The sequence below is a fragment of the Paenibacillus sp. LX16 genome, from assembly GCF_036252815.1.
Classification (GTDB): Bacteria; Bacillota; Bacilli; order Paenibacillales; family Paenibacillaceae; genus Paenibacillus; species Paenibacillus polymyxa_B.
In genome coordinates, this window is sequence record NZ_CP141152.1 from 2,600,343 (window position 1) to 2,658,013 (window position 57,671).

Annotated in this window: 50 protein-coding genes and 1 pseudogene (2 of these 51 cut by a window edge); 33 read left to right on the forward strand and 18 right to left on the reverse strand. The window is 42.5% G+C overall.

Features of this window, described 5'->3' with window-relative positions:
• A protein-coding gene (locus T3H97_RS11720; RefSeq protein WP_328802611.1) for an NAD(P)/FAD-dependent oxidoreductase crosses the window boundary here: on the forward strand, window positions 1–40 show its end. The gene continues 1,982 nt to the left of window position 1, outside the view; 40 of the gene's 2,022 nt are visible here — the last part of the coding sequence; its start codon lies beyond the left edge, outside the window; it ends in the stop codon at window positions 38–40.
• Between the two features lie 183 nt (window positions 41–223).
• Entirely contained in the window at window positions 224–1,144 is a 921-nt protein-coding gene (locus T3H97_RS11725; protein ID WP_328802612.1) for an aminoglycoside phosphotransferase family protein, read from the forward strand.
• A 48-nt stretch (window positions 1,145–1,192) separates the two neighbouring features.
• On the opposite strand, the gene T3H97_RS11730 is transcribed toward T3H97_RS11725, so the two are convergent.
• Window positions 1,193–1,624, reverse strand: coding sequence for a hypothetical protein (locus T3H97_RS11730; protein WP_328802613.1), 432 nt, complete (start codon window positions 1,622–1,624; stop codon window positions 1,193–1,195).
• A 179-nt stretch (window positions 1,625–1,803) separates the two neighbouring features.
• On the opposite strand from T3H97_RS11730, the gene T3H97_RS11735 reads away from it, so the two are divergent.
• From T3H97_RS11735 to T3H97_RS11750, 4 genes are all read left to right on the forward strand, one after another.
• Window positions 1,804–2,253 (forward strand): Imm63 family immunity protein, encoded by a 450-nt coding sequence (locus T3H97_RS11735; RefSeq protein WP_328802614.1) that lies wholly within the window; start codon window positions 1,804–1,806, stop codon window positions 2,251–2,253.
• 131 nt (window positions 2,254–2,384) lie between these two features.
• A complete protein-coding gene (locus T3H97_RS11740; protein ID WP_328802615.1) occupies window positions 2,385–3,368 on the forward strand; it encodes an ABC transporter substrate-binding protein in 984 nt (327 codons plus the stop codon).
• 33 nt (window positions 3,369–3,401) lie between these two features.
• Complete coding sequence (locus T3H97_RS11745; RefSeq protein ID WP_190299240.1) at window positions 3,402–4,427, forward strand: FecCD family ABC transporter permease; 1,026 nt, start codon at window positions 3,402–3,404, stop codon at window positions 4,425–4,427.
• Window positions 4,424–5,431: a FecCD family ABC transporter permease gene (locus T3H97_RS11750; RefSeq protein WP_328802616.1), complete on the forward strand. Its 1,008-nt coding sequence runs from the start codon at window positions 4,424–4,426 to the stop codon at window positions 5,429–5,431. Before T3H97_RS11745 ends, T3H97_RS11750 begins: the two co-directional genes overlap by 4 nt.
• A gap of 64 nt (window positions 5,432–5,495) precedes the next feature.
• Here T3H97_RS11750 and T3H97_RS11755 read toward each other — a convergent pair whose 3' ends face one another.
• Window positions 5,496–5,930: a VOC family protein gene (locus tag T3H97_RS11755; protein ID WP_328802617.1), complete on the reverse strand. Its 435-nt coding sequence runs from the start codon at window positions 5,928–5,930 to the stop codon at window positions 5,496–5,498.
• 210 nt (window positions 5,931–6,140) lie between these two features.
• On the opposite strand from T3H97_RS11755, the gene T3H97_RS11760 reads away from it, so the two are divergent.
• From T3H97_RS11760 to T3H97_RS11770, 3 genes are all read left to right on the forward strand, one after another.
• Window positions 6,141–6,353 carry a DUF3934 family protein gene (locus tag T3H97_RS11760; RefSeq protein ID WP_328802618.1) on the forward strand — a complete coding sequence of 71 codons (213 nt, stop codon included), beginning with the start codon at window positions 6,141–6,143 and terminating at the stop codon, window positions 6,351–6,353.
• Between the two features lie 99 nt (window positions 6,354–6,452).
• Complete coding sequence (locus tag T3H97_RS11765; protein WP_328802619.1) at window positions 6,453–7,145, forward strand: pseudouridine synthase; 693 nt, start codon at window positions 6,453–6,455, stop codon at window positions 7,143–7,145.
• 599 nt (window positions 7,146–7,744) lie between these two features.
• Window positions 7,745–8,587, forward strand: coding sequence for an alpha/beta fold macrolide esterase (locus tag T3H97_RS11770; RefSeq protein ID WP_328802620.1), 843 nt, complete (start codon window positions 7,745–7,747; stop codon window positions 8,585–8,587).
• A gap of 316 nt (window positions 8,588–8,903) precedes the next feature.
• Here the strand turns inward: T3H97_RS11770 and T3H97_RS11775 are convergent, their stop codons facing one another.
• Entirely contained in the window at window positions 8,904–9,254 is a 351-nt protein-coding gene (locus T3H97_RS11775) for a Rossmann-fold NAD(P)-binding domain-containing protein (RefSeq protein ID WP_328802890.1), read from the reverse strand.
• A complete protein-coding gene (locus tag T3H97_RS11780; RefSeq protein WP_328802621.1) occupies window positions 9,178–9,624 on the reverse strand; it encodes an SDR family oxidoreductase in 447 nt (148 codons plus the stop codon). Before T3H97_RS11780 ends, T3H97_RS11775 begins: the two co-directional genes overlap by 77 nt.
• A 170-nt stretch (window positions 9,625–9,794) precedes the next feature.
• On the opposite strand from T3H97_RS11780, the gene T3H97_RS11785 reads away from it, so the two are divergent.
• The 3 genes from T3H97_RS11785 (at window position 9,795) to T3H97_RS11795 (ending at window position 12,406) form a co-directional block, all read left to right on the forward strand.
• Complete coding sequence (locus T3H97_RS11785; RefSeq protein ID WP_328802622.1) at window positions 9,795–10,631, forward strand: MerR family transcriptional regulator; 837 nt, start codon at window positions 9,795–9,797, stop codon at window positions 10,629–10,631.
• A 137-nt stretch (window positions 10,632–10,768) separates the two neighbouring features.
• Window positions 10,769–11,221, forward strand: a complete 453-nt coding sequence (locus T3H97_RS11790) for a MarR family winged helix-turn-helix transcriptional regulator (protein WP_328802623.1) — start codon at window positions 10,769–10,771, stop codon at window positions 11,219–11,221.
• 63 nt (window positions 11,222–11,284) lie between these two features.
• Window positions 11,285–12,406, forward strand: a complete 1,122-nt coding sequence (locus tag T3H97_RS11795) for an alpha/beta hydrolase (protein WP_328802624.1) — start codon at window positions 11,285–11,287, stop codon at window positions 12,404–12,406.
• Between the two features lie 183 nt (window positions 12,407–12,589).
• Here the strand turns inward: T3H97_RS11795 and T3H97_RS11800 are convergent, their stop codons facing one another.
• Window positions 12,590–12,808: a helix-turn-helix domain-containing protein gene (locus T3H97_RS11800; protein WP_025718959.1), complete on the reverse strand. Its 219-nt coding sequence runs from the start codon at window positions 12,806–12,808 to the stop codon at window positions 12,590–12,592.
• Window positions 12,809–12,922: 114 nt separating this feature from the next.
• Between T3H97_RS11800 and T3H97_RS11805 the strand changes: the two genes are divergently transcribed.
• Window positions 12,923–13,201 carry a DUF6809 family protein gene (locus T3H97_RS11805; protein WP_025718958.1) on the forward strand — a complete coding sequence of 93 codons (279 nt, stop codon included), beginning with the start codon at window positions 12,923–12,925 and terminating at the stop codon, window positions 13,199–13,201.
• Between the two features lie 88 nt (window positions 13,202–13,289).
• Here the strand turns inward: T3H97_RS11805 and T3H97_RS11810 are convergent, their stop codons facing one another.
• Window positions 13,290–13,508, reverse strand: coding sequence for a helix-turn-helix domain-containing protein (locus T3H97_RS11810; protein ID WP_328802625.1), 219 nt, complete (start codon window positions 13,506–13,508; stop codon window positions 13,290–13,292).
• A 710-nt stretch (window positions 13,509–14,218) separates the two neighbouring features.
• On the opposite strand from T3H97_RS11810, the gene T3H97_RS11815 reads away from it, so the two are divergent.
• Complete coding sequence (locus T3H97_RS11815; protein WP_328802626.1) at window positions 14,219–17,386, forward strand: tetratricopeptide repeat protein; 3,168 nt, start codon at window positions 14,219–14,221, stop codon at window positions 17,384–17,386.
• A 488-nt stretch (window positions 17,387–17,874) separates the two neighbouring features.
• Here T3H97_RS11815 and T3H97_RS11820 read toward each other — a convergent pair whose 3' ends face one another.
• Window positions 17,875–18,987 (reverse strand): alpha/beta fold hydrolase, encoded by a 1,113-nt coding sequence (locus T3H97_RS11820; protein WP_103047554.1) that lies wholly within the window; start codon window positions 18,985–18,987, stop codon window positions 17,875–17,877.
• Window positions 18,988–19,133: 146 nt separating this feature from the next.
• Here T3H97_RS11820 and T3H97_RS11825 point away from each other — a divergent pair, with 146 nt between their 5' ends.
• Window positions 19,134–19,709 carry a TetR/AcrR family transcriptional regulator gene (locus T3H97_RS11825; protein ID WP_328802627.1) on the forward strand — a complete coding sequence of 192 codons (576 nt, stop codon included), beginning with the start codon at window positions 19,134–19,136 and terminating at the stop codon, window positions 19,707–19,709.
• 142 nt (window positions 19,710–19,851) lie between these two features.
• Here T3H97_RS11825 and T3H97_RS11830 read toward each other — a convergent pair whose 3' ends face one another.
• Genes T3H97_RS11830 through clpP form a run of 3 tightly spaced genes read right to left on the reverse strand, consistent with a single transcriptional unit; the run spans window position 19,852 to window position 21,416 of the window.
• Window positions 19,852–20,517, reverse strand: a complete 666-nt coding sequence (locus tag T3H97_RS11830; protein ID WP_328802628.1) for an MBL fold metallo-hydrolase — start codon at window positions 20,515–20,517, stop codon at window positions 19,852–19,854.
• 48 nt (window positions 20,518–20,565) lie between these two features.
• Window positions 20,566–20,772, reverse strand: a complete 207-nt coding sequence (locus T3H97_RS11835) for a hypothetical protein (protein ID WP_328802629.1) — start codon at window positions 20,770–20,772, stop codon at window positions 20,566–20,568.
• Window positions 20,773–20,831: 59 nt separating this feature from the next.
• The gene (gene clpP / locus T3H97_RS11840) at window positions 20,832–21,416 is read right to left on the reverse strand and encodes an ATP-dependent Clp endopeptidase proteolytic subunit ClpP (RefSeq protein WP_328802630.1); all 585 of its coding nucleotides are present in this window, start codon (window positions 21,414–21,416) and stop codon (window positions 20,832–20,834) included.
• Between the two features lie 200 nt (window positions 21,417–21,616).
• Between clpP and T3H97_RS11845 the strand changes: the two genes are divergently transcribed.
• Together T3H97_RS11845 and T3H97_RS11850 are read left to right on the forward strand one after the other, a co-directional pair.
• The gene (locus T3H97_RS11845; protein ID WP_328802631.1) at window positions 21,617–22,342 is read left to right on the forward strand and encodes an RNA polymerase sigma factor; all 726 of its coding nucleotides are present in this window, start codon (window positions 21,617–21,619) and stop codon (window positions 22,340–22,342) included.
• A 153-nt stretch (window positions 22,343–22,495) separates the two neighbouring features.
• Window positions 22,496–22,771, forward strand: coding sequence for a hypothetical protein (locus T3H97_RS11850; protein ID WP_328802632.1), 276 nt, complete (start codon window positions 22,496–22,498; stop codon window positions 22,769–22,771).
• A 127-nt stretch (window positions 22,772–22,898) separates the two neighbouring features.
• Here T3H97_RS11850 and T3H97_RS11855 read toward each other — a convergent pair whose 3' ends face one another.
• The 3 genes from T3H97_RS11855 to T3H97_RS11865 form a co-directional block, all read right to left on the reverse strand.
• Window positions 22,899–23,429 carry a DUF4303 domain-containing protein gene (locus tag T3H97_RS11855; RefSeq protein WP_328802633.1) on the reverse strand — a complete coding sequence of 177 codons (531 nt, stop codon included), beginning with the start codon at window positions 23,427–23,429 and terminating at the stop codon, window positions 22,899–22,901.
• A gap of 687 nt (window positions 23,430–24,116) precedes the next feature.
• Window positions 24,117–24,863, reverse strand: coding sequence for a type I methionyl aminopeptidase (map, locus tag T3H97_RS11860; RefSeq protein ID WP_328802634.1), 747 nt, complete (start codon window positions 24,861–24,863; stop codon window positions 24,117–24,119).
• 26 nt (window positions 24,864–24,889) lie between these two features.
• Window positions 24,890–25,612, reverse strand: coding sequence for a TetR/AcrR family transcriptional regulator (locus T3H97_RS11865; RefSeq protein ID WP_328802635.1), 723 nt, complete (start codon window positions 25,610–25,612; stop codon window positions 24,890–24,892).
• 400 nt (window positions 25,613–26,012) lie between these two features.
• On the opposite strand from T3H97_RS11865, the gene T3H97_RS11870 reads away from it, so the two are divergent.
• The 5 genes from T3H97_RS11870 to T3H97_RS11890 all read left to right on the forward strand — a co-directional run bounded on the left by T3H97_RS11870 (window position 26,013) and on the right by T3H97_RS11890 (window position 35,125).
• Window positions 26,013–26,285, forward strand: a complete 273-nt coding sequence (locus T3H97_RS11870) for a CD3324 family protein (RefSeq protein ID WP_160790939.1) — start codon at window positions 26,013–26,015, stop codon at window positions 26,283–26,285.
• A gap of 461 nt (window positions 26,286–26,746) precedes the next feature.
• The gene (locus T3H97_RS11875) at window positions 26,747–27,751 is read left to right on the forward strand and encodes an alpha/beta hydrolase (protein ID WP_328802636.1); all 1,005 of its coding nucleotides are present in this window, start codon (window positions 26,747–26,749) and stop codon (window positions 27,749–27,751) included.
• 202 nt (window positions 27,752–27,953) lie between these two features.
• The gene (locus tag T3H97_RS11880) at window positions 27,954–30,020 is read left to right on the forward strand and encodes a thioredoxin domain-containing protein (RefSeq protein WP_328802637.1); all 2,067 of its coding nucleotides are present in this window, start codon (window positions 27,954–27,956) and stop codon (window positions 30,018–30,020) included.
• A gap of 398 nt (window positions 30,021–30,418) precedes the next feature.
• Window positions 30,419–32,419, forward strand: coding sequence for a methyl-accepting chemotaxis protein (locus T3H97_RS11885; protein WP_328802638.1), 2,001 nt, complete (start codon window positions 30,419–30,421; stop codon window positions 32,417–32,419).
• A 144-nt stretch (window positions 32,420–32,563) separates the two neighbouring features.
• A complete protein-coding gene (locus T3H97_RS11890; RefSeq protein WP_328802639.1) occupies window positions 32,564–35,125 on the forward strand; it encodes a response regulator in 2,562 nt (853 codons plus the stop codon).
• A gap of 5 nt (window positions 35,126–35,130) precedes the next feature.
• Here the strand turns inward: T3H97_RS11890 and T3H97_RS11895 are convergent, their stop codons facing one another.
• Window positions 35,131–35,817 (reverse strand): response regulator transcription factor, encoded by a 687-nt coding sequence (locus T3H97_RS11895; protein ID WP_165179665.1) that lies wholly within the window; start codon window positions 35,815–35,817, stop codon window positions 35,131–35,133.
• A 592-nt stretch (window positions 35,818–36,409) separates the two neighbouring features.
• On the opposite strand from T3H97_RS11895, the gene ectB reads away from it, so the two are divergent.
• Entirely contained in the window at window positions 36,410–37,672 is a 1,263-nt protein-coding gene (gene ectB / locus T3H97_RS11900) for a diaminobutyrate--2-oxoglutarate transaminase (RefSeq protein ID WP_328802640.1), read from the forward strand.
• 88 nt (window positions 37,673–37,760) lie between these two features.
• On the opposite strand, the gene T3H97_RS11905 is transcribed toward ectB, so the two are convergent.
• The 3 genes from T3H97_RS11905 to T3H97_RS11915 all read right to left on the reverse strand — a co-directional run bounded on the left by T3H97_RS11905 (window position 37,761) and on the right by T3H97_RS11915 (window position 42,104).
• Window positions 37,761–38,279: an NAD(P)H-dependent oxidoreductase gene (locus T3H97_RS11905; RefSeq protein ID WP_013310283.1), complete on the reverse strand. Its 519-nt coding sequence runs from the start codon at window positions 38,277–38,279 to the stop codon at window positions 37,761–37,763.
• A gap of 169 nt (window positions 38,280–38,448) precedes the next feature.
• The gene (locus tag T3H97_RS11910; RefSeq protein ID WP_103047567.1) at window positions 38,449–39,573 is read right to left on the reverse strand and encodes a GGDEF domain-containing protein; all 1,125 of its coding nucleotides are present in this window, start codon (window positions 39,571–39,573) and stop codon (window positions 38,449–38,451) included.
• Window positions 39,574–39,668: 95 nt separating this feature from the next.
• Window positions 39,669–42,104, reverse strand: a complete 2,436-nt coding sequence (locus T3H97_RS11915; protein WP_328802641.1) for a glycoside hydrolase family 94 protein — start codon at window positions 42,102–42,104, stop codon at window positions 39,669–39,671.
• A gap of 224 nt (window positions 42,105–42,328) precedes the next feature.
• On the opposite strand from T3H97_RS11915, the gene T3H97_RS11920 reads away from it, so the two are divergent.
• Together T3H97_RS11920 and T3H97_RS11925 are read left to right on the forward strand one after the other, a co-directional pair.
• Complete coding sequence (locus tag T3H97_RS11920) at window positions 42,329–43,063, forward strand: thioesterase II family protein (RefSeq protein WP_250245027.1); 735 nt, start codon at window positions 42,329–42,331, stop codon at window positions 43,061–43,063.
• Between the two features lie 19 nt (window positions 43,064–43,082).
• Window positions 43,083–43,937: a sugar phosphate isomerase/epimerase family protein gene (locus T3H97_RS11925; protein WP_328802642.1), complete on the forward strand. Its 855-nt coding sequence runs from the start codon at window positions 43,083–43,085 to the stop codon at window positions 43,935–43,937.
• Between the two features lie 91 nt (window positions 43,938–44,028).
• On the opposite strand, the gene T3H97_RS11930 is transcribed toward T3H97_RS11925, so the two are convergent.
• Entirely contained in the window at window positions 44,029–44,397 is a 369-nt protein-coding gene (locus T3H97_RS11930) for a DUF423 domain-containing protein (RefSeq protein ID WP_025721785.1), read from the reverse strand.
• A 316-nt stretch (window positions 44,398–44,713) separates the two neighbouring features.
• On the opposite strand from T3H97_RS11930, the gene T3H97_RS11935 reads away from it, so the two are divergent.
• The 8 genes and pseudogenes from T3H97_RS11935 to T3H97_RS11965 all read left to right on the forward strand — a co-directional run.
• Window positions 44,714–47,662 carry a glycoside hydrolase family 48 protein gene (locus T3H97_RS11935; protein ID WP_328802815.1) on the forward strand — a complete coding sequence of 983 codons (2,949 nt, stop codon included), beginning with the start codon at window positions 44,714–44,716 and terminating at the stop codon, window positions 47,660–47,662.
• Between the two features lie 134 nt (window positions 47,663–47,796).
• Window positions 47,797–48,300, forward strand: coding sequence for a ferritin (locus tag T3H97_RS11940; RefSeq protein WP_328802643.1), 504 nt, complete (start codon window positions 47,797–47,799; stop codon window positions 48,298–48,300).
• A gap of 287 nt (window positions 48,301–48,587) precedes the next feature.
• The gene (locus T3H97_RS11945; RefSeq protein WP_328802644.1) at window positions 48,588–49,136 is read left to right on the forward strand and encodes a GNAT family N-acetyltransferase; all 549 of its coding nucleotides are present in this window, start codon (window positions 48,588–48,590) and stop codon (window positions 49,134–49,136) included.
• A gap of 19 nt (window positions 49,137–49,155) precedes the next feature.
• A pseudogene (locus T3H97_RS11950) lies at window positions 49,156–49,748 on the forward strand (LLM class flavin-dependent oxidoreductase); the annotation flags it as partial.
• Window positions 49,720–49,941 carry a hypothetical protein gene (locus tag T3H97_RS26405; protein ID WP_442955656.1) on the forward strand — a complete coding sequence of 74 codons (222 nt, stop codon included), beginning with the start codon at window positions 49,720–49,722 and terminating at the stop codon, window positions 49,939–49,941. The pseudogene T3H97_RS11950 and the gene T3H97_RS26405, both read left to right, overlap by 29 nt.
• Before the next feature lie 210 nt (window positions 49,942–50,151).
• On the forward strand, window positions 50,152–52,179 hold the full coding sequence (locus T3H97_RS11955) for a S9 family peptidase (protein ID WP_328802645.1): 2,028 nt from the start codon (window positions 50,152–50,154) through the stop codon (window positions 52,177–52,179).
• A 618-nt stretch (window positions 52,180–52,797) separates the two neighbouring features.
• A complete protein-coding gene (gene fabD / locus T3H97_RS11960) occupies window positions 52,798–54,021 on the forward strand; it encodes an ACP S-malonyltransferase (RefSeq protein ID WP_328802646.1) in 1,224 nt (407 codons plus the stop codon).
• Window positions 53,996–57,671, forward strand: partial view of a non-ribosomal peptide synthetase gene (locus T3H97_RS11965; RefSeq protein WP_328802647.1) — the 5' portion only. It continues 9,005 nt past the right edge of the window; only the first 3,676 of its 12,681 coding nucleotides appear in the window; it begins with the start codon at window positions 53,996–53,998; its stop codon lies off the right edge, out of view. Before fabD ends, T3H97_RS11965 begins: the two co-directional genes overlap by 26 nt.

Genomic DNA, 57,671 nt, shown 5'->3' on the forward strand with positions numbered 1-57,671 from the left:
GGTAGACGAATTTAAACATGAATTTTCTTATTCTTACTGATTACAAGTGATGGGTGTTCACGATGGCAACTCAGTGAATATTGAGGTTGATGAGACAGATTGTCTTTTCAGCCTTTTTTATTTGAGTTTTTCCTGGAAGAAGATTGATTCCTCTGTCATTACAAAGGTAAACTATGGAAAGCATATATAGTAAGTAAGGTTATTTTAACGTGGGGGGATGAGCGTGAATCAACTCTTTAGTGAAATACCGGGTGCCAGCAGGTGGAGCAACGTGGAAGAGATTCATAAAGGCTGGTCCAGTGACAAAAAATATTATATTCAAACCACTGGCGGTAAGGACTTGCTGTTAAGAATGGCGGATATGACTCATTATGATAAAAGGAAACGCGAGTTTGAAGCTGTGAAAAAGCTGAATCACGTGGAGAGTCTGTTCATGTCCCGGCCGCTTGGATTTGGGCTTTGTAATAATGGTCAATCTGTGTATTCCCTGTTCACCTGGATCGACGGGAAAGATGCTGAAGAGATTATTCCCACGTTAACCGCAGCACAACAGTATCGACTCGGAGTTCAAGCAGGAGATGCATTGAAAAAAATGCATGAGATTCATGCGGAGCAAGATCGAGTCCCATGGGCTGAACATTATAATGCCAAAATCAACAGATATATTACAAACTATAAGTCATGCGGTATTCCCCTAAAGGGAGCAGATCAAGCCATAAGCTTTATTGAGCAAAACCGTCAGCTATTAGAAAAACGTCCCCAGACTTTTCAACATGGGGATTATCATGTGGGCAATATGGTGGTTACCCCATCCGGTGAACTGGGTATCATCGATTTTAATAGAATGGATTATGGTGATCCTTGGGAGGAATTCAATAGAATTACCTGGTGTGCAGCATTAAGTCCTTTATTCGCTTCGGGCCGTATCCACGGTTATTTTAATAACAAAGTACCTGATTTATTTTTTAGATTAATGGCTCTGTATATTGCAAGCAATCAGCTCTCATCGATTCACTGGGCCATTCCATTTGGCAAAAAAGAGGTAGACGATATGGTGCAACGAGCTGAAGAGGTTTTGGAAGCGTATGATTACTTTCAAACCTATATACCGAAATGGTATGTGCCCAGTTACTGCGACTTGTAAAAGCGAAGACCGCCGCTCCTGGGGAGTGACGGTTTTTTTAGCATTCTATTATTGTTTCTTAATCTTATACGCAAATTCCCAAACGGCTTGATGACCTGAGTAACGTCCACGGTTTTCAGTAACCGTCACTTTTAGCTTAACGGTAGAACCTTTGGCAGAAACAGAGGAGACCTTTACATTTTTGGTGGCTTCGCCTTCATCAGGAATTTTGTCTTGTTCCTCAGCGTACGCATACAGCTTTATGCTGCCATTCGATTTGACCTTCACCTTTACGCTGTTACCTTCACTAATGGATTGACCTGCCACCTGGGCAGCAATGGCCCATTCGTTGCCTACGTGATCGTTGGATACCAAGGTTGCTTGTTGAAACGTAACAATATACGTTGATGTTGCTGAAGCTGCGAGCGCGTACGTTCCATTGAACATCAGGGATATCACTACCAATAGAATAGCCGATGCTTTCGTCCATACTCTATTCATTCGCCTGTCTCCTTCAGTTGGATATATTGAGGGAAATCCCTCTATTCTAATTATCGTTTGCAACAAACAAAATTGTTAACGGTTGGTAAAAAAAGAGTTTTCCTTCTTATTGCATCACTTGTGATCTAATATAACTATGACTTGAATTTATTTAGTAGAGAAAGGGAAGGGAAAATCTGATGAAAAAAATATACAGCGAACAGGAAATCATAGATATGACTATTAAACTGCTTGAACAAACTTCGATATATGAAGAACAGTATGAGCAATATGTACAACGACCTTTCCGTACGGATTTTTATGATGATCTGAGCCCGTATGTGCAAGTGGGCAAGCGGGGTTATACGCTCCAGATGTATGAAAGAGGCATACAGATGCTGAACAAGCTTACGAAAGATGTAGAGGATGTGATTTATTGGATCATCGAAGATACAATTCACATCATTGCTCATCTGAATCTGCTTCGCAAATATAAAGTGGACAACATAAATACTCATTTAAAATATACTAAGGAGATCATGAAGGAGCTGACAACTGCAATGAACAAAGCATTTTATGAAATTGGAGGAATCTATCAGGAATGGCATGAAGCGAATAGAAGAGGAGCACTGGAGAACCCATTAAAGTAAAACAAAAAATTAAAGAAACAGTTGACAATCAGTGAGGTAAAATTTACAATTTTATATTAGTGATAATGATTATCAGTATCATTAATTTTAAGTATATTTTGCACTTACTATATTTAAAGGAGATTTACAACATGCATCGTATGATGAACAAGAAATTCCACATGATTTTATGTGCGCTATTCGTAATGATTTTCGTTATTTCAGGTTGTGGGAATGCTGGCAGTTCCTCTGATTCATCTGCTAAACCCGCGTCCTCCACGAAGGAAGAGGTAAGTAGTGATTCTGATACGCGTACAGTCTCTACGGTAAAAGGAGACGTGAAGGTGCCCACTAATCCTCGACGGGTAGTCGTGAACTGGTATGTTGGCGATATATTTACACTAGGGATTAAACCAGCGGCAGTAATGGGCTGGAAGCAAGAAACGATGCCTTTTTACGATAAGTTTAACGACATCCCCAATATTGAAAAGTGGGAAACTGAGGAAATTATGAAGTATGATCCTGATCTCATCATTACATATGATACAAAGGATTATGATAAGCTCTCTAAAATTGCGCCTGTTCTTGTGATACCTGAGGATAAAATGACCTCCCTAGAACGTTTGAAATTTCTTGGTCAGGCCACAGGACATGAAGCAGAAGCAGACAAAGTGATTTCACTGTTTGAAAGCAAGTTGAGTCAGGCCAAAGAAAAACTAAATTCCGAGATATTCAAGGACAAAACGTTTAGCATTTTCGAGGACTGGGGCAGTGGCTCCTACGGAATTTATTATGAAACAGGCTCACGTGGAGGAACGTTGCTTTACAATTATCTTGGGCTTCACAAACCGGAAAAGCTCAACACATTGGTTAAAAACTCCGGAGAGAGTCGAGGTTCTTTATCCTACGAGGTAGCTGCTGAATACTTTGGAGATTATGTCCTTTGGTTTAAGCAGGAAGGCAAGGAATCCGAATATGCGAAGACAAAAATCTGGAGCAGTATTCCAGCCGTTAAAAACGGACATATCATCGAAATTCCAGCGAAATATGCAGGACTGTTCTATTATTCGGACGTTGCTAGTATGACGGGACAGCTAGATTATATTACTAGCAAATTGCTAGAACAGACGAAGTAACGATGCATAATTGACCAACTAAGGGTGTAATCGATGTCAACTCACAAAGAACCAAATAAAAAAGGAATATTTCATTTTGTAAGCTACATGATCGTGGGCGTGTTCCTGCTCTTGGTGGTTACCGCAGCATCTATTACCTTTGGTGCTGCGGAAATGAGCTTGAAGCTGGCATGGGGGGCTATATTTCAGTTTGATCCCAATATTACGGAACATCAAATTATTCACACCTTGCGTTTTCCGCGCACTGTGGCAGATATCATTGTGGGGTGCAGCTTGGCTGTGTGTGGGGCGATTATGCAGGGAACCACTCGTAATCCACTAGCGGATTCGGGACTCATTGGTATAAGTTCAGGCTCGACATTTGCTATTGCGTTATGTATGGCCTTTTTGCCTGGTCGCACCTACGGGGAAACCATGCTGTATTCTTGCCTAGGTGCAGCAATTACTACAGGCATTACGTATTACATCGCATCTATAGGCAAGCGAGGCATGACGCCTCAGCGACTGGTGCTGGCAGGAATGTCCATCTCCATGCTTTTTGGTGCGTTTAGTACGTTTATCGCTATTAAGTATGAGATTGGCCAAGCCCTTGATTACTGGTCTGCTGGTGGTACAGCCAGTGCCAAGTGGGGTGAATTAGCTTTCATTGCGCCACTGTTTGTAGTGGGTTTGGTCTGTGCCATTGCGCTTTCTCCCTCGATTACAATTCTGAGCTTCGGGGAGGATGTAGCATCAGGCTTGGGCATTCGTGCCAATAGGATTAAGCTGTTTTCAACCTTAATTGTATTAATTTTAACGGGGTTATCGGTTATTGTGGTCGGTCCTGTTGGCTTCGTGGGTTTGATCGTGCCACACATTATGCGCCATCTGGTCGGAACGGATTATCGATATATTATCCCGGCCTCAGCTTTGTATGGAGCAGTCTTTCTGTTGGCGGCGGATTTACTCGGACGACTGATCAATCGCCCTCACGAAACGCCCCTTGGCATTATTTTTGCCTTGGTGGGTGTACCCTATTTTCTCTACCTTGTGCGCAAGCAGAGGAGGGAGTTTAGTTGAAACTGTCCCGTAATACCAGGGGGATTAGCATTATTTTACTGTTAGTAGTGCTGACGCTGCTAGTGGCTGTACTCAGTATGAATGTTGGGAAAATGAACCTTTCTCCACTCGAAGTTTTCAAGGTCATCATGGGCGAAGGAACGAGCAAACAGAACCTGATCGTGTTTGACTTTCGACTGCCACGTATTGTGCTTTCTATATTGGTAGGTATTGGCATGGGGATATCAGGCTGTATTATGCAGAGCTTGCTCAAAAACGACATGGCCAGTCCGGGAACACTCGGCATCAGCTCAGGCTCAGGGTTATTTGTACTTATGTATATTACGTTGTTCGCTAGTGAAGGATTGCTATCGCCTATTCTTCTTCCTGGGCTGGCTTTTGCAGGCGGCCTTACGGCAGCATTTTTGATTTTTATGTTTGCTTTCAGGCGGGGAAGAGACATCTCGCCTACAGGCTTAATTTTAACCGGTGTCGCTATGGGCAGTGGCTACAGCGCATTATCTCTGATGTTGACACTCCGGCTAGATAAGCAACAGTATGACTTTGCTTTGAGATGGCAGGCTGGAGACCTGTGGGGGGACGACTGGAGCTATATTATGGTGCTGCTCCCGTGGGTACTTATCATCTGTTTTTACGTTTTTTACAGGTCGAACACACTCAATACGTTGAATTTGGGAAATCAGACAGCATCGGGGCTCGGCGTAGCAATTAAAAGGGAGTTTATCGGCTTGACGATTGCTGCCGTTGCGCTTGCTTCAGGTAGCGTGGCACTTGGCGGAAATTTCTTTTTTGTAGGCATGGTCAGCCCCCATCTAGCGCGCAAGCTAGTAGGGCCCAATCATAAGCTATTGCTACCTACGACGGCATTAGTTGGTGCACTCGTCATTTTGATTGCTGACACAATTACTCGGACGATCAGTTTTGGGGCAGATATTCCAACCGGAATTATTATCACCATACTGGTCACCCCTTATTTCCTTTACTTGCTGTCAAAAGCCAGTTAAATGCACGATAAATGAAGAGACGCTAACCCATATCCATGCAAAATATGGCTGGGTTAACGTTTTTTTATTGTTCTTTGGGCGATTCTTCAATGTCATAGCTCAATTGCCACTCAATTCCGAATTTATCTTTAAGGCTACCGTAACATTTACTCCAGAATGTTTCTTGAAGTTCCATGCTTACGGTTCCTCCTTCTTTTAACTTATGAAAGTACGATCGAATTTTCTCTTCGTCCTTATTGACGATGGCGAGGCTGATGTTGTTTCCGGCTACGAAAGGCATACCAGGAAAAACGTCTGAAAACATGACATTACTACCATCAATTTGAAGCCGAGTATGCATGACCAAATTTTTGGCTTCTTCTGGTAGAGGATAATCGGGATTGGGCGGTGCTTCACCAAACGTCATGATTTGTGGTTTCTCAGTCCCAAAAGTATCTGCGTAAAACTCCGCTGCTTCACGACAGTTTCCATTAAAGTTAAGATAAACATCAACAGACATGTGTTTCACTCCTTCAAGAATCATTATTTTTCCATACTATACGACCTTATTTCATTATTTACCTGCATACAAACAAAAATACAATAAGATCCGTTTTGCGAAAGTATTTGCGGCTTAACATGTTCAATTTTTAAAACAAATGGGCATTATGATCAAAGTAATGGTATGATAGCTTAGTTAAATCTGAACGACTAGTAATGGAGTGATCATATGGGTGGAAAAAGCAAGGGCGGCGGGACCGGCAGAGGTACAGGTAGTAAGGGCTGGACACGCTGGAACAAAACTGCGAAGCCAGTAAGGACAAAAAGCGCTTCTACAAGCGCTCCGGGAAGCAAAGCGGCAGGTGGCACAAAAGGCGGCGCTGCCAAACCAACAAGGAATAAAAGCGGCGGCAACAGTAGCAAATCAGCCGGGAAAGTATAAGTTGTCGTAAACGTCGAACATCTGATTAAGCAAGAACAATCAGGTGTTTTTTAATTATTTTCCTTAAACTCGCATATTATAATCAGAAGCAGGTGGATCGTGAGAATTAACAAGTACATAAGTGAGACAGGATTTTGCTCACGTCGGGAAACCAACAGGCTGATTGCAGCAGGACGAATTACGATTAATGGAAATGTTTGTGAAGCGGGCGCGGAAGTAGAGCCACAGGATATCGTGCTGATTGATGGAGAAGCTATTCCGCTTAATTCCAGTGAACCTGTATATTTGGCTCTGAATAAGCCTATAGGCATTGTTTGTACCGCAGCGGAACAGGTGGCAGGTAATATTATTAGTTATGTTAACTATCCTTCGCGGATTTTTGCCATCGGCAGGCTGGACAAAGCGTCAGAGGGACTCATTCTATTAACCAACGATGGAAGCATTGTCAATCAAATGATGCGTTCCGAGCATGGTCATGAGAAGGAATATGTGGTGACGGTAGACAAGCCTGTTACAGATGAATTTACACAGACCATGTCTCGCGGCGTTGAAATATTGAACGTCATTACCAAACCATGCAAGGTTGATCGTACAAGCGAGTACGAGTTCCGCATTATTTTGACACAGGGTCTAAACCTGCAAATTCGCAGAATGTGCAAGGCTTTGGGTTACAGGGTGCTAAAGCTGGAGCGTGTTCGAATTATGAATATTACCTTGGATCATCTGGACCGTGGGCAATGGAGACATCTTGAGAAGGAGGAACTGGAGTTGCTTCTTTCTAAGTTGAAATGATGGATACAACGAAAGTTTATTTGAGGACAGTATGTTCATTACGGCCAACGCAATTTTAGTGATACTTTTTACGTAATTTCAACGAGCCGCCTACCTTACCCACCAGCCATAGCACAATAGGAAACACGATACCGAAAATCATGGCGTAAAAAGGCCATACTGAAAAAACTTGATTAAAAATTGCATATTTGGCCAAATAGAATGAACCATTGCCCATGCGATTAGGATCAGAGGAACGAAGAGAGAGTTAGCGCTTCGAAGACGAAAAGCATCTGCAAGCCCTTGCGCTGAAACATATAAAAGCAGTCTTGGATAAGGGGAATTTTGATATAGCAAACAGCGTGAAAGAAGCCAATTGTGTGTCTATTCTCTTTCTTGAAGGCTTTGTATGATGAGGACAAATACGTTATCAGGGAAAGTACCAGCGAAGCTGATACCACCCGCAAAGTAGAAGTAATTACATAGGGGGACTTTTATTTTGTTAAAACATCCGTTTGACTACGGAAAACACTAAAATCTATAGCTGGGCCTAGTCAGGACTAGCCGAAGGGTGACTACGAAGGGTACAATACCTATATCATTGAGGGGAGGAATTCTACATGAACGAACAACTCATAAAAAGCGATGGAATAGAAATTTGTACTGACAGTTTCGGAAAGCGAGTTAACCCGGCAATATTACTGATTATGGGGGCTCAATCCTCACTGATCTGGTGGGAGGAAGAATTCTGCCAGCGTTTAGCAGATACAGGTCGCTTTGTCATTCGCTATGATAACCGAGATGTTGGACGTTCTACAACCTATGAACCTGGGCAACCAGACTATACTTTCGAAGACATGGCTGATGATGCTATTCGAGTATTGGATGCTTATAAGATTGAGCAAGCGCATATCGTAGGGATGTCCATGGGCGGCATGCTGACTCAAATGATAGCTCTGCGACATCCAGGCAGAGTTCTAACCATTACCCTTTTAGCAACGTCCAATTTTGCTCCCGATCTTCCACCGATGAAGGAAAAGGTTATGGACTATTTCTCGAATATGGGAGCAATAGATTGGACGAACGAACAATCGGTGGTCGATTTTGTGATAGGTAGATCAAGAATTCTAGTAGGTTCAAAACACGCTTTCGATGAGAATAAAGTTTATAAATTAGCAAAAGAAGAATGGAAAAGAAGCAACAATATAGCCAGTATGAGCAATCACGCAATGCTGTCAGGTGGAGAATCCTATCTTGCTAGGACAGGGGAAATAACCATCCCTGCTCTGGTGATTCACGGTACTGAAGATCCGATTATCCCTTATGAACACGGAATAAATCTTGCTAACGAAATTCCATGTGCAGTTTTACTGACATTGGAAGGTGCCGGGCATGAGCTTCACTATGACGACTGGGATTTAATAATCGATTCTATCTCAAATCACACTTCGATACCCAATTAAGTCAACTGATGTGTAGGATAGTTGAATAAAACAGTGGCAGTCTAAGACTTTATTTTTCGCCCATGGCTGCTGCTGTTTCTATTACTTGGCTCAGTATAATGTAGTGTTGTGCTTAGGGAAATGGGCTATCTTGCAGGAAACATGACCTATCGTTTTTTTCTTCGCTTTTCCCCGTTCAACTAACGTTTTCCGTTAGGTAATTAGCAAAACACATAAGGGGTTATACAAAATAATGCTTGTTTTCAATAACCCATTGAGTAAATGTTCTGGTTGGCTTGCCTGTAACTTGTTCTACTGTCGGTAGAACTGTATAGGCTCATTTAGGAGGGTTTTTCCCCATCTCTATAATAAAGTATTCAATAAATTCATTGTCATAGCCTTTGCTTTTCCAATCTTGTTTTACTTGTTCTTCTGTAATTTCAACAAGATCAATGTATTTATCTATAACTACAGAAATTTGTTTAACCATACTTCTTGGAGACAATGCTTCTGGTCCTGTCAAATCATATGTCCGCTTATCATGGCCTTCTTCTGTTAGTGCCTTTACTGCGACATCAGCGATATCAGCTTCATGAATTCTAGCGCTTAAACTATCGGGGAAAGCTGTACGAATAAGTCCTTCTTTTTGGATTGATTCTGTCCAACCACTGTAAAGTGAATTTTTCATAAATTCCACTGGCTTTAATAAAGTCCATTCCGCTATTTTTAATAAAGTCCTCAATTGGGTTCCCTTCAAAATCTATCAGGGCTACAATTCTTGCAACATTAGCTTGTTTTGCCATCTGAATAATTCTTTTGTTTTTTATAAATTTTTCGTCCGTTTGTTCACTCTGAGTGATCAGAAACAAGCTATTTATAGTTTGGAGATGTGCTTTTATAGTTTCGGGAATATCAAGATCACCTAGAACTACTTGTGCTCCTTTAGGCAAGTTGCTTTCCTTCCTCGATAATGCCTTTACTTCTATATCTTTTGCAAGTAGTTGTTCAACCATATGACTTCCCACACTGCCTGTTGCTCCTGTAACTAGAACTTTCATTTCCTTATATCCTCCCAAGATTAATTATTTAGGTATTACTAAATTGCCAAGTAGCCTTCTTCGTAATATCCGCTGCAATTCGATTAGATACTCCTCATGGTCTACTGCTATTTGAAGGTTACTTGGTTATAATAAAGTGTGGTGTAACACCATAGTCAAGGAGGGATTTCATGGAGAATAATGTTCAAACTCATTTAACGTCAGGACAATTTGCAAAAGTGATGGGTATTAGCAAGGATACTTTATTTCACTATGATCGACTTGGAATTCTTTCTCCTGAATTTAAAGCTGAAAATGGGTATAGATATTATTCGATTAATCAAATTGATGTTTTTAAAGTGATTTCAATACTTAAAGAATTAGAAATGCCATTAAAAGAGATGAAAGAGTATTTAAATAAAAGGTCACCTCAGGAGCTCATTGTCCTACTTGGGAAAGAAGAGGCAATGCTGAATTCAAAAATTAAACAACTGCAAAAAATGAAAAGTATAATATCAGAGAAGAAACGAATTACCCAAGCAGCAACTGAGATCATTTCAACTGATATTATTATTGAGGAAAAAAAGGAGGAGTTTTTAGTAGTAACAGAGGCTGATCCTTACACAAATGATAAAAGCATTTACGATTCTATGATAAAACACGAAAAGTACTTGAACATTTATAGTATTGATGCTTCCCATACAGTAGGCTGGATGAGAGATACTAAAAGAGTCTTAGCAAATGAAACATTCAATTATGATTATCTTTTTACTAGAGTTAGTAAAAAATCAAATTATTCAAATTTTAAGCGAGAAAAAGGAACATATTTAATCGCGTACCATACAGAAGGATACTCGAGCGTATGTGACACTTATGATCGAATAATAAATTATGCTAAAGATAAGAGCATAGAATTACAGGGATTTTTTTATGAGGATGTTTTGTTAGATGATCTTTCAGTTAGAGGTTATGAAGAGTATTTAATTAAGATCTCTGTTCAAATTTTAACCATCCATGCATCCCAATAAAACAGCTTCCTCGCTGTAGTGAATGCCTAATGTTTGTTGAGCCGTACTTACTACTATTAATTGGGGTGATCTACAGGTCGCAAGAGATAATAAATGCAAGCATTCAAAAAAACATGTTGAAAAAATGGAGGTGCAAAATGAGAATTTTAAAAGGAAGATCTGTTTTTTTATCAGCATCAATAGATGCATTGCTGGCTAGAATAGTTTCAAGAAAACACAGGGAATCTGAGGTTGATACTTTAACAGCAACACAAGCAAGGATTTTGTTTTATCTTTGGACAAAAGACGAAATACCTATACATGAAATCTCAAGGATTACCAATCTTCAAAAGTCAACTTTAACGAGTATATTAACTAAGTTGGAAAAAGCAGGACATATCAGTTTTATGCCTTGCCAAACAGACAAACGGAAAACAATAGTTAAAGTAGTGAATAGAAATGAAAATCTAGTGGAATTGAACAAAAAAATTATTGATGAAGTCGGAGAGATTTTTTACAAGGGATTTAGCGAGGATGAAATAGCATTGTATCAAAGTTTCTTAATAAGAACTTTAGATAACCTGATAGAATGCGAGAATGAAAAAAAGTGAGAATCCTAATTCAGATCAAATGATTCCAGACCAGTATCAATAATATATTCAAGGAGAGAGAGTATGAATAAAAAACTAAGAATTGTATCCTTCGCACTTTTAGCAACATTGGTTTTTGCCACACAAAAGGAAAGTTTCGCAGCAGCTGAAAGTCCTCCTACAGATGTTATTAGTATGGCTCCTACTTATAAAGATGTGGTGTATGCAACCGTAACTAATGACGATGGAAAGAAAAAAGAGTTAAAAATGAACATCTTCAAGCCGGAGGGTGTAACCGAAGCAACTCCTGTCTTGGTGTATATTCATGGAGGAGGATGGCTTATAGGGGACTATCAGGGCGATGATGCTCCTAAAGATGCAAAAAAGGAAACAGCCGCACCACCAAATCGACCAGCACAAATGACAGGTAGAGCCACAGATCAAGTGGCTACAGATTCAGCATACCAAGTTTTTAAAAAAGTATTAGAGGATAAAATCACTTTCGTTTCCATAGATTATCGGCTAAGTGGCGAAGCTATTTTCCCGGCTCCAATGTATGATGTTAAGGGCAGTATCAGATATCTGCGTGCACATGCCAAGGAATACGGTATTGATCCAGAAAAAATTGCAGTTGCAGGAAATTCTGCAGGTGGACATCTGGCTACCGAACTCGCTGTTACCAGTGATATAAAAGAGCTTGAAGGTGATGTTGGGGGCAATCTTGAGTATTCAAGCAAAGTAATGGCTGCAGTTGATTTTTACGGTCCAACAGATATGTTTACCATGGGACCTGAGATGGACCCAACCCTGCAATCTCCTGAGGAGGCAGCCGAAACACATGACTCTCCACGAGCAGCTGAAGCCAAACTTCTTGGATTTGATAAAGAAGGACAAGGTGTGGCAGTCCTGAGAGATATTCGGGATAAAAAACAAACCAATTCTCCTTATTGGGAAAAAGTAAAGTTGGCAGAATTGGCAAGTCCTATAAATTATGTATCTTCAGATGATCCACCAATGTTTATTGCACATGGAGGACGTGACAGTTTAGTATCTATTCAACAAAGTTGGAGACTTAGAGATGCTCTTAACCATACTGGAGTAGAAAATATTTTTATGTCTAACTCTAAAGCACCTCACGGAGGCCAGGGTGAAGATGTCAATAATGCAGCTATAACTTGGGTAACAAAAAAATTGCTTAATAAATGAGCTATTCTAAATATTCATGTTATTTTATTAAAAAAAGGGAGCCCCATTTATGGCGGTTCCCTTACCCATTGGATATCAAGATGAAATTGTTGCTTGAACGGAAGATGCCGACCGAACAATAGGATCAGATAATTTTGTAGCGGAAAATGCTCATATGTGAGATGTCATGATGATTTTAGAACTCTATCCTGAGGGGTAGGGCTTTTTTTGGTTTGTTCTATTTAATAAATAGTCTGTGCTTGTTTGGTGGAAATTGGCCAGTCTAATTAAAATCTCCGTTGGAATGTCTATATCACCGCGTTCATAGTTGCTGTATATCCGCTGGCTACAATTCAGATACTCGGCCATTTGAGTTTGAGTTAAATCTTTATCTTCGCGCAAATCTCGAATCCGTTGATACATCTTGTTCACCTCTAAACAAGAATATCTTAGCGAAATAATCGCTATTGATTTTTAGCGAATATTTCGCTAAAATTAGTCAGAGGGTTAATAATACATATCAAGAAGGAGTAGATCATGAGTATCTTGGAGAACTTTTATTACGGAAAATGTAACCCAAGTGAACGAATTAAATCGAAAGACACTGAGTTCGAACTGGTCTCTCAGAGAATAGCCGATGCTGAGGAAGTCCTCAAAACAAAATTGCCAGAACAGGATTACAAATTAATTGAAGAACTTTCGGATTTACATGATGTTTTAATTTCCTTATTGTCCGCTTCAGCTTATATTGAGGGTTATAAAATGGGAGCATTAATGATGATCGAAGTATTTGACGGGAAAGAAGGTTTAATATAGGCGGTTCAGAAGAATGAGTAGTCGATTATAAAAAATTTTGAAAGGTAGCTCCTTCATGCGGAGTTACCTTTTTTATTTCTAAAAGGAGCTAACTTGCTGGGTAAGGCTCTTTTTGTTTCGTTCTGTTTAACAAGTAATCTGTGCTTGTGTTATGGAAATCAGCTAGTTTGATTAAAATCCTCGTAGGAATATCAACATCACCGCGTTCGTAATTGCTATATATTCGCTGACTACAATTCAAATATTCAGCTATTTGAGTTTGAGTCAAATCTCTATCTTCACGCAAATCTCGGATTCTTTGGTACATTTTCTCACCTCCAAACCAAGAATATCCCAGCGAAATAATCGTTATTTATTATTAGCGAATATTTCGCTATTTAGTCGAAGGATTTCATTAAGGTTTAGAGTATGAAAGACGTGAACGAGATGATTACGTGCTTCGTTTGGTGAGCAATTTATGAATGAAACTATGTGGTGATGGGGTAAAGCACTTTTAACGAGTATGATCTTGAAAATAATACGAAGTATATGCCAGAATATTATGAGTTTCGAATGTGCTGACATATATCAGTTCGGATATATGTTTGTGTTACTTAATTATTTGCATATTAAACATTTTGGGGAGTAATTCTTAGAAAAGTTCTAAAACTTGGAGGATTTTTATGTACTATAATTAAGATATTCAGAACGTTTTTTCAATTTTATAAACTCATACTATCTTTGTATATATTAAATAAATCTTAAAACGGAAAGTAGCATTGCCCCATTACAACGAAGAATGTGTTCAATAGAAAAGCCAAGAAAAACTCAGCGTGTTTGCTTCAACATGTACATAATCTAATGAACTACTCTACTAGGAGTGAGGAAGCGGTTAATACAGTAAGAAAAGAACAAGTCTATTCTCTAAACCATGGGGAATAGCCTAACATTAAAGGTTCACATCTAAGTGTTATTGTTGATGCAATAGGTAGTGTACAATATGAAGATAATTATATTGAATTTGAAGGTGGGTTAAAAATGAAAAGTAGTACGGATAAAATGATAATCAGAAAATTATTTCAAAATAAAGTTTACTTATCGGATGGACAAAGTTATGAAGATTTGTTTTCAAAAATTATGATTTATTCAAATAAAAATTTTAGACCTGTAAGACCGCAAGGTTCGAAAAGAGATAAAAAAAACGATGGTTATGATGACGTGAAGGGATTTTATTATCAAGTATATGCCCCTGAGAATCTTGAATCTAAAATAAAATTTAGTATAAAAAAACTCTACCAAGATTTCGAAGGACTATATAAAAATTGGGAAAATTTAAAAAGATTTTATTATGTATTGAATGATAAATATAAAGCAACATATCCAGATATTGAACTTGCGTTAAAAGATATTGAGGCTACATACCAAGTAGAATGCAAACCATTCCTTGCTAAGGACCTAGAGGAAATTTTTATTAATTTAGAAGAAGATCAAATTAAAATGATAATTGGGGACTATTCTAACGATTACTCGGTTGTATACGAATCTGAATTTAAATATATTAGGCTACATAAAAATAAAAACTTTATTGGTAGAGTTGATTATATAAATGCCATTAGTGATTTTTTATTAAATAAAAATGGAGTAAATACAATCGTAATTAAAGGTTTAGCTGGAAAAGGAAAGACACAAATTGCCTTAGAGTATACATTTCAATATCAACATAATTATTCTATTATTTTGTGGATTAATGCAGAAAGTAAGGAAACAATTGATGCCGATTTCTCAGAAATCTACTATAGGCTAGGATTCCCATCAGATGAGGTACAAATAGAAGATAAAGTCAATAAAATTAAACTTTTTTTAGAGAAAAGTAATTCATATAAATATAGATGGTTGCTAGTTTTTGATAATGCTACAGATGAGGATATTACTTGTGAATATATTCCGATAAATGGTAACGGAGATGTTATTATCACCTCTCAAAGTGATCATTGGTTCAATATCGACTTATCCATAGTATTAGATGAGTTATCTGAAGATGAATCATTCGATTTATTGAGATGTTATACCTTAGTTAATGATGAAGATGAGGCCCTACAAGAACTCTCTCATGAGCTAGGTCACTTACCACTTGCTTTAGTTCAAGCGGGTTCTTATATAAGAATGGCTAAGTCAACAGTTAAGAGATATTTGGAAAACTTTAAAATTGAAAAAAATAGAAAGTATCTACTATCTACTTCTAGCCCTATCGGAAAGAAAAGTATGTCAATAGACTATGATTTTGTAATATCTACGGTTTGGAAAAAGACTTTTAATACTATACAAGAATGTGCTCCACTTGCAGGAAAAGTTATACAATGGCTCGCTTTTATATCAACATCCATGTTTCCTATTGAACAACTAAGATTGTTAATTGACTTTATAGGAAAAGATTCACAATATGAGGATAGTGCAGGTACAGTTATAGGTTGGCTAACAAATTTTTCATTAATAACTTTACATGGTGAGGGGATAACTATTCATACGCTTGTTCAGTTGGTAACTCGCGATGAATTGGAAATTAATGATAAACATTACATATTAGGAGAGCTTTCAAGGGGATTGCTTTTCTGCTGTCGATATACACACAATGATAATAAAAAATATCTAGAAGAAACTAATTTATTAATACCACATTATTATAAAGTTGCTGGTTTCCTAGAAAACGAGGAGGCTTTTATCAACACTTATATAGAATTATTATTTATATGCGGGAAATTCCTTTCTCGAGAGAATGTAATGTTTAAGGAAGCTATAGATACATTAAATAAATCAGTATATTTAATGGAGCAGATGATAAATGAAATGAAAGTTATTCAAAAGTATGATGTTAGATTTTCTATTTTTTTATCAATTATTTATAACGAGCTTGCTTATGCATATGAACAACAAGGTCATTTAAATAAGTCTATTGAGCTCTATCAAAAATCCTTATATTTAGGTCAAGATATTTATGGACATAACGCGCTTGACTTAGTAAACAGCTATAATAATTTAGCGGTTAACTATAACCATTTGGGAAAAAACTATGAGGCTTATAAATACTTTCGAAAATGCATAGAAATATATAATGCAAATAATGTTGATGAGAAAATTATATTAACTATATATAATAATATCGGATCTACTTTAACGGCATTAGGTAAATATGACGAAGCAAGTAAAGTAATTACTTGGACTATTGAAAGAACAAAGGAAATTTATGGAGATAATTATTATGGGCTTTCAAATTTGTATAATAATTATGCAGACATTTTACAGAAATTTGATCATTATGATAACGCCATTAAATATTACAAGGAATCTTTAAGAATTTCTGAACATAGATATTTAGATAGAAATCCTCACAAAGAAACTGTTCTGAATAACATAGGATTAATTTTAATTAAAATGTTTAAAATAGACGAAGCAATGACATTTTTTAATGAAGCTTTAGAAACTATACTTAGTATCTATGGCGAAAACCATCTTAGTATCGCTAAGACATACAGTAATATTGGATTAGCCTACATGGAGATTAATGATTTTGAGATTGCAAAAGATTTCTTTATAAAATCCGTCATTATTGGAGAAATAGTTTATCTGGAACCTCACCCAGAAATGGCAAAATTTCTAAATAATTTAGGATGGGCCCATTTAGAGCTAAATGAGTTAGAAGAAGCAGAGGATTCGCTACGAAAATCAATCGAAATCAAACTTCATATATATGATTCTGAAGAGTATCCGGACTTTGCTACTACCTATATTAACTTGGGTAAAGTGTTTTTTGAAAAAGGTTTGGTAAATCCAATTTATTATAAAGAAGCTAGGTTGTATTATGAGAAAGGGCTTAGGATAGATACAATAATATACGGAGAGTTGAGTGTAGAAGTAGCAATTGATTGTATTAACTATGCTGGATTACTAACGCGTGTTAATGAAAAGAATACAGCAATAAAATATTATTCGAAAGCATTGAGAATATGTCAGAAAAAGTTCGGTGAAACTCATCCCCGTGTTGGTGAAATATTTTTTTATATAGGCAGTACTTATTTTACTCTTAAAGAATATAAACAAACAAAAGTAAATCTCGAAAGTGCAGTTGTTGTTTTGGAGAATTATTTAGACAATGAAAATTTATTTAAAATTCACCAAAATGCAGTATTGATTTTGAATAAATTGATGTAAGATTATAAAAACGTGATTTAATTTATATAAATATTTATTTTTCAATGCATTAAATAATAAATATTTCCATCAGTTGAATACAAAAAATAAAAGTTGTCATATCTCAAAATGAAAGAGGTGAGCTCATGACAACGAATCAATTAGTTAAGGGAAAGTGATCACACCAGCTCTAACTCGCGTAGACCGACTCCATTATCGGATGAAGTTTTTTGAGATCGACAAGCGCGATAAAGTAAAATGTCCATAAAAGTACTAAATTATCTAAAGCAATGCGGGCCACATGATTTTAGAGACTTTTCAAAAGAAATATGGATCAACTGTTTTAACAAAATTATGGACCTTTTCCTTGAGTAACGGGAAAAATTAATTGAACTTAACCGACCCCATAATTGGAGTCGGTTTTTACTTGCTTGGAAAAATAACGCTTAAACTATGAAACTACTACTATTGATGAACATGTTGCGGATGAACACTATATTTTGTAGCTGTTATAGGAATTTCTTCATTTCATTAAAGGCTAATTCCCTGTGACCTGCTTGGCAGTGTTGTTCACCACCTGTTTCTTTAGTAAATACTTTGGTTGTAATGGACGCAGTATTGATTAATTCTTGTTGGATTTGTGCGAGTCGGCTAATAGGTACGTATTGATCATCTTCTCCAGCTAATAAAAGAACATCTTGATTAATGAATGCCCCTATGCCTTGCATCGTGTGCTTTTCGAAATTTTTAATGAGATCAAAAGGCGTTGCTTCACCGGTGTTTTCCATCCCTTTGGTAATCTTCCAATGCAAATCAATATTGTGAGTCATCATCTGTTCGAATAATGAATTCACTTGATCTACTTCATTACGATCGACTAGCTGCATTATGCTCTGATACGTTTCTTCTGGCATGCCCATTTTTAAGGCGTCTAAACCACAATAGAAAATGTTAAAAGCAACTACTTTATCGATTCTCTTTTCGAAGGCTGCCGCACGCATAGCTAAATACCCTCCCCAAGAAGCACCTACGAGACTTACACGATCTAATTTGAAATAATCAATCACCGTTGATATGGGCTTTTCCCAGTTATGAATGAATTTTAGACCGTTTTTTAATGCAGTTCCTTGGCCTGGACCATCAAATACAATAATATTGTAATGAATTCCCTTCATGAATTTCATCATTTTAAGCATCTCTTCCATGTAAGAATCATAGCCACCAAAGACAAGTAATGTTTTCGTAGCTCCAGGCGCCAACAATTTTACAGCAGGAAGATAGGAATCTTCATAGGGAATCTTGTAGGATTCATAATCAAAATCATGAAAGCCTTTATAGAATGTTTCTCTATATTTTTGATACATTTTTTCTTTATTGGGGTCTGTAGTTGCAAGATAAAATTCTGCAGCTTGATAGTAGACTGAGGCTAAGTCAAAGTCCTTGCTGTCTTCGCGTTTCTTTGCAAAATTGAGCCAAGCTTCATACCAGCTATGGGTGTCTTTTAATTTCGGAATCATTTTTTCCAAGTCAGCTTGTGCTCGATCATCTTCTTGATAATAATCATTGATAAAACGATTAATTTGAAGATTGAATTGTTCATTATTGACATATGATTTAAACATATATTTTCCTCCTTCAATTTGGGTATGTGCTTACTATAGAGTATAGTTACTACATAAAAAATAATTAGTATCGCATAATCTGTAAGATATCTTATATGTTATATATGAAGTGTTCGAAAACTTACACATAAGGAGCAAGTGGTTAAATGAATGAAGATATCAGAATTTATAAAACAAAAATAGCTATTGAGCGAGCTTTAATAGAATTACTCCAACAACATGATTTTAAAGATATTACGATCAAAAAAATTTGTGATCAATCTCTTATCGGACGTTCTACTTTTTATAGTCATTATTTGGATAAGTACGACTTGCTAGAAAAAATAGTTAAACAGTATGCTTCTGATTTTAAAGTTGAAATTGAGCAGCGTTTTGATCCCATCGAAGATGGCAAGGTGGCAAATGCCATAGAACTTGTAACCGATAAAATGATTAAAAATAAGCTCGAAATTTCAACATTGTTAGCCGTTCATGAAGTAACAGCAGATCTACGTAAGGAATTTGAACAAATTTTGTTTAGGACTTGCTTAGATTATTTAAAGCAACAGAATTCTTCAACTTCGATCGCATTGGAGTATTTAGCAGAACTATATGCTGCTAACTCAATGATGTCTATTCAGTGGGTTTTAAAAAATGGAAAAGATGCTAACATCATTCTTCTTTTAGATCAAATGCAAGAATATATTTTTAATCAGTTAAAGTCTGATCCATATACAAGTTAGCACGCGTGGATTATGGGTTGCAGGAATAAGCTTTAAAGAAGGGGTCGAAGGGAGGAAACAGTAGAAGAATTGAAGCACTGGTTCAATTCTTCTACGCTAACAACATCGTTTCACCAAAAGGTAGCTTGCTGGAACTTTAACTTTATAATCCTTGGGTAAGTTCTAATATCTGATCATTAACATGTACATTACTTAATCCCCCGTGATAACAAACTACGGATGCAATGTCGAGATCCAAATACTTTTTCATTGAGAGATGAGCTGCTTTTATATCGGGTGTGGTTGGGACATGAATTCCCGCGAGAATCCCATTTACACTGTACATCGAATCCCCGGCAATAAGAGTCTTACTTTGCCTTAAATAAAGGCTGATATGACCAGGGGTATGCCCAGGCGTATGGATGACGCGAATTCTGCCGCAAAACGCCAGTTCGTGACCATCTATTAAGGTAGCGTCCACTTTGCCCTTCGGGGGGTTCTCAAGGTGACCATCTTTTAAAAGAGGGATCTCCCCCTGAATATACGGCTTATCCAGTTCGTGTGCATAGACTTTAATATGACTGCCACACTCCTGCAAAATCTCAGGAAGACTTCCTATATGATCCACATCTTGATGCGTCAAAATCACAGCTTTTAGTTGGTCAAACGACACGCCTACCTTTTCCATAGCCACGCGTAAATCTTCAATTTGCCCGGGAAATCCTGTATCTATTAATACAGCCATTTCTCGATCCCACAAAAGAATAGGGTGAATCCTATTCCCATGAAAATCTAGCTGAAGCATTTCTACTCCCTGTGAAATTTCCATAATATCGGGCCTCCGTACAATGTAATTGCCACCCATGCTAAAATAGGTTCATGGGGCGAATCCAACTCTGTAGCGTTGCCGTTCCTTAATGTCAATGGATACGGTGCGAATGGATGTAATAGGAATAACAAGCGTCTGATATTGCGTAAGGTATTTAACGAACTTGTCGTCAATCTGATCCAATATCCCGTCGCATATATTTGTCCCATCTATAAAATGAATAGTTATTTCCTTGCCTTGTAAGCTTGCTAACATGATATCACCTCGTATTATTTCTTGAAGTTTCTTGCAGATCATTAGGTTTTGAGCATACTCTACAAAGAAGTTATCACTTGATCAATAACACCATATTCCAGTGCCTCCTGAGCGGACATGTAAAAATCCCGGTCCATATCTTTTTCGACTTTTTCATAAGATTGCCCGGTCCGTTCAGCTGTGATACGGGTTGCCTTTTCACGAGTCCATAAAATTCGTTTTGCGCTGATTGCAATATCGCTGGCCTGACCTTGTGCGCCGCCGTGCGGCTGATGGATCATGATTTCACTGTTCGGCAACGCCGAACGTTTCCCTTTGGCGCCCGCCAGCAAAAGGATCGCACCAAACGAAGCAGCAAATCCAGTACATATCGTGTGCACATCGGGTTTGATGTACTGCATCGTATCATAAATGGCAAATCCTGCGGAAGTAGAGCCACCCGGGCTGTTGATATACATGTAAATTTCTTTTTCCGGATCTTCTGCCGCCAAGAACAATAATTGAGCAATAATACTGTTAGCCAAATGATCATCGATGGCTGCCCCGACAAACACAATACGATCCTTTAATAGTCTGGAATAGATATCGTACGATCTTTCACCTTGAGCAGTTTGCTCGACAACATAAGGCACATAAACACTCATTTTTTATACCCCCAATTTCCTGTTTCCAGTTGATTTCTCCTTGTAAACGAACCGAGGCCGTAAAAAGATACGGAGGCTTTAATGGGAAGACGATTTGCGTAAATGGTGTAACTTTTACAACCACTTGTTCGTTTACATTGGAGGTTGCAAATGGCTTTGCTCTAGGAAAGGGCAGAATAAGACCGTGGAGGAGAGGACCTATGCGCATAGATGATTCTATACAAATGACAGATAATATAATAAACATCGAGAACTTGGAGGAATTACAGGCGGTCCTGAAACGTTACTGTCTGTCGCTTACGAAATCAACTTGGGATGCGGAAGAACTGGCTCAGGACACTTGGATCAAAGCATTAGGTAAGTTAAATAGCTTCGAGCATACTAATCCCAAAGCGCTTTTGCTACGAATTGCTAAGAACATCTGGATTGATGATATACGGAGAAAAGCAGTCTACACTCGAATATTGAATAGGGAACAAGCGAAAGTAACTGTACCGGATCATGGATCTTTTGAAATCGAGATAGCGTTGCAGTCCTTAATGAAACATTTATCTCCGCTTCAGAGAACTGTTTTTTTGCTGCGAGATGTGTTTGGATATTCGATTAGCGAGACATCCGACATGCTCGAAACAACGGAGGGAGCGGTAAAAGTTGCACTCCACCGGGCACGAAAATCGCTTGAAGCAGTCAGGGAGGATCTCCTCAAAGGAGAGCTAGCCTTACCGGAAAGCGAAGACTCGAAAACTTTTCTGAGAGCGATGACGGTGGCATATCAGGTGGGAGATATTGCTGCAATGGTTATGCTCTCTAATCAGGATATAGTGGAGGCGGATGTGGTGATCGGAATCGTCAATCATAAGCTGCACCGGAGTCTCGCTTTAGTAAAACAAACGGCTTCCTATACCATGAGTATGATAGCGGCGTAGTTTGCGAAGAGAAATACGGGGCTGATCATAGTGGTTGTTTCTGATGAAACAAGTTCCCGGTCATTCCAATTTACAGCTCTTAGCTTGGAATAAAATGAAGTATATTAAAGAAGATAGCGGAAGGGGAAGGTTCAAATAGCTGAATTAGAAAATTTGTTAGAAGATAAGAACCCCATAGTCTTATATCATGCAATGACACGGATAGGAAAAGAAGGCCTCCGTACAGAGAAAATGATAAAAAAATTAAGTGAATTATCATTAAAAAGGGAGCCCCAAGATAAACTATTAGGTCATTATAAGGTGGGAGACCTAGCAATAGCGACTTTGATAAAACTTGGAGAAAAGAAAGAAGAAATATCTGGATTTAGATTTTTAGATGATTTTGAAAAAAAGATGGTTTTCCAATTATTTGAAGAAGTTGAATGGTGAGAATTCCCGTTCATCTGGATGAATACATTTAATTTAAACTTATTTCAACTCGAACCATGAGGAGAAATAAGTTTTTTCATACCTAATGGAGATAAACCAAATGAATAGGAAACGTATCAACGCAATTTTATTGATAACGATGCAAGAAGTCATCAACTAATTTGGCGTTTGTCATCTGAATTACGGACTGATTTTCCAGTTTTTCGGCCATATCATCATCCGTCATGGATACGAAAAAAATTATATCTTCTTTGGATTGGCCGAATTGATCAAAAAGTACATCGTCTGTTTCCTTAACTACCTTGGCCATAATTTTTATCATTTCATCTTTATAGTCCAATACATTTTCGGTTGCATACAGAAATTTGCTGATATGATTGAAGTGTGTTGTATCGCCATATTGATATTCACAAAATCCCCATCTATAATAATTTTCATCTTCCTTGCTGTTGCACAGGCCTTGGGCCTTCATGTTTGTGATATGTCTAACAAGTGATTCCTCCGTATTAACAGCAAGAAACAAGGTGACAAAATCGCTGTCTGTCCCAAAAGCACAACCGTAAACCTTCTCTTTCTTCACTTCTTCCAGTATGCTTTTAAGATCATCCAAAAATCCTGCCCTAAATCTTTCCTCAAATTCATTTAGAAAATTGTTCATCTGGTTCATATACTCCTTTATGAGTTTTATGCTTGATTATATTTTACATTATGAGCACGACTTGTTTAAGAAAAGTTATTATAATTGTTAGATCAGTGTGTAGAGATATTGGTACTAGTTTTAATGACCAAAAATATATGTCGCATAATACGTCTACCATCTGAAATATTTTTATTTCGGAGGGAAACAATATGTATAAGGAAGAAAGACTGCCTTAAAACGCAAAAGAAGGTATAATATTTTTATTGATTATTTCAATTATTTCAGTAAACACGATCGCCCCAATTATTGTGGGATTGGAACGAGGCTTTAGTAAAGAAAACTATTTAGAAACGCTAAAGATTATTCCGTTTATGTGGATTATCCTTGTTTTGTTAGTAAGATTTTGGATTGAGCTACTGGTTGCTCAGCCAATAGCAAGATTTACAATGAAAAAAATACACGCAAGACAGGCTACCAAACAGAGAGTGTAAATCCGTAACACGATACCAAAGGCATAATAAAAAACCGTATAACAACGTGGTTTTTCGTAAATCGGTAAAGTTACAAACCATGTAAAAAAGCGTTGGTCCCAAGCTGGAACCAACGCTTTTTCGCGTTTCGGATTACGAACTTCGTCAGGCCAAGCAGGCCGGGGTGGCGACTTATTTCCTAAAATGGCGCATTGCCGTCCGTTCGCCTCTATGCTTACTGGGCCGTTAAAATCAGTGGTCCGTCCGACGTAACTGCGATCGTATGCTCATATTGCGCCGACAACCTGCCGTCGGCCGTTCTAGCCGTCCACTGATCGTCGTCGATCGTGATACGGAACGTACCTTCGTTGAGCATCGGTTCAATCGTGAACACCATGCCTTCCTTTAATCGAATGCCTTTGCCGGCTACGCCGATATGCTCGTAGCTCGGCTCCTCGTGCAGGCTCCGCCCGATCCCGTGCGCCAGCAGATCGCGTACGACCGAAAACCCGTTCGATTCCGCATGCTGTTGAATCGCCGACGTTATGTCGCCGAGCCGGCCCCCCGGGAGTGCCCGGGCGATCCCCAGATCCAAGCATTCCTTTGTCACCTTCATTAATTTTTGCGCTTCCGGCCGGATATTGCCCACCGCATAGCACCAGCACGAATCGCCGAACCATCCGCCGTATTCCACGACGATGTCGAGCTTCAGCAAGTCGCCGTCCATAAGCGCCTGGTTCGAAGGAATGCCGTGGGCCACCACATCGTTGACCGAAATGCAGGTTTCGGCGGGGAAACCGTTGTACCCTTTCGTAAACTGCTTGCCGCCCAGCTTGGTGATGTGTCTGGCAACAAAGTCATTGATTTCCCGGGTGGTGATCCCAGGCTCGATCAGTTTGGCCACCTCGCGGTAGCAGTCCGCAACGATTTGGCTCGCCGGCTTCATCTCTTCGATTTCCCTAGGTGATTTTAGAATGATCATCTTTGTCTATTCGCTCCTTATCAATTCTATAATTTTAAAAACCGGGCGATATCCATGGCCTCCTCGTGCAGCTTTCCGCGGCGAATCGAAAGCGAGGCGCAGCCGACCAAGGCGGCCAGCAACATTTCCGCGCGCTGTAGCCGATACGGCGGCTCCGCCGCGTTTCCGCCGGAAGCGGCAGTCCCGTCCGCCGCACGACCGGTTTCCAGCAGCGCGGCCAGCGGCGCGAGCACTTCCCGGCGAAAGGCGGCCGAGAGTGGGGCCGAGCGCGCTTCAGGCAGCGAGGCAAAGCCCTCACCGGCCAGCTTATGCAGCAGGTACAAGGCGTGGTCCTCCGCCCAAAGCTGCAGTAGCCGAATGCCGGCGGCGGCTACGGGGCCAAGCTCTGTGGCAACGGCCGTTTCGCGGCTTCCGCTTTGGGAATCCGCGGCAGCCGAGTTCCCGGTGTCCGCAGCAGTAGCCAAGCCGAAATGCCCGCCCGCTGGCGCCTCCCCCGAAGCCGAAGCGCGCGGGGCCTCCAGCCATCCCCCGGACCGCTCCAACGCGTCCCATAGCAGATCGTGGAGCAAATTGCCCTTATTACTGTAATAATGGTATACCGTGCCATAGCCGAGTCCCGCCTGCACGGCCACATCGCGGATTTCCAGTAAAGGCCCTTTATTCAAAAACACATCGGCAGCGGCTTTCCGGATTTGCGCCAGACGCCGCAACCGGATCTCTTCGTTTTGTTCCTTCGTGCGTGGAGACATCTCGTCCGTTCACCTCTTTTATTTTTGACCTACTCTTATGTCAATATAAAACATTGGCTTGCGAATAACAAGAGTCGGGCAAACAAAAGTCCTGGCAACACCTCATAAACGAATGAAGATCAGTTATATACCAGCTCAATTTTAATGGTTAGATTGTACTGATATCATTTAGCTGGTCCCAGGTGAGCAGAAGTTATGCTATACTTGCGAGGTAAAAGGGGGTGCCTACTGATGGAGAATCTATTGGGATTGTCTGTGACTTCTTACACTCATGCAAAGCCAATTATTAGGAAAGCGTTACTTTGTATGGGGCGAAAAAATTTTTAACGCTGAACAAGCTTTTTTAATATTTTTGGCTTTGCACCTTATTTTAAAGAATCAAAATAAGGGGCGAACAAAATTGAAATATACGAATGCTACAAAAGTTTTACCTCAAAAACTAATTATGGAAATTCAAAAATATGTTCAAGGAGAGACTCTGTATATTCCTAAGCCAAAAACGGAATATATGGATTGGGGCAGTTTGAGTGGGGGGAGAAGGTTGCTTGAACAGCGAAATGCCGCAATCAGAAATGCTTTTCAAAATAGCAGTAGTATCGAGCAATTAGCTAAGGAGTTTTTCCTCTCTACCGAAACTATTAAGAAAATTGTGTATTCACATAAAAATACCTAGTTTGCAAAGTGGCGTGGTACTCTACCCGCATAAATGAATTTAATTTTGGCTTCATGACGTGGTGAGCTTAGGGCGTGATCGGATGATCGCTGTGAACGACCAATCCGTCACGTCTTTTTTATTTGGCATAAGGTTTGATGTGTGTTTGCATTACCTCCCACATCCAGATTCCGAAATACGTTTTTGGCATTTCATTTTCTCTCTTGAACTTTTTACATACCGTTCTTGATCCCAAAATTCCGCTCACCCTCCCTCGATGATCCAACAGAACCATTCTATTTCAAAGGCTGCACTTCATTTTTTCATTATTGTTTTTATGCCAAAAATGATTCTAAATCGTTGTTTTCATTTATAAAGCTTATTTTTATCTTTAAAATATGAATATAAACGACAGCAACAATTGAAGGGAAAAATGTATTGATTAATTGTCTTTAAAACAAGAAAGTGAGGAAACGATTGCTATGGGAGAGCAAAAAAGTAGAAGTAGACATCTGATTGATCCAGAAATTATCAGTGCAGTTGATTTAATACCAACAACCGAACTTACCGAATCTACACTTATGGAAGCACGTAAAAATCAATCTCAAATGATGCAACAAATAGATGTAACGCAGATGTTCCCTATTACATTAGAAAAAAAGGTTGTGCCAAGTTACTTTAGTGGTCCAGATATTCAAATAGAAATCATTAAGCCCAAACATTCAAAGCATCATAAGATGCCTCTATATTATTCGATACACGGAGGCGGGATGGTCTTAGGAAGTCCAGTCGTGGATCGTCCTGCTAATGCATCTCTTGCTGCACAACATGGTTTCTGTTGTGTATCTGTGTACTATCGACTAGCACCAGAGCATGTGCAGCCAAGTCAGTTACAGGATTGTTATTCGGGCCTAAAATGGTGTATTGAACATGCGGAAGAGTTAGGGATAGATACTCAGAAAGTTGCCGTAGGGGGCAGCAGCGCTGGCGGCGGTTTGGCGGCTGGCCTAGCCTTGTACATTCGTGATCAGAAGGAATTCAAAATCCATCATCTAAGATTGATGAGGCCAATGCTAGATGATCGCACAAGTACCGCACCAGAGCATCCATACGCAGGAGAGTTTATTTGGACAAAACAAAGTAATTATTTTGGCTGGAAATCTGTATTGGGGGAAGAACCGGGTCAAGAGGAGGTAAATGAGTATTATGCGCCGGCCCGTGCTAAGTCATTGGCGGGGTTACCACCGACTTATATAAATATAGGTACCATTGATTTATTCATTGATGAAGCCTTGGTTTTTGCAAAACAACTGGCTTTTGATGGAGTCTTAGTGGAATTACATGTCTATCCCGGGTACCATCATATGTCTCCTGCGTTTCCAGATGCACATTTTTCAAAAGAAGGGGCAAGAACAAGTGAATACGCCTTACTGAAAGCTCTGGAGATCTTTGATATAAATTCTAATGAGTATAATGCTAAACGCTAATAAGGTCCGTCTGCAATAAATAAAGCACTGATGAAGAATATCCATCAGTGCTTTTTCATACCTACTTATGATCTGAATAAACAATTTATTGATAGATACGGTTGAGAGTCATTATCTTTTTTTATTCCTTCCGATTTTTACCACCCATTTAGGGTAAAATAGTACCAAGCATAAAATCCAACTACGGAAGTGGTGATGTCCCATGACAACGAGCAGCAAACCGAATAGACTAGCCAAGGAAAAATCACCGTATTTGCTACAGCATGCTCACAATCCGGTAAATTGGTTCCCTTGGTCAGATGAGGCTTTTGAAATTGCTAAACGTGATAACAAGCCTATTTTCTTATCTGTCGGCTATTCCACTTGCCATTGGTGCCATGTAATGGGGAGAGAATCTTTCGAGGATGAAGAAGTGGCTGAGGTATTAAACCGGGATTACGTATCCATTAAGGTGGATCGTGAAGAACGTCTGGATGTGGATCATATCTATATGTCCATCTGCCAGACGATGACGGGGCATGGAGGCTGGCCACTGACGATATTGATGACGCCGGATCAGAAGCCTTTTTTTGCGGGGACCTATTTGCCCAAGGAGCAGAAGTTTGGCCGTGTCGGACTGTTGGAGCTGTTGGACAAGGTGGGTACCCGGTGGAAAGAACGGCCTGAAGAGCTGGTGGAGCTGAGTGAGCAGGTGCTTACCGAGCATGAGCGGCAGGACTTGCTTGCAGGTTATCGCGGTGAGCTGGATGAACAGAGCTTGAATAAAGCTTTCCATGAATACAGCCACACCTTCGATAAGGAATATGGCGGCTTCGGGGAAGCTCCTAAGTTTCCGTCTCCGCATAACCTGTCTTTTTTGCTGCGATATGCACAGCATACGGGGAATCAACAGGCACTGGAAATGGCAGAGAAGACCCTGGATGCGATGTCCCGGGGCGGAATCTACGACCATATAGGCATGGGGTTCTCACGATACTCCGTGGACGAGAAATGGTTGGTGCCGCATTTTGAAAAAATGCTGTATGACAATGCTCTGTTGGCCATCGCGTATACAGAGGCTTGGCAGGTGACAGGCAAGGAACTGTACCGACGAATTACAGAACAAATCTTTACATATATCGCTAGAGACATGACGGATGCAGGTGGTGCCTTTTATTCGGCGGAGGATGCGGATTCCGAAGGAGAAGAGGGGAGATTTTACGTCTGGGACGACTCTGAGGTAAGGGCTGTACTAGGCGATGAGAGTGCCGCCTTTTTCAACGATTTGTATGGGATTACACCTTACGGAAATTTTGAAGGCCACAACATTCCAAACCTGATTGATATCAATCTGGAAGCCTATGGGATCAAACATGACTTGACTGAGCAGGAACTGGAACAGCGGGTTAGTGAGCTACGCGCCAAGCTGTTTGCTGCCAGAGAGCAGCGGGTTCATCCTCATAAGGATGACAAGATTTTGACCTCGTGGAACGGGTTGATGATTGCTGCACTGGCGAAGGCGGGACAAGCTTTTGGAGACACGAGATATACAGAGCAAGCTCAGAAAGCTGAGACGTTTTTGTGGAACCATTTGAGACAGGAGAACGGACGGCTGTTGGCACGTTATCGGGACGGAGAAGCAGCTTATCCCGGTTATGTAGATGATTATGCTTTTTATGTGTGGGGCTTGATCGAGCTATACCAGGCGACCTTCGATATAGAGTATCTGCAACGGGCGTTGACGCTCAATCAAAATATGATCGACTTGTTCTGGGATGAGGAACGGGACGGATTATTCTTTTATGGGTCAGATAGTGAGCAGCTAATTGCCAAGCCTAAAGAAATCTATGACGGTGCGATTCCGTCGGGTAACAGCATCGCGGCCTATAATTTTGTGAGGCTTGCGCGGCTAACGGGTGAATCTCGATTAGAGAACTATGCAGCCAAGCAGTTTAAGGCCTTTGGCGGTATGGTTGCTCATTACCCGTCAGGCCACTCCGCGTTGCTCAGCGCGTTGTTGTATGCGACGGGAACGACGAAGGAGATTGTGATTGTAGGTCATAGGGACGATCCGCAGACCGTACAGTTCATTCAGGCGGTTCGAGCTGGGTTCAGGCCGAATACGGTCGTTATTTTGAAGGATGAAGGACAGTCGGAGATTGCAGAGACGGTTTCTTATATCCGTGATTACGATCTTGTGGAAGGCAAACCAGCCGTATATGTGTGTGAGCATTTTACCTGTCAGGCACCTGTTACCAGGCTTGAAGATCTGAAGGTGTTGTTGGATTGAACTGAATAAAGCGATCAACCTAATCCCCTTGGGGGTAGTAAGCATATGGTGATTTTCGAAAATGACCCTATGTTTGCTACCTTCAAGGGGATTATTTTCATGTTAAGAGGTAGGTATAGTGAGATGAAACTAACATTTTTTTAACATATGCTACGCATTTTTTTTAATATTTTTTAGGTATATTATATCAAAGAACCGGTTCCGATCAGCCTTGCTGTTTTCGAAAATAAGTACATATACCTATTTAACTAGCGTGTTTATATCTTTTATGTCTAAGCGTTTTAGCAGCAGATGTGAAAAATGTGAAAGAGAGTCTGTCGGGTGATTGTCATCATCGGCAAGACGAAGAGGTTCACCATAGGTTGGAAATCCAGATAATGAAATGGAGATGTTAATTAATGAAGAAGTTATCGGGAAAAAAGTGGCTAGTCGCAAGGATGCTCAGCAAAAATTTTAAAACGAAGCTAATGGTCGCCTTTATTGCATTTCTGATTTTACCGTCCATGATCGTGGGGGCTTTGTCGTTTGTGAGCGCCAGTCAGCAGATTCGAAACCAGATTGAAGAAAGTGCCGAGCAGGCTATCATCCGCACTAATTATATTATTGACAGTACTATTGAGCCCAAGGTACATGACGCAGAATATTTTGCAGAAAGACTAAAAGGCAATCGGGTACAGACGGAGGAACAAGCGGCGAATTTGGAAGAATTCTTTAAGCAATATATTGCACTCCATCCTGAAACAGAATCCATTTATTATGGTACGAAAGACGGTAAATTTACAACCTATCCGCAGAAGCAATTACCGGATAATTATGATCCACGGATCAGACCCTGGTACGATAAAGCGATAAAGGAACAAGCAAAGACAGCGATTAGTTCTCCCTATCTTTCGGCAAGCTCAAAGCAAATGACGGTTACGGTTTCTAAGGCAACATCAGATGGATCGGGTGTTATTGGCATTGACCTGAGAATTAGTGGTATTAAAGAGACGTTGAACAATATTAAAGTAGGTCATGAAGGTTATGCCATATTGCTGGACAGCAATCATACTTACATTGTTCATCCGACAAAGGAAGCAGGCACCAAAATTACAGATATTGAATCACGCATGTTTCAGAGCGACACTGGTGAATACGAGTATGAGTATGAAGGTCAGCCCAAATATATGAACTATGCGACTAACAAGCTGACTGGCTGGAAGATAGGCGGAACGCTGTATTTGTCTGAAGTCGATGAAGCAGCAGGGCCGATTTTGATCAGCACTTTACTAACCATCGTCGGTTGTCTTGTGATCGGTATTATCATCGTTTATTTCCTGATCCGTTCCATCATCAAACCGATTTTAAAGTTAAAAGAACAAGCGGTAAATGTGAGCGCAGGAGATCTGACACAGGACATTCAAGTAAAGAGCGAGGACGAGATCGGAGAATTAGGAGTGGCTTTTCAAAATATGCAGAATAACTTGCGATCAGTCATTCAGAACGTAGGGAACAGTGCAGATCATGTCGCAATTTCTTCGAATGAACTCACAATAAGCGCGGAACAAACCAGTGCTGCAAGTGAGCAGGTGTCCCAGGCTGTGCAAGAAATAGCCAGTGGTGCAGAAAAGCAGACTACAGGGCTAGAAAATAATTCAGTGGCACTGGATGAAATTGCGCAAGGAATCACCCAAATCGCTGAACGCTCGATTTCGGTAGCCGATTTGGCCAAACGATCTGCCTTGCAAGCCGAGGAAGGACGAAAGTCTGTTGAGAAGACAGGTGAGCAAATGAATTCCATTCATCAATCAGTAGAGCGTTCCAACCAGATGATTCAAACCTTGCAAGCTCGCTCTCATGAAATCGGTGAAATCACGAAGGTTATCGGCGATATCTCCAATCAGACAAACCTGCTGGCCTTGAATGCAGCTATTGAGGCAGCCAGAGCGGGTGATCATGGAAAAGGCTTTGCCGTCGTTGCTGATGAGGTGCGCAAGCTGGCAGAGCAGTCTCAGACATCCGCCACTCAGATTGCCACCTTGATTGCCGAAATTCAGCATGAAACTGAAACAACAGTGAAGACGATGGACAAGGTTACGACTGAGGTGCAGGATGGACTGCAGATTTCCAAAGCAACCATTGTCAAGCTGGGCCATGCGATGGAAGGCATTCGAGAGACAACGCCTCAGGTAGAGGAGGTCGCAGCGATTGCACAGCAAATATCAGCCAGTGTACAAGAGATTGCAGCGACAGCCAACGAACTGGCGACGATTGCAACCGGTAATGCCGCCACATCTGAGGAAGTTGCCGCCTCCTCACAAGAGCAGCTGGCTTCCATGGAGGAAATATCAGCTTCTGCACAGTTGCTTTCAACCATGGCTACTGATTTGAAGGTGATGATCAGTCGTTTCAAATATTAAAACGAGCTTGAACCCTGTGGAATCTATAGTACAATGAATGCTCGGGACAGTTCTTTAAGCCTTATGGCATAAGGAATCTGTCCTGAGTTTTTTATATTTTCGATATATCGTACAAAACATGGAAGATTATAAGGGGGCGAACACTTGGTTCGAGATTTAATGCTATGTGTTATCGTGATATTATTGTTTGTTTTGGTTTTTCAGCGTCAGCTTGTTCGTCAGACGATCACAGGTGTATTTTATGGAGTGGCGGGAATGTTGTTCTTATGTTTTGGCATAAGCGATAAAACACTGCTGACCTGCGTGCTGGAGCTAGGGACTGGTCTAATGTTCATGACTCTGTTTGTGCACACTTTAATGACCGCTAAGTATACATATGGACAACGTTTGTTAAACAAAGACCGTGATCTGCTGAATTTACTACGGGTTCAACCTGGCTTTACCTTCAGGCTGGAGAAAAGCGGTGATGAATTTTATTATAGGCTGCTTGAAGGTGAATTGCTGGAGCGCGTGGGTCTGAATCTGCAAGTCAACTACAATAAAAGGGAGCATGTGAAGCGCCTCGGGGACATTTTGGAGCTTTCCTCTGAAACGATGGAGCAGCTTAACCAATACTACAAACAGGCCTGGTTCGGTGATCGGACCGTATTTGAATTGGAGTTTTGGGAATATTCGGCTCTCATTACCTTACATCCGGTTATGGAGGACGGAGTTACTAGCTCAGTTATCGGCCACGTGTTGGATATTACGGAGTATAAAGCTTCAGAGCAGAAGAGAAAGGAGATGGACGAAGCTAACCATGCGAAAAGCATTTTTTTGGCTCATATGAGTCACGAAATCCGCACCCCGCTGAATGGAATCATCGGTCTGTCAAAGCTGTTGAATAAGACTGAACTGACTGCCGTTCAAAGAGATTACCTCCACAAGCTTCTTGCCTCCTCGCGTACCCTTTCATCCATGCTCAGTAACGTATTGGATTTTTCCAAAATGGAAGCCGGCAGTCTGGAACTGGAAAAGGTAGAATTTGAGCCGGAAAAAATGCTTCGGCATCTCGCAGATACCGTTGGAACTTTACTGGAAGATAAGGGAATAGAGATCGTATTTATAACGGACCTGGCGTTACCGAAAAGGTTTAAGGGAGATCCGCTTCGAATGGAGCAGGTGCTTTCAAATCTTCTGACCAACGCTATCAAGTTTACGGATCAGGGACATGTATTGTTACAGGTAAAAATGCTCAGTCAGCAGGGCGGACGAGTAGGCGTTTCTTTTATGGTAGAAGATACGGGCATAGGAATTTCCGAGACGTGTATGGACAAGCTATTCGTCCCTTTTATCCAGGCGAGTACATCAACCAGCCGCAGATATGGGGGCTCTGGGCTGGGTTTGGCCATTAGCAAGCATTTGGCTGAAGCTATGGGCGGGAAAGTAGAGGTGAAAAGCCGATTAGGAGAGTACAGTCAATTTTACTTTAATGTCGAGTTGGAAACTGGGGAATTGAATGAAGGAAGCACACGAATAGAAAAACAAATCAAAGGCAAAGCCTTAATTGTTGCGCAGCATGAACTGGTGAGATACAGCTTGAACGAACTACTGCAAGACTTGGGATTAAAAACATTCACTATTTCATCCTTCCAAGAAAGTGTGGACGCTTTTCAAAAGGGTGAGCATTTTGATTTTGTTATCATTGATATGGGGATGGAAGGTTTGAGAGAACTGGACTCCCGAAGGCAGTGGCTTCAAATGCTGGATAGGCAGATAACTCAGATCATTGGACTTACAACCGTGTTTCAGATGGAAACCATAGCTGCTGGGGACATGGATCATAGTGTGGATGCCTTTTTGTCCAAGCCCGTTACCCGGAACGCTCTGCTGGAGGTTCTCTGCTGGAAGAAGGAACAGTCAGTGCCTGCAGATGGTAATACTCTGGAGACTCATGCGACAATGAGTTCCCGCAATGAGATAGGGGATACAACACAGAAGTATCAAATTCTCATAGCAGAGGATAACGAAATTAACCAGGTGGTGATTACCGAGTTTTTAGCAGAGCGTAACTTTGAGGTAACGATGGTCACGAACGGAAGAGAACTAATAGCGTTACTGGAACTGCGTTACTGGGATATGGTGTTGCTTGATCTGCATATGCCAGAGATGGATGGTTTTGAGACGGCGAGACATATTCGGAGAAACAAAGCTTTTAACAGGCTTCCCATTATCGCTTTTACCGCTGATGCTGTGCAGCATGAACAGGAAGTTTGTCTTCGTGCCGGTATTAATGCCGTGTTGCTCAAGCCTGTCCATGAACTGACCGCTGCTAGAGTGTTAACTAGCTGGATTAATTTAGCGTGGCTGCAAGATTTACATGGTATTCACGCTGAGCAGTCGATAGCAGGTATGGATGGCAAGGTGTATATTTTTCAATTTGCCCTTTACAAATGGATACAGGAATACCAGTATCTCGATAAAAGAGTTGTGAGAAAAATGGACAATGGGCAGTTATCTTCTGCTCTTCGATTAATCCACTCGCTTAAGGGAGGAACGGGGAACCTGTGCGCGCCTGAGTTGCTGGCAAAGGTAATAGAGCTGGAAAAGGCATTGAAGCGCAGCAATGAAACCTCAACAGGAGAACTATATCCAGACTGGAAAGAGCATCTGAGCACGGTTCAGAAGGATATTAACCAAATCAAGTCATCACTTCCCTGGAGCTGACCGTGTTATTGCATAAATTTGTAGCCGATTCCCCAGATGGTCTTGATCAATTGCGGTTTCTTAGGGTCTTTTTCGATTTTTCTGCGTAAATGGTTAATATGTACGTCCACGGCCCTCTCATTAATAAAGGAGTCTGTGCCACGGAGAGCCTGAATCAAAGCATACCTGCTGAATACAATTCCCCGGTTCAAATAAAAAAGCTTCATGAGCTCAAATTCTGAATATGTTGTCTCCACATTCTGTCCGTTAACGGTAATCATTCTTTTCGCTAGATCCAAAGTAATGCCCGTTTCAGGTTCAGGTGCTCTGCCTCTTCCTTGCAAGCGCGTGATTTCAATACGACGGAAAAGAGCCTCTATCCGTGCTTTTAGCTCTTGCATACTAAAAGGCTTGCAAATATAATCATCTGCTCCCAACGTAAGTGTACGAATGCGCTCTGATATGTTGTTTTCTGTAGAAATCACGATGATGGGCACGTCCGTATGCTTGCGTATCAGTGGGCAGGGATTCATTCCATCCAAATCTGGAAGCAACAGATCCAGCAAAATAATATCGGGCTGTACGATCTCAAGCCTAGCAATACCCTCAGACGCTTGTTCCACTCGAGTAACGTTGTAGTCTTCTCCTGTTAAATACAAGGAAAGGGTATCTCCCAGCATATTGTCATCTTCAATAATTAAAACATTAGACATGATCATATTTCCTTATCTTTCTATCAAATTCGAGCCAAATAGTTAGGATAACTGCAATGTTTACAACAAGTTTTTGGCAGCTCCTGTTGATAGAGTAAACTCCTTTGGACAGTCTGTCAAAAGATCAGGTTTGTTGTGGCAATCCTGTGGACAAATAGTCCAGATGTATATCTATTTGATATGGAAATGTACTATTTTTGAGATTTATTTCTATAATACGACATTTTTCGTTTTCTTATAACAATATACTACAAGTTGTTGATGATAAATTACAAAAATTTAACAAAACACCTCAGAAACATGCATTGACTTAAATGAAAATTATGGTATTTTATTACATAGGAGTTGACATCCTCTGATAGGCCTCTTAGAAAAACCCACTATTTAATCTTCTACTAACTTACTCTCAATGTGCTATCTCTGTATTTAATTTTCGTACTTTAATTGTTCTTGCGATCATACTTATGATTCTTTGGTGTGGATATCCCATTGTGAATTCAGACTGTCTTCTCATTTAGGTTACATATTTACATTTTTTTGCTTTCCATGCTTGTATTTTTCAAAAATCAGGTCAGCGGGAGGACGAGAGATCATGAACACATTCGAAGTGCTGGAGTCCAATGTAAGATCCTATTGCAGAAGTTTTCCAGTTGTTTTCAACAAAGCTAAAAACGATGTACTGTACACGGAGGAAGGCAAGGATTACATTGACTTTTTTGCCGGGGCAGGGGCTTTGAACTATGGGCACAATAATGATTTTATGAAAAACCGGATATTGGACTACTTAACTTCCGATCGGATTATGCATGGTCTGGATATGTACACGACGGCCAAGCAAGAGTTTATGGAGTCTTTTTCAGAGCGTATTCTCCAGCCCAAGGGCTTGAATTATAAGCTGCAATTTTGCGGACCGACCGGAACCAATGCAGTGGAAGCAGCACTGAAACTTGCACGCAAGGTGAAAAACAGAAATGGTATTTTCGCTTTTATGGGCGCGTTCCACGGGATGTCGCTGGGTAGTTTATCTATTACCAGCAACAACTCCATGCGAGAGAGCGCAGGGGTTCCCCTGAACAATGTTACCTTCATACCTTATAACAGCACATTTAACGGAATGGATACCATTTTGTATATGGAGCAGCTTTTAACAGACACCCATTCTGGTGTGGAAAAGCCTGCAGCGATCATTTTGGAAACGGTACAGGCTGAAGGCGGTATTCATATTGCAGATACGGAATGGCTGCGTGATTTGCGACAGCTGTGCGATGATCATGATATTTTGCTCATTGTTGACGATATTCAAGTCGGTTGCGGCCGGGTTGGTTCATTCTTCTCATTCGAGCGGGCGGGAATCGTTCCTGATATGGTTGTTTTGTCCAAATCGATCAGTGGATACGGATTGCCAATGTCTCTGTTGCTACTGAAGCCAGAATTGGATATATGGAGTCCGGGTGAGCATAACGGCACCTTCCGTGGAAATCAGCTTGCTTTCGTCGGGGCAAAGGCTGCGCTGGAGTTCAGAGATACGGTAGAGCTGGAAGCACAAGTGAAGGAAAAAGAGGCTTTTGTTCAGCAGTTCTTGCGTGAACATATCCAATCGATAGATCCTCTTATTGAAATTCGTGGCATGGGACTGATCTGGGGAATTGATGTGTCTCATCTGGGAGAAGCGTTCGCCAAGGAGGTAGCGTCTCTCTGCTTTAGTAGGGGACTCATTATTGAACGTGCTGGGCGTAACGATACGGTAATTAAAATTATGCCAGCGTTAACGATAAGCTTGGAAAACTTGCGTAAGGGCTGCGAAATTATTAAAGAAAGTATGGCACAGGTAACCAGTGCCTTGGTTACGATGTAAATCGATCAGTAAAGCCCCTTGGCTGGAGCTGCCGTCTGCTGTAAAGCAGGTATGGCGGGCGCCGTCCAAGGGGCTTTCTAGTAAAAAATTAAGAAATAACCGTTTGCGCGTATTTTTGTGCGGATTGCTCTAGTTGCTCATCGGTCAATACTGCAGCACCATATTGTACGAAATAAGGGAGCAATTTGACACCAATCATATGGCCTGTAGCTTCCAGAGGTCTCAACAGCTCTTCGATCGTATACCTGTTCCGTCCGTCATGTTGATAATTTTCCTCAACGCTGGCAGCAGACAAGGCGATCAACAACTCTTTGCCCTGTAGCTTGCCACCTTCGCTTCCATAAGCCCAGCCGTAGGTTAGAACCTTATCCAGCCATTTTTTCAGCAGGGAAGGAGTGCTGTACCAGTAAAAAGGGAATTGCAGAACGATACGGTCATGCTGCTCTAGCAGTTCCTGCTCCTGGGCGACATTGATTTGCTCATCTGGATATACTTCATAGAGGTTGTGAACGGTCACGTCGGATTGTTTCTTGAGTTCCTGCACCCATCTTTTGTTAATGCGAGATTCCGCAAGATCAGGGTGAACGACAATAACGAGGGTTGACATTTAAAAATCATCTCCTTCGAACTTATTTATTGTAAGTAAATAACCAATACATATGTAACGATTTTAGTTTCAACTTATGGAATTGTCAACTCTATTACATTTTAAGCTCTATATTCAAAAGACTCCGGCAAGCTCATGCCGGAGTCTCATCAAATGAAGTGTTTTTACATTAAGCGATATGATTAAGAGCAACAATTTTGTTTTTCCCGGAGCGCTTAGCTTGATACAGATAGTCATCTGCTTGCTGAAAAAATACATCTTTATCTTTGTTCATTTCCTCTGTATAGCTTTTCAGTCCAATGCTTACGGTTACAGAAACGATTTGCAATTTCTCCTGAAAGGTCATTTTCTCCACTTCACGCCGGATGTTTTCGACGATCTGATAAGCTTCTTCGAAAGTATGCTCGAACATCAAAATAGCAAATTCCTCACCGCCATAGCGAGCCGCAATGTCATTTGCGGTAATCTGTTCTGTAATGATTTGCGAGATGCCTTCCAAAATTTTATCTCCGAACTGGTGTCCGTAAGTGTCATTGATCTTCTTGAAATTATCAATATCCACTAACGCCAGATGGATGATCGCGCCTTGTTCGGCATATTCGAGTGCTTTTTCATAAAAGTTTTGAAAGGACAAATGATTGTACAGCTTTGTCAAACCATCAGTCATGGACATTTTGCTGATAATCGCGTTACTGATCATTAATTCCTGCTGGGCGCGCTTTGTCTTGTACAAATCTACTAACAAATCGCCGCCGCTGGCCTGAATAATGAGAGCCATAAAGGTGGACATAATCAAAAAGGTTGGAATCGCCACAATATCAAAGTCTGACAAATAGCTGCGGAATGATCCATCTGCTGCCAGCAACAGAAAAAAGACGACCACTTGCAATACAAAGGAAAGCCATATTAAGCGACGATTGAAGAACAGAATAGAAGAGAAAATAGGCAACAAACATAGCGCAGGAATAATCCGGATATCATAATTTAGGCGAATAATCATCCAGCAAATGACGGTGCTTGCCATAAACAGGATCGCAAAAGAATACCTGTTGAATTTAAAATGAGCCAACTCTGCCAGTAAGTTGGAACCACTCATGATTAGCGTGGGAACAATGAGGGTTCCGACGTAAAATTCATAAGGCGAAGCGTGGTAATCAAGAAATAAGTAGCTGCCCAGCTGGACGATAAAATGTACAGCTATAATCATCCAATACAGTAATAACATTTTGCGTACCCAGCGGGCTTGCTTTGTTTTGTAATCCATGGTTTGAGTAAGCCGTTTTGTCTTGTTCATGATGTCACCACACTTAATGTATCTTTAGCCATTCTCGTATTATAAGATACTATGTGATGAAGTTGAAGCTAATTTTTTTGAAGGGCATGAACTTGTTAGCCTAGCAACACTTTTACTTGGTGGATAGCCCCGTCCCCTGCAACCGGCAGGATATTATTCGTAAGGACGGTGCCATCTAAGGTAACTGTAACTACACCTTTGGAGACATGCTGTGGATTCGTGATATGAATCACGTAGGTATCACCGCGGAAGACACGGGTGACTGTGAATTCGTCCCAGGCTGTAGGAATACACGGATCAATACGCAGACCCTCCCATTCCGGCTGGATACCGAGGATGGATTGAGTAATAGCTATAAAGTTCCATGCCGCTGTACCCGTCAGCCAGGAATTCTTGGCTTCGCCTTCACGAACAGCATCCTTGCCCGCAATCATTTGAGCGTACACATACGGCTCGGTGCGGTGAATGTCGCTGATGTCTTCCAGGTAGGCGGGTGCGATTTTGCTATACAGCTCGAAAGCGCGATCCCCACGTCCTATTACGGCTTCCGCCATCATAATCCACGGGTTATTGTGACAGAAAATACCGGCATTTTCCTTATACCCGGGAGGATAAGATGAGATTTCGCCCAGGTTGATGTAATAGCGAGAATACGGTGGATTTTGCAGCATGATGCCGTAGGGAGTTTCTAACCGATCACGTGTAGAATCGAGAGCTTTTTGAGCTAGACCTTCTTCAACACCAATTCCTGCCATGACACAGAAACCTTGAGGTTCAATGAAAATTTGACCTTCCTCACAATCCTTGCTCCCTATTTTGTCTCCATAATGGTCATAAGCACGTAAGAACCATTCGCCGTCAAAACCATGCTCCAATGTGGCTGTTCGCATACGATCCACATATGCTTGAGCGGTTGTCGCTTCCTCATCCAATCCTCTGCGCTTGCAAAGCTCAATAAAATCCGGTCCCGTATATACAAATAATCCGGCGATGAACACGGATTCGGCTATTCGACCCTCCAGATTCTGAGTTGTCTGATAGGGCTCATCTGGTGTAGCAGAAAAACAGTTGAGATTCAGACAGTCGTTCCAGTCAGCCCGGCCAATGAGTGGAAGACCATGCGGGCCCAGATTATCCACAACGTGGTAAAAAGAACGCTTCAAATGTTCAAACAGCGTAGCCGTATGCTCTACATTACCGTCAAAGGGCACTTGTTCGTCCAGTATGCCAAAGTCTCCCGTTTCTTTGATATACGCTGCGGTACCAACAATAAGCCACAACGGATCGTCGTTAAAGCCACCGCCAACCTCGTGATTTCCTTTTTTGGTTAACGGTTGGTACTGATGATAAGCTCCCCCGTTTTCAAATTGAGTAGAGGCAATGTCGATAATCCGTTCCCGTGCCCGCTCCGGTATTTGGTGGACGAAGCCGAGCAAGTCCTGATTCGAATCCCGGAAGCCCATTCCACGCCCGATACCAGATTCAAAATACGAAGCGGAACGCGACATATTGAACGTAACCATACACTGATAAGGGTTCCATATGTTTACCATTCGGTTCAGCTTGTCGTCGTGGCTTTGAAGGGTATACTTGGACAGCAAATTATTCCAATAGGTTCGCAGCTCATTCAACGCTCGTTCTACATCAGCTTCATCCGCAAACTGCGCAATCATGGCATGTGCCTGTTTTTTATTAATAACACCGGGCGACTCCCATTTTTCTTCCTCGGGGTTTTCCACATAACCGAGTATAAAGTTACAGCTTGTTTCTTCGCCTGGCTCCAGCGTTATCTCAATGCAATGTGATCCGACAGGGGACCATCCGCTGGCAATAGAGTTCGAGGATTGCCCAGCGGCGACCGTTTGAGGCTGATCTAATCCGTTGTAGAGTCCTAGAAAAGCTTCACGGTCTGTATCATAACCGGCTAGCGGACGATTAGCAGAGAAAAAAGCATAGTGATTGCGACGTTCACGGTATTCCGTTTTGTGATAAATGACAGAATCATGTATTTCAACCTCACCCGTGTTCAAGTTGCGCTGGTAGTTGGTCATATCGTCATAGGCGTTCCACAGACAAAATTCCACGAACGAAAAGAGTTTGATCTTTTTGGTTTGTAACGATGTGTTCTGAAGCTTAACCTGATGGACCTCGCCGTCAAAGGAGAGGGGCACAAAAGCCAGCTGCGTGGCCCGAATACCGCTGCGTTCCCCCATAATTGAGGTATAGCCAAGTCCATGGCGGCATTCATACTGCTCCAGCTCCCGTTTGACCGGCATCCAGCCCGGAGTCCAATAATCCCCATCATCATAAATATAAAAATAACGCCCCCCGTTATCGACAGGAATATTGTTGTACCGGTAACGTGTTAAGCGACGTAAGCGAGCATCCCGGTAAAATGCATAGCCACCAATTGTATTAGAGATTAGTCCAAAAAATCGTTCATTACCTAAATAATTAATCCAGGGATAAGGGGTTTGGGGGGTGTGGATGACATATTCTTGATTGACATCATCGAAAAAACCGTACTTCATGGCACAGTACTCCTCTCGATTTGAAAAAATAAAAGACCCAACACATGATTATATTCAAACATAAAGCCGTTCTTTCTTTAGAAAAACATTTCCTGCCTTATACAAAATGTGCTTGATTTTCTCAACCATTCTTCTGGAATTTGCAAAATATTTGAAATGGGTAAATATACCTTTTTATGCTAAAATGAAAAAGTTAGAACTTAGCAAGGCAGGAGGTTGCAAGAATGGCACCTATCACATTATTTTTCATCCCGTATGCAGGCGGATCGGCGTCGGTCAGTTTCAAATGGAAAAAGTCGCTGCTTCCGCAGATTAAGCTTGTTCCACTGGAATTAGCGGGCAGAGGTATTCGTTCTGGGGAACCGCTAAAGGAAAGCATTGAGGAGATGAGCGAGGATCTGTTGCACAAGATCAGCGAAGAGATAGTCCCCGGCGATCCTTATGCCATATACGGACACAGTATGGGGACGATGATCTCATTCGAGCTGTACTACAAGCTGGTGGCCGGTGGATATGGCAAGCCTGCTCATCTGTTCGTTTCGGGTGGACGGGCACCGCATGTCCCAAGAAATTCCCCGTGGTTACACGATCTGCCCGCAGATCAGTTCAGGACGCATTTGCAGCGGTACGGTCAGCTTTCGGAAGCGATTTTTGACAATCGGGAATTATACGACTATTTTATGCCGGTGTTAAGAGCGGATTTCAAAGCTGTCGAGTTGTATAAGTATATGGCTAAAGCCGCACCTTTACATTGTCCTATCACCGCTTTGACGGGATTGACCGATAACACGGTGACCTTACAAGATGCGGAGGCATGGGCACACCATACGGATCAGCAATTTCGTATGTTTACCTTTGAGGGAGGACATTTTTTTATTCATGATGAAGTGGAACGGATTACGCACATCATCAATGAGACCTTGGAGCAGAGTTCGGTGACAAGTAGCATACAACAATAAAAACAAGAGGTGATTTTTAGTGACAGTAGGTGTATTGGCACATTTGTTTGGCAAGTTGCCCTATCGCGAATTGGCTGCAAAGGTAGGCGCAGCGGGCTTTACTCATGTTCAGCTGGCTCCGTGGAGAGCGATCAGTGATGTGGATTTTAATAAACCGGGTAAGTTCAATCCGGGATTGGCACTGTCTATCGCAGAAGAATTTCGTAAGCATGGTGTATCCATATCGGTGCTCGGGTGCTATTTGCATTTTTTTATACAGGATGAGGAATTGCTGCGTGAAAATGTAGAGCGCTTCAAAGAGCTGATCCGATATGCGGGTCTGTTAGGAGCACCCATGGTTGCAGCTGAAGTCGGACGTAATGAGGATGGTACCGCCTATACGGAACGTGACTGGAGAGTTGTAAGGGAAGTAGTGCGTGAATTAGCAGATGAAGCAGAGAAGTGGGGCGTATTCGTAGGATTGGAAGCTGCAAACGATCACTTGGTCGGAACAGCCGTAGAGTTGGCTACCTTTCTAGAGGAAGTCCCTTCTTCACACATCGGTGTTGTGATTGATCCGGGTAATCTGCTGAAAACGGAAAATCTGGCGCAGCAGGATGATATCATCCGCGAAGCTTTCCAACTGCTGGGCCACCGGATTATCGCAGCGCATGCCAAAGACCGGCGGTTGTCATCGTCAGGTGAAATTGAGACGGTGCCGCCGGGTTTTGGAGACATGAACTATGGCCTTTACATGGAACTGCTGGAGCAGTACAAGCCGGGGGTTCATATTATTATGGAAGCTGCTCAGGAGCATGAGATGGCTGAATCCAGACGTTATATCGAAGGTCATCGGATAGCCGCTCAGAAAGCGCAACAACTGCAGACGAAATAATGTATTCTTTCATATACTCAGTAATGCTACGTTAATAATTGAGAGACTTGGAAGCGCCTCCTTTTCCAAGTCTCTGTTCCTTTATCCTTCTTTAACCTTGCACAACCGCCACGATTACAATGACCCAGCTTGCCAAAAAAGCCAACCCGCCAATGGGGGTGATTGCCCCAAGCTTTTTCACACCGGATATACTAAGGGCATACAGACTTCCAGAGAATAGGAGAATACCCACCAGCATAACCCAGCCTGCGGTAACGATGAGAGAAGAATGGACAAGGTTGTCAGCAAGAACTCCAAGCAGCAGCAAACCCAGTCCGTGAGCGATTTGATATTGAATTCCTGTCTGGAATATGCTCATCATGTCTACGGAAAGTCTCTTTTTCAATGCGTGTGCGCCGAACGCTCCTAAAGCTACGGCTAAAAACATCACGATACAACCAAGCAATAGCAAAATTTTCATGTTTTAACGCCTCCTTGTGAAATAGTACCGATTCCAATCGATTTCGTCAATTTTCCTTGTGAATCTCTAAACTTATAGAATTTTTCGACTCTCATTTGGCGCCTAGTGTGGTATATTTTTTCCAGGGCCAATGCGAAGCATTTGGAGCAATAGACAGCGTGTCCTCCACCTTTTTTATGGGAAAGTGAGGTGATGATGCTGTCTTTTTGTGCTGTCGTTTTTTGGAATAAAATCTTGTGTAAAGCCAAAATTGATAATGGAGAGGATGAATGCAAAAGTGATCAGCAGAAAATCAGTGTTCAGGAAATCTGTCTCTATGGTCATGTCAGCCATTTTGGTACTTCCGTTAACCTTGGGCTTATTTCAGGCAGGACCCGACCGTGCATCAGCCGCAACACCGGAATCGACACGCTTTCTACAATTGTATAAACAGCTGAAGGATCCGGCTAGCGGATACTTTTCAAAAGAAGGCATCCCTTATCATTCCGTTGAAACGCTTATGAGCGAGGCTCCGGATTACGGACACTTGACAACTTCAGAAGCGTACAGCTACTGGATGTGGCTGGAAGTGCTGTACGGTCATTATACCGGGGATTGGGGGCATTTGGAATCTGCATGGGACAACATGGAGAAATATATCATTCCTGTTAATGAAGGCGACGGTAAGGAAGAGCAACCGACCATGAGTAACTATAATCCGAACAGCCCCGCCACTTATGCCGCAGAATATTCGCAGCCGGATCAGTACCCAAGCCGTCTGAGTGGTCAGTATGGTGCTGGCAAGGATCCACTGGACTCTGAGCTGAAGGCAACCTATGGCAACAACCAGACTTATCTGATGCACTGGTTGTTGGATGTGGATAATTGGTACGGCTTCGGCAATCTTCTGAATCCGTCGCATACTGCTGCCTATGTAAACACCTTCCAGCGTGGGGAACAGGAATCAGTCTGGGAGGCTGTACCGCATCCATCACAAGATAATCATAAGTTTGGCAAGCCTAATGAAGGCTTTATGAGCCTGTTCACTAAGGAAAATAATGCCCCGGCACAGCAATGGCGCTACACGAATGCCACCGATGCGGATGCACGGGCAGTTCAAGCGATGTACTGGGCTAAGGAATTGGGATATGACAACTCCGTATATTTGGATAAAGCCAAAAAGATGGGAGACTTTTTGCGGTACGGCATGTACGATAAATACTTCCAGAAAACCGGAAGCGCTTCCAATGGAAGTCCAATTGCTGGTACGGGCAAGGATGCTAGTTTTTATCTGATGGCATGGTATACAGCCTGGGGCGGCGGACTTGGCCAAAGCGGCAACTGGGCTTGGCGTATTGGTGCCAGCCATGCACATCAGGGCTACCAAAATGTCGTCGCAGCGTATGCGTTGTCCGATCAAGATGGTGGATTAATACCGAATTCACCAACGGCGGGACAGGACTGGGCGACCTCGCTGAAGCGCCAACTGGAGTTTTATACTTGGCTGCAATCCGATGAGGGGGCTATTGCAGGCGGAGCGACGAATAGCTGGGATGGTGCCTACAAGGCTTATCCATCTGGCACAAGTACCTTTTATGGCATGGCTTATACAGGGGCTCCTGTATATAACGATCCACCGTCGAACAACTGGTTCGGGATGCAGGCTTGGCCTGTCGAGCGGGTTGCCGAGCTGTACTACATTTTAGCCAAGAAAGGGGATACTTCGTCCGAGCAGTTTAAAATGGCTAAACAAGTGACGGAAAACTGGATAGCGTGGTCCAAGAGCTATGTATTTGCCAACGAACGGCCTGTGACTGATGCACAGGGATACTATTTGGACGCTCAAGGTAAGCGTATTCTGGGTGGCAAGAATCCGAAAGTGGCTACTACAGCGGCTAAAGGTGAGTTCTGGCTGCCGAGTAATCTGGAATGGAGCGGAAAGCCTGAAACCTGGAACGGATTTGCCAATCATAAAGGGAATACAAATCTCCATGTGGTAACAAAGAATCCGGGGCAGGATGCCGGAGTGCTGGGCAGCTATGTTAAAGCACTTACTTTCTTTGCTGCTGGAACGAAAGCTGAAAAAGGAGACTATTCCGAGTTAGGCAAGGAAGCTAAGGATCTGTCTAAAGCTTTGCTTGATGCTGCATGGGGGTATAACGATGGTATAGGCATTACAACGAAGGAAGCGCGCGAGGATTATTATCGTTATTTTACCAAAGAAGTGTATATCCCGAGCGGCTGGAGTGGTAAGACTGGGCAAGGCAACACGATCCCTGGCACCGACGCTATACCGTCTGATCCGTCCAAGGGCGGCAATGGTACGTATTCCAGCTACAGCGATATCCGCCCTAATATCACCAAAGATCCGCAATGGTCCTATCTTAAAGATAAATACACGACTTCATGGAACAAGCAGACCAAAAAATGGGATAAAGGCGCTCCAGAATTTACGTATCACCGTTTCTGGTCTCAAGTTGATATGGCAACGGCTTATGCCGAGTATGACCGTCTCATTAACGGTAGTGGACCAACCGAGCCTACAGCTCCCAAAGCTCCGGCAAATGTGAAGGCAAACGCAGGGGATGCTCAGGTTACACTGACCTGGAGCAAAGCGACGGGTGCCGATAGCTATACAGTCAAGCGCTCGACAACCAGTGGTGGCCCTTATACCACAGTAGCAACGGTAACAGACAGCACTTACAAGGATACAGGAGTGGTGAATGAAACCACTTATTATTATGTGGCAAGTGCAACAAATTCTTTAGGAACCAGCCCGGATTCTGCCGAGGTCAGTGCCAAGCCTACGTCAGCACCCATTCCAGCAACGGGAGATGTGATTGCCCAATACCGCGTGGGCGACACCAACCCGGGAGATAATCAGATTCGGCCACTGTTCCGTATTGTAAACAAGGGTAAAGAGGCCGTTGATCTGAAAAATGTCAAGCTGCGATACTACTACACCGTAGATGGCGACAAGTCACAGGAATTCCATTGTGACTATGCACAGTTGGGCAGTAGTAACGTTCAGGGACGTCTTGTGAAACTGGATAAGGCCGTTACAGGCGCAGATTATTATCTGGAAATCTCCTTTGGAGCTGGTGCGGGAAGTCTGGCAGCAGGGGAAAACACAGGGGACATTCAGATTCGCATGAACAAGACGGACTGGAGCAACTATAACGAAAGTGATGATTTTTCCTACGATCCAACCAAGACATCTTATACGGATTGGGACAAAGCACCTTTGTATATAAATGACAAACGTGTCTGGGGTCTGGAGCCTTGATTGTAAACTAATTGTAGAGATTACGGGCGGAACGTGAGAATGTTGAATTCACTTCCGTCCGTTTTTTTGTGATCGGATTCGTGGTACACTATGATCGTTACATTATTACATACATGACCGAGGTGACCTGAGACATGAATGACAATTTGGCACAGGCTCTGAATGAGCAAATGAACTTTGAATTTTACTCCGCTCACGTATATCTGGCGATGGCTGCTTATTGCTCCAGTGAAAGTCTGGATGGGTTTGCAAACTTCTTCCTGGTACAAGCTGAGGAGGAAAGGTTTCATGCGATGAAACTGTATAAATACATTAATGACCGTAGAGGACGCGCCATATTGGCTGCATTGCCGGAGCCAAAAAACAGCTACGATTCCATGCTGGACGTATTTGAGCATGGCTACAAGCATGAGCAGCAAAACACGCAAAAATTTTATCATCTGGCTGACTTGGCCCTCGATGGACGTGAGCATGCAACGATCCATTTCCTGAAATGGTTTATTGATGAGCAAGTCGAAGAGGAAGCTCTGTTCGACAGTGTTATCCAGAAGCTTAAGCGCATTGAAAGAGACAGCAATGCCTTTTATATGCTGGACAGCGAGTTTGCCAAACGCAGCTTTACTGCCCCTGCGGAGTAATACAGCATACATGGTTTGTTTGGAATGCCGGAGATAAGACCAGCATTTTATTTGTCTAGAAAGTAGAGGAGCCCGATTTTCGGGCTTTTTTACGTTGACTTTGATTAACCAATTCCCATCTTTCAAGGGGCTATTGTTATTTTAAATGGAGTTATAGAAAAAATTAATTTGTCGCTGAATGGTGAGCATGCTACAGTTATGTTAACTTTTATATCTTATTAAATAGATAGGAATAGTTATATAGTGGTTCACTCGTTTTATAAAACATTATAAGGAGGCGGGTTAGTATGAGTGAAATCTATCGTCTGGCACTCCAGGAGGACGCAGAAAGATTGCAGTATGTGACGTATGAGGCGTATGAAACAATTCGGCAGTTGGAGCTTCGATGGCCTGCCGCTCAGGCAGACGTTGCTCTCATTCAAGAAAACATTAAAAATAATGATTGCTATGTGCTGGAAGTAGACGGTGTCATCCAGGCTACCGTTAGCCATCTCAAAAATAGAGCCCTTAATTTTATAACCGATCTACCGTTTGTGATGTGGTTTGCTGTAGACCCGGCTGCCCAGGGCAAAGGATATGGGAAAAAACTGCTGAATTGGGTAGAGCAAACGATTATTCGTGACAAGGTCGGTGCTCCTGCTGTGACACTGGCGACTGCGGAAAAGCATCCCTATTTGCTATCCATGTACGAGCGTTGGGGGTATGAACGTATCCATGCTTTTGACCATGGAACAGGGGACGGGACGATGCATTTACTGCGTAAAGTGGTGAATCCTGAATTATTTTCCACCTACATTCGTGAAAAAAATGAAGCCGAGACAGCTAACCAAAATTAGACGCGATCATAGGGAACGAATGAAGTTTGTATTGTTCAGCCTAATGGCTAATCTGCCTAATGCGATTACCGGAGAAGCCTGGAGTTCGCAGCAAAATAATAAAGCAGGCTGTGCTCGCAGAGGAGCTTGGTTTTGATGCGTATGGTGTGGGGGAGCGGCATGGTACGCCTTTTTTGTCGTCTTCACCTCCACTCGTTCTGACCGCTATAGCAGCGAGAACTGAACGGATTCGTCTGCTGACGATGGTAACGGTGCCTTAGTATTCTTGACCCGGTACGCGTAGCTGAGGATTATGCGACACTGGATCATTTATCGGGTGGAAGATTAGAACTGATTATCGGAAAAGGCAATGATCCACGTCATTATCCGTTGTTCGGAATTACGGAGGAAGAGCAGTGAGAGTCGCTAGCAGAACGCTATCGTCTGCTCAAGCGGCTCTGGAGCGAGGAAGAGGTTACGTGGGAGGGCAACTATCGGTTACCGCTGTATCAGGTCACGACCCAGTCACGCCCGTATCAACAGCAAATTCCAATATGGCATGGAAGTGCCGCCAGCACATTATCAACGGAGCTGGCGGCACAATATGGAGAGCCGTTATTTTCCTCTAATTCTTTGCGTGGATGGGCTGGGAGAGCAGGAGCAACTTGAACAGCTGTATCGGTTTGCTGAGGATATCATCCCTGTACTGCGGCGAGAGATTCCCAGCACTATTTGGCAGCAGGTGCCGAATCTACACAAAGAAAATGGATCACTGGCTGCTATTCCTAATGAGGCTTCCTCCATTTCTCCTATTTTTCAGTTATGATTGATGAAATGCTACCCTCTCTTGAAAGCAACCGAAGTAACGGTGTTTTCGGGTCAATAGCGACTGAGAGAGGTTTTTTTAGTTCTAGACAAATTGACAGAGATAAATAAAAAGAGTAACGTAAATGTATATTTATTAAAATCATATAAAATTAATCGGATTAATTAAAATCTGAGATGTAGAAATCTGACGATATAAGGAGGGATTTTTTTGAGCGACTCGCAATCTAGCACGACCAAGCGCTGTATAACCGCTGAGGATTTATATCACCTTCATTGGGTTAGCGATCCAGCTATTCATCCTGTCAGCGGTGAAATCGCTTACGTAGAGCAGCATATTAATAAAGATCGGACCGATTATAACTCAGGAATTTGGCTATTATCGTCCGAAGGCGCTAGCGCATTACCCTTTACATACGGACCGAAAGATGAAACGCCTGTCTGGTCACCAGACGGAACACAACTAGCTTTTCTCCGTACAACAGACGGCAAGCGCCAGGTATGGATTATTCCAGAACGCGGGGGGGAGGCACGACAGCTTACACACGTAGAGAACAACGTTCGTTCATTAGCCTGGTCTCCTGATGGGACCTGCATATCGTTTGTAGCTAAAACGGCCGAGAACCCGTCAAGCCCTACATCCGATGGAGGAACTCAGGAGGCACAACTTAAGGGACGAGTCGTTAATCGAACGAAAGCTAAATCCGACGGATATGGACTGTGGGATGATACTCGTGATCACTTGTATGTAACTGATGTGACTTCGGGGAACACAGTTCAACTGACTTCCGGCGCTTATGATGTGGCGGAGCCTGTGTGGTCACCGGATGGTCAACGTATTTTATTCGTCGCCAGAATAGCAGAGCATTCGAAAGAGGATGCGGATTTACGTAAGCAAAATGATTTGTTTACGATAGTTCCTGTGATTTCAAATGGTGATGCAGCAGCACCGCTTAAGCTGACCCATTCTGAACTGCACATCGAGAGTGCTGCTTATTCTCCCGACGGTTCAACGATTGCCTTTTACGGTCATGATCGACATGCCAAAGACGCTACTCAGACCCGACTGTACACGGTTCCTTCCAGTGGGGGGACGGCAGTATGCGTTAGTGAGACGCTGGACGCTCACCTCGGTAATGCGGGTATGAGCGACATGCGCTCACATCTTCATGTAGGACCACCACGCTTCAGTGCGGACGGTCAATCTCTGTATACGCTGGTTACCCATGAAGGAAATGTGCACGTATATCAGTTTGCGCTTGATGGAACTTTTAAAATTTTAACCCAAGGAGAACGGGAAATTTACCAATTCGAGCTTACTTCGGATGAGCAGCATATCATTGCCGCTTCCACCGATGTAGCTTTACCAGGTGATTTGTTCCGGATTGCGATTCATTCAGGAACTGAGGAACGGCTGACACGAGTGAATGATTCTCTGCTTGATGAGATTGCGATCAGTGTGCCTGAGAGCTTCTGGACTAAGGTTGAGGATGGACGACGGGTACAGGGGTGGGTGATGAAACCTGCTGGTTTTAAGGAGGGGGTATCCTATCCTGCCATATTGGAAATTCACGGTGGTCCTCATGCCATGTATTCCAATTCTTTTTTTCATGAATTTCAGTTGCTGGCCGCTCAGGGATACACAGTCATCTACACGAATCCGGGAGGAAGCCGAGGGTACGGACAGTCTTTTACCAATGTCGTCCTTGGAGATTATGGCGGGCGCGATTACACCGATCTGCTGAGCGCAGTGGACGAGGCTATACGTCAATTTCCATTCATTGATCCGGAAAGGCTGGGTGTAACAGGAGGCAGCTATGGTGGCTTTATGACAAACTGGATTGTCGGCCATACCGATCGTTTCCGCGCAGCTGTGACCCAGCGCTCCATATCTAACTGGCTGTCCATGTATGGAGTGAGTGACATAGGATACTCGTTTACTGAAGAGGAAGTGGGCGGGAATCCGTGGGACGATTGCGAGCTCTTGTGGAGACAATCTCCGCTGGCTTACGTGCAGCAAATCAACACACCGCTGCTCATATTGCACGGGGAACAGGATCTGCGATGCCCTATAGAGCAGGGAGAACAGCTGTTTACAGCATTACGTCGTTTGGGGAAACCTACGCAATTTGTCCGTTTTCCAGCTTCAAGTCACGAGCTTTCACGAAAAGGGCACCCGCAGCTTCGCGTGGAACGACTGCAACGTATTACCAATTGGTTTGTCAAGCACCAGATATAACACATTATGCGTTTCTTGCACTTACGACACAGAAATTTTTACAAGAATCATTAAAAATTTACAAACAATGCCTGATTTTTAAACAAAAAAGGGTATTGTTTGTGTGTATAATATTTTTATACATTAACATTATAACGTCATACTTTAATTTATTTTGTGTTTATAATAACATAAAAAGTCACATATACATTTTTTTCTTATTAAAGGAATTTAAAAATATTGACATTTTTATAGTCCATATTTATTATGTAAATAAAATATTTCACATTTAATACTTACTTATGGAAAAACATCCTGTATGACCTCAGCAATTTCTCACCACATTCATCTATGATGCTGAATTTTAGGTTCCAAGCCTGAAACTCCAGTATACCTCAAGGTTTTTACACTTCCAAGTCTACTCACACACCTGACTTTTGATCTCAATCACACCACGAATGGCAACTCTATAACCAACTCACTTTTACACATCGATCACTGTTTTTTGACAATCGGTTTTGTTGCTTTTTGCTACATCTATCTCTACAGCTGTTGTCTTCATACATATGTACATTAACACCTGAATCGTAAAAACATTATTGTTTTGCCACATCTTTGTGGGGAGGAAAGGGGTTTGGTATGAATCGCATGGCTTTGGTTTTTCCGGGACAAGGGTCTCAGTATGTAGGAATGGGAGCGGCATGGCATAACGGCTTTACAGAAGCGGATCGTTTGTTCGAAGAGGCTGCTGATATTTTGGGATATGATCTGAAAGCTTTATGCATGGCAGGTCCGATTACCCAGCTATCCAGAACATTCTATACTCAGCCCGCACTTCTTACGATCAACGTCATTGCATTCCGGCGTTATATGCACGAAATCGGGATTATCCCTGAATTTTCAGCAGGTCATAGCCTGGGTGAATATTCAGCTCTGGTAAGTAGTGGTGTTCTATCCTTTAGCGACGCTTTACGACTGGTTCAAAAGCGGGGACGCTTCATGGAAGAAGCCGCAGTGGCCGGACTGGGCAGCTTGATTGCCGTTCGCGGAGCTGAGTTGAGCGCCGTAGAAGAATTCTGTCGTCTGCATTCCACAGTCGATCAGCCTGCTGTCATTGCCTGTTACAATTCACCTAACCAGTACGTCGTTTCAGGTCATCACACTTCTGTTGCTGTGGTAGCTGGCGAGTTAGAACAGCGGGGAGCCCAAATTACCCGCTTGCAGGTCAGCGGTCCTTTTCATAGTCCGCTTATGCAGCATGCTGCGGATAGACTGACCGAAGAGCTGCAAAAATACACTTTAAATGAAGCGCTGTGGCCCGTGATCTCCAATGTGACCGCTCTGCCATACCCCGATGTTGACAGCATCCGTCAAGGATTGATTTTGCAAATGACTCACCCGGTTCGCTGGATTCAAACCATGCAGTATATGGCGAATCGTGGAGTGAAACAAGGCATCGAGTTAGGTCCACGAACGGTGCTGAAAAATTTGGCGAAGGAAATAAACACTACCATTGAATTTCTGTCCGTAGATAGAGACTTGGATCGCGTTGAACTGGAACGCCGCTTCTCAATCCGTGATTGGGTTGCTCGTTCCCTTTCACTGGCGGTATCTACCCCCAATGCCAATTGGAATGAAGATGATTATCGAAAGGGTGTTATTTTACCTGTTCGAAGACTGGAAGAATTACTTCGAAGCTCTGAATCAGGGAGCAGTTCACCTCCTGCTTTTGAGCAAAGACAGGAGATTTTGGAGTGTATTCGCCTGATGTTGCAAACCAAACAGGTCTCCGAAGGAGAGCAGAAAGTAATGCTAGAGCAATTGAGGAGGGATCAGGATGGAACAGTTTCAAACTTTAATTGAAATCATTCAAGACCGTGCAAGCCGGGATGAGAACGGAATCACCTTTATTTCTGGTGATAAACAAGAGGAATACGTATCCTACTGTAAACTTCTGGAGCAAGCATCACAGGTACTTTATGAATTACAGGAAAAAGGGATACAACCTGGCGATGAGCTGATCATGCAGATCGACGACAATCATACCTTTGTGAATGTATTTTGGGGTTGCCTACTCGGTGGAATCGTTCCTGTTCCTGTAAGCATAGGGAATAATGATGAGCATAAAATGAAATTGTTTAAAATCTGGAATACACTTTCCCGCCCTTATATGATTGCAGATGACAAGGTATTGGAACAGTTAGAAAAATACTCGCACCAGCACGAACTGCTGGATTCCTTTGAGCCCGTTAAAAAAGCGACTTTTTCAAGCCATATATTCGATTATTCCAATCAGAGTAAAGGTGTTGCCCATATACCCAAACCGGAGGATTTAGCTTTTATCCAATTTTCCTCAGGTTCTACAGGTGATCCTAAAGGAGTCATGCTGACGCATGAAAATTTGGTTTACAATATTCGGGATATCGCAAATCAAACGGGCATGAGCTCCAAGGATGCTTATTTGGGCTGGATGCCGCTTACGCATGACCTGGGATTGATCGCATTTCATTTAACCTGTGTGATCGCTAATGCCAAGCAGTTGATTATGCCAACGGCACTTTTTATCAGACGCCCGTCTTTATGGCTAAAAAAAGTATCGGAGCATAAGGTGACTCAAATATGCTCTCCCAATTTTGGATATAAATTTTTTCTCGATCAGTATAAACCCGAAACAGCAGCTAACTGGGATTTGTCAAGTGTCCGTATGATCTTAAATGGAGCTGAGCCAGTATCTGTGGAGCTTTGTCATGTGTTTATGGATGCAATGAGTGTTCACGGTTTGAATAAAAATGCGATGTTGCCTGTCTACGGATTGGCAGAGGCGAGCGTGGGCGTTTCCTCTCCACCTCTGGACAAAAGTACCTTTATCCCCATTCATTTGAATCGGCAGCAGTTACACGTAGGTGAACCTATAGAAGAAGTGGACAAGTCCGACAGGCGGTGTCTTACTTTTGTGGATTTGGGGTATCCGCTGGCTAGTACCTCTGTCCGCATTTGCGATGAACAAAATCAGGTGCTCGAAGATGGGGTGATTGGACACACACAGATCCGCGGCAAAAATGTGACATCCGGATACTATAACAATCCAGAGGCTACCGCGAAGGTCAAAACAGAGGATGGCTGGCTTATCACCGGCGATTTAGGGTTTATGCGGAACGGCCGCCTGACTATTACCGGTAGAGCCAAGGATATCATTTTCGTGAACGGACAGAATGTCTACCCGCATGACATCGAGAGGATTGCCGAAGAACTGGATGGCGTGGATCTCGGGAAAGTAGCTGTGTGCGGTGTACATGATGCGCAGACCAGGCAGGATCGTATTGTTGCCTTTGTGATGCACACGAAAAAGATAGAGCATTTTGTACCGCTTGTCCAAAAGCTGAAAAGCCATCTGAATTACCGGGGAGGCTGGCATATTCAGGATATAGTTCCGATACGGCGTATTCCTAAAACAACCAGTGGAAAGGTTCAGCGCTTCAAATTAGCCCAGAGTTATGAGCAGGGCGAATTTAATGAGATATTGACAGCACTGGCTGAGGCCACTCAAACCGTGCAAGCAGCTGAGCGTGCAGTCTTGCCTCAAGGAGAGATAGAACAGAAGCTGATTGGAATCTGCCAGGATATTTTAAATGTAAAATCGATCGGGACGGACGATAGCTACTTTGATATCGGAGTGACTTCCTTGCAGCTCGTTCAAATTGTGGACGTGTTGGAGGATCAATTAGGGATTCATATTGAGGTGACGGACTTCTTTTCCTATCCGACCATCGCCAAGCTTGCTGCATATATCTCCAGTCAGGGCATGAGCAGCGATCCGGCTGCAACAGCACAGTCCGAGGCCAAGGAGGAAGCAAATGTCCGGGATATCGCCATCATCGGCATGTCAGGCAAGTTTCCTCAAGCGGTAACATTGGAGCAGTTTTGGGCGAATGTGGCATCAGGGGCTGACAATATCGGCCCGTACAGCGATGAAAGAAGAAAAGATGCCGAAGATTTCATTTCCCGTCTGAATACGGAAGGACGGAATATGCAAATTGCAGAAGGCGGCTATCTGGATGAAGTAGACAAGTTCGATTACTCCTTCTTTAAGCTGACTCCACGGGAAGCCTCACTCATGGACCCGAATCAACGGTTATTTCTACAAACAGCCTGGAGCACGATTGAGGATGCGGGGTATGGGGGTAAGCAACTGGCAGGCCAAAAGGTCGGCGTGTATGTTGGCTTCTCCAAAACCAGCTTCGAATACGAGCGTTTGTTGTCCGAGGTGGAACCGAGCGCGCTGCCGAACTTTGCCATTGGTAATTTATCATCCATTATTTCCAGCAGGATTGCCTATTTGCTCGATCTAAAAGGTCCGGCGCTAACCATTGATACAGCATGCTCTTCATCACTCGTGGCAGTGCATTTGGCCTGCAAATCCATCCTTAGCGGAGACTGCGACATGGCCTTGGCAGGTGGAGTGAAGACCATTTTGCTGCCGCTGAAAGCGGGCATTGGCATGGAATCCTCCGATGATCGAGCACGCGCCTTCGACGACCAGTCGGACGGAACAGGCTGGGGTGAGGGAGTTGGAGCCGTTTTACTGAAGCCGCTGCGCAAAGCGGAACAAGACGGTGACAACATTTTAGCCGTGATCAAGGGAAGTGCTATCAATCAGGACGGCAGCACGATTGGTATTTCCGCGCCGAATGCGCTGGCTCAGGCAGAAGTGATTTCGCAGGCGTGGCGCGATGCACGGATTGATCCTGAAACGATAAGTTATATCGAAGCACATGGCACCGGAACCAAGCTGGGCGATCCGGTTGAGATTGACGGCATTACCAAGGCTTTCCGCAAGCATACACAGCGTAAGCAGTTTGTGGCGATCAGCACGGTCAAAACGAATATCGGTCATTTATACGAAGCCGCCGGAATTGCGGGCTTGATCAAATCCGTATTGTCCATGAAGCACCAACAGATTGCACCGCTCGTTCATTTTCGCACACCAAACCAGAAGATCCATTTTGAGGAATCCCCGGTATATGCCAATACGAAGCTGCGGGAATGGAAGACGAACGGTTTCCCGAGAAGAAGCGGGCTGAGTTCCTTTGGATTCAGCGGGACAAACTGCCATGTGGTGCTAGAGGAATATATAGCGAAGACGGAATTAGATCAAACCTCAACGGACAGCAACAATAGATCATCACCACTGCTGCTGACCCTGTCAGCGCGGAGTGAATCCGCTTTGCACGAACTGGTCGGGCGGTACGCAGAACGGTTCGGACGTGCGGAAGAACTCGTGATGCAGGATGTATGCTATACGGCTAACACAGGCAGAAGCCACCTGAATCACCGGATTGCTGTAGCTGCCGTAGGGGCGGATGCGTTGAAAGCGAAGGTGCTTCAGTTGCACGAACAAGGCAGAGTCGTCGAAGGCGTATACACCGGGAAAGCGGATAGCACAGGTGGCGCAGAGATGGTCACTGGAAGCTTGGACACGTTGCAATCACTGGAGCAACTGGCTGCCAAGTATG

Coding starts and splice junctions, on each gene's coding strand:
- T3H97_RS11810 (WP_328802625.1), bottom strand. CDS start 13,508: ATGTACCAAAGAATCCGAGATTTGCGTGAAGATAGAGATTTGACTCAA.
- T3H97_RS11920 (WP_250245027.1), top strand. CDS start 42,329: ATGGCACCTATCACATTATTTTTCATCCCGTATGCAGGCGGATCGGCG.
- T3H97_RS11935 (WP_328802815.1), top strand. CDS start 44,714: ATGGTCATGTCAGCCATTTTGGTACTTCCGTTAACCTTGGGCTTATTT.
- T3H97_RS11880 (WP_328802637.1), top strand. CDS start 27,954: ATGACAACGAGCAGCAAACCGAATAGACTAGCCAAGGAAAAATCACCG.
- T3H97_RS11770 (WP_328802620.1), top strand. CDS start 7,745: ATGAACGAACAACTCATAAAAAGCGATGGAATAGAAATTTGTACTGAC.
- T3H97_RS11790 (WP_328802623.1), top strand. CDS start 10,769: ATGAGAATTTTAAAAGGAAGATCTGTTTTTTTATCAGCATCAATAGAT.
- T3H97_RS11755 (WP_328802617.1), bottom strand. CDS start 5,930: ATGTCTGTTGATGTTTATCTTAACTTTAATGGAAACTGTCGTGAAGCA.
- T3H97_RS11875 (WP_328802636.1), top strand. CDS start 26,747: ATGGGAGAGCAAAAAAGTAGAAGTAGACATCTGATTGATCCAGAAATT.
- T3H97_RS11820 (WP_103047554.1), bottom strand. CDS start 18,987: ATGTTTAAATCATATGTCAATAATGAACAATTCAATCTTCAAATTAAT.
- T3H97_RS11800 (WP_025718959.1), bottom strand. CDS start 12,808: ATGTATCAACGGATTCGAGATTTGCGCGAAGATAAAGATTTAACTCAA.
- T3H97_RS11785 (WP_328802622.1), top strand. CDS start 9,795: ATGGAGAATAATGTTCAAACTCATTTAACGTCAGGACAATTTGCAAAA.
- T3H97_RS11830 (WP_328802628.1), bottom strand. CDS start 20,517: ATGGAAATTTCACAGGGAGTAGAAATGCTTCAGCTAGATTTTCATGGG.
- T3H97_RS11855 (WP_328802633.1), bottom strand. CDS start 23,429: ATGAACAATTTTCTAAATGAATTTGAGGAAAGATTTAGGGCAGGATTT.
- T3H97_RS11740 (WP_328802615.1), top strand. CDS start 2,385: ATGCATCGTATGATGAACAAGAAATTCCACATGATTTTATGTGCGCTA.
- T3H97_RS11795 (WP_328802624.1), top strand. CDS start 11,285: ATGAATAAAAAACTAAGAATTGTATCCTTCGCACTTTTAGCAACATTG.
- T3H97_RS11940 (WP_328802643.1), top strand. CDS start 47,797: ATGAATGACAATTTGGCACAGGCTCTGAATGAGCAAATGAACTTTGAA.
- T3H97_RS11745 (WP_190299240.1), top strand. CDS start 3,402: ATGTCAACTCACAAAGAACCAAATAAAAAAGGAATATTTCATTTTGTA.
- T3H97_RS11835 (WP_328802629.1), bottom strand. CDS start 20,772: ATGTTAGCAAGCTTACAAGGCAAGGAAATAACTATTCATTTTATAGAT.
- fabD (WP_328802646.1), top strand. CDS start 52,798: ATGAATCGCATGGCTTTGGTTTTTCCGGGACAAGGGTCTCAGTATGTA.
- T3H97_RS11825 (WP_328802627.1), top strand. CDS start 19,134: ATGAATGAAGATATCAGAATTTATAAAACAAAAATAGCTATTGAGCGA.
- T3H97_RS11885 (WP_328802638.1), top strand. CDS start 30,419: ATGAAGAAGTTATCGGGAAAAAAGTGGCTAGTCGCAAGGATGCTCAGC.
- T3H97_RS11845 (WP_328802631.1), top strand. CDS start 21,617: ATGCGCATAGATGATTCTATACAAATGACAGATAATATAATAAACATC.
- T3H97_RS11735 (WP_328802614.1), top strand. CDS start 1,804: ATGAAAAAAATATACAGCGAACAGGAAATCATAGATATGACTATTAAA.
- T3H97_RS11905 (WP_013310283.1), bottom strand. CDS start 38,279: ATGTCAACCCTCGTTATTGTCGTTCACCCTGATCTTGCGGAATCTCGC.
- T3H97_RS11915 (WP_328802641.1), bottom strand. CDS start 42,104: ATGAAGTACGGTTTTTTCGATGATGTCAATCAAGAATATGTCATCCAC.
- clpP (WP_328802630.1), bottom strand. CDS start 21,416: ATGAGTGTTTATGTGCCTTATGTTGTCGAGCAAACTGCTCAAGGTGAA.
- T3H97_RS11865 (WP_328802635.1), bottom strand. CDS start 25,612: ATGTCTCCACGCACGAAGGAACAAAACGAAGAGATCCGGTTGCGGCGT.
- T3H97_RS11815 (WP_328802626.1), top strand. CDS start 14,219: ATGAAAAGTAGTACGGATAAAATGATAATCAGAAAATTATTTCAAAAT.
- T3H97_RS26405 (WP_442955656.1), top strand. CDS start 49,720: ATGGAGAGCCGTTATTTTCCTCTAATTCTTTGCGTGGATGGGCTGGGA.
- T3H97_RS11945 (WP_328802644.1), top strand. CDS start 48,588: ATGAGTGAAATCTATCGTCTGGCACTCCAGGAGGACGCAGAAAGATTG.
- T3H97_RS11895 (WP_165179665.1), bottom strand. CDS start 35,817: ATGTCTAATGTTTTAATTATTGAAGATGACAATATGCTGGGAGATACC.
- map (WP_328802634.1), bottom strand. CDS start 24,863: ATGATCATTCTAAAATCACCTAGGGAAATCGAAGAGATGAAGCCGGCG.
- ectB (WP_328802640.1), top strand. CDS start 36,410: ATGAACACATTCGAAGTGCTGGAGTCCAATGTAAGATCCTATTGCAGA.
- T3H97_RS11805 (WP_025718958.1), top strand. CDS start 12,923: ATGAGTATCTTGGAGAACTTTTATTACGGAAAATGTAACCCAAGTGAA.
- T3H97_RS11930 (WP_025721785.1), bottom strand. CDS start 44,397: ATGAAAATTTTGCTATTGCTTGGTTGTATCGTGATGTTTTTAGCCGTA.
- T3H97_RS11910 (WP_103047567.1), bottom strand. CDS start 39,573: ATGAACAAGACAAAACGGCTTACTCAAACCATGGATTACAAAACAAAG.
- T3H97_RS11775 (WP_328802890.1), bottom strand. CDS start 9,254: ATGAAAAATTCACTTTACAGTGGTTGGACAGAATCAATCCAAAAAGAA.
- T3H97_RS11730 (WP_328802613.1), bottom strand. CDS start 1,624: ATGAATAGAGTATGGACGAAAGCATCGGCTATTCTATTGGTAGTGATA.
- T3H97_RS11780 (WP_328802621.1), bottom strand. CDS start 9,624: ATGAAAGTTCTAGTTACAGGAGCAACAGGCAGTGTGGGAAGTCATATG.
- T3H97_RS11760 (WP_328802618.1), top strand. CDS start 6,141: ATGGGTGGAAAAAGCAAGGGCGGCGGGACCGGCAGAGGTACAGGTAGT.